We start from the raw sequence: 57,671 nt of genomic DNA, 5'->3' as shown, positions 1-57,671 counted from the left end.
CGTCATACGTAATTGTCCAAAAATATCATCGTGCTCAGAGTCCGTCATTTTTTGTGCAATTGTAATATGTGGTACAAAGACATGCTTCGGTTCACCAAATGGTACTTTTTCTTGTATGGCTTGGTTGAATGCTACTAATTGTTCAGTTGGTTCAATGCGGAAATAAATCGCATTGGTTGTTGGGAAAAACGAACTTATGCGTGATGCATGAATGTTTAAAGGTGCATAATTGGCAGTAAGCTCATCTAATTGCTTTACGATGGATTGAATATCTTCTTCCGTAGCATCAAAGCTGTCTTTTAATGTCATATGCGGAGTAATTTGCGCATAATGAGGATCGTAACGTTTGCGATAAGTGTTCGCTAAATCTTGCAATTTTTTTGATGGAAATGCCACAATACCGTACTTCATAGTCCATTACCTCCCGAAAATAAACAATTTTTCTATTTAAGTATAACAGAAATTTTCCTTTTCGTAATTTGAATCGCCTAAGATTAATTGAAATTTTCTATCAATGCACGTCTTAAATCAGGCTTCCAGTATTTCCACGTATGATTGCCTTCAAATTCATCATAAAATGTAGAAAACCCTTTGCTAAGCAAGAGGTTATGCAGTTGACGATTAGGTGTTAAAAAATCTTTTATAGTTTTGTCCATCGTTACAACCTTATCTTCTCCCTTACCAATAATGTGATAGATAGAGATTGCCCCAGGATCTTTAAAATTTTCTACCGCCTTAAGAACATCCTCATCTACATAGGGTGATTGCATGATGACCTTGCCAAAAATACTTGGATATTTTAATGCAGCCATTAAGGAAGCGGTTGCAGCCAGCGAATCACCAATTACTGCACGACTCATTCCCATCTGGTAAGTTGCATATTCAGCATCTAAATATGGCACAAGCTCATGGGCTAAAAAACGTAGATAGGCTTCGTGCTGTTCTCCACTCGGAATATATTTGTGGCGCCGATCCTTAATATCTTTATAAGGAACGAATGCAATAATTAAATTTTCGATTTCATAGTCATCAATCAGTTCATCTGCAAGTTTTGTAATACCTCCAAGCTGGAAGTAATCTTTGCCGTCAGATGCAATCAAAATGTTATATTTATAAAGTGGTGAATAATTAGCAGGAACATAAATATAAAGCTGTAATTCCTCCTGCAATGCTTCACTATAGAACTTTAAATCCTCTACAGTTCCCTTATCCAATGGTGACACTCCTTCTTGTGTTTGTAACAAAATTGTACCATATTACCAAAGTAAAGGTATAATAGGTTGGGCTAGACCTATACTAGCAATAAAAACGAAATGAGGGTTAGTTATGCATGATAAAAGTATTCGAATACACTCTGATGAGGTAGCGAAGGCAGCTCAAGCTGCACTCATTCGTCGCGGTGTATCACTGGAGGATATTGCAGAGATTGTTTATGAAATGCAAAAATCCTATAATGAAGGCTTAACATTAGAGCATTGTGTTCATTCTGTCGAGCGGGTTTTACGTAAGCGTGAAGTTCAACACGCCTTATTAGTGGGCATTGAATTAGATGAACTTGCTGAGAAAAAATTATTATCAGCACCATTACAGCAAATAATTGAATCCGATGAGGGCTTATTTGGTGTAGATGAAACAATTGCACTCGGATCTGTTTTTACATATGGTAGCATCGCAGTAACAACATTCGGACACCTAGACAAGCAGAAAGTTGGTATTATCAAAAAACTAGACACGGAGCCTGGGCACCATGTCAATACGTTTTTAGATGATTTGGTCGGGAGCATCGCAGCATCTGCCGCATCCCGTATTGCACATCGTATGCGCGATTTAGAAGAAGAGGGCGAGACATTTGCAGACATTGAACCCGAGGAACTAGGACCAAAACCAAAATCACATAATGAAATTTAACAAGTGTTTATGAAATACTAAGGAGCCTTCTCAAATTTAATTGAGGAGGCTCTGTTTTAGTATGGTGAAAATTTCACGTTGTATGTTTATTTAAAGGGATAAAAAAGTTGTTTTAAGAATGCAAGATATTCTGTTCAACAATTGGCTATGTTTTTTAGGAAGAGTAAGAACTAGTAGCAGTAAAATGAAACTCTCAAATGTATAAAATGGAACTATTTCACAGGTTATTCGTACTATAGATAGCGGTTTATCAGAAAAATAGTTGTTTCATAAAGGGGAGGGCTTCAATTTGAAAAATTCTACGAAAATCACGGAATGTCCAAAATGTGGTGGGAAGGAGCTGGGGAAAGGCAAGCATAGTGGATATGGAACTATGTACCCAGATGGTAAGATGAGTTTAGGGTCAGATATTGAATATATTATTTGCACAGAATGTGGTTTTATAATCGAGAGCTATGTCAAAAAGCCAGAGAAATTTAAGGGTACACTTTTTTAAGGGAATATCGGAAATAACATAACAAAAATATTGTTGTATGAATATTTCAATATCATTCTAAACATAAAGGAATACCCTTAATGGAAGTTGAAATTAATCAAGTAATGAGAGCTAATTTTGATAATCTCCAAAGTTAAAGAACTATATGTCAAACCCCGTCCTAAATTTAGAACGGGGTTTGAGCTAATTAAATGGCTTATTTAGTTGATAGCTGAAAAATCTACTTTGCATCTTTATATGCTTTTAAAAATTCTTTGACTTTTTCGCTATCAGCCTTAAGCTCTAATCCAGTGTTAACTAATGTTGAAACAGTAGATACAGCGGGTTTTTTATTGCCTTGATAGTAGCTTATAAATTCATCCTGGTTGATCGAGTAAAGTATCGCTTTTCGTAAGTCCACTGAATCCGATACGGCACGTCCTGATGTATTCATTTGTAAATATGCTACAGCGTTACTATCAGCGGTATTTAAAGTTAATTTATTATCAGACTTTACTATATCCAGTTTTGTTTCTGGTACTGTCTGGAGTATATGGATTTCCCCATTACGTAATGCAGATAGGGCACTATCATTATCCGCGATAAAGCGAACATTGATTTTCGCAATTTTTGGTTCATATTCACTACCAACTCGGTATGCAGGATTTTTCACGAATTGTGCTTCATAATCATTTTTCTTCACAAGAATGTAAGGTCCGCTTGCATATAAATGATTGTTATATGTTGCTGTACCCTCTGTTACTGTTGCTTGATCACCATATGCGATATCCTTGTCTGGATCATAGCTAGCTACATCATAAGTATTGATACTTGATACTTGTTTCTCAGATACAATACCGCCAGATTGGTGAGCTAAATAATTTAGCACCTGTGGGAATGGTGTCGGTGTTGTAACTTTTAAAACCTGATAACTACCTGCTGTATTCTTAACAGCGCCTTTATCTTTTGTTAATTTTGTTACAGAAGCAGGCAGGTTTTGAGAAAGGACATCTAAAATAGATTGATCTGATCCTGCCACTTTTTTATTTTGTAATTCAGCTAAGTCTGAAACAATTTCTACAGATTCAATATTTTCATGGATACTATAAGTACGATGATCTGGTACTGATGTTGAATCTTTTGCACGATTTAAGGAGAATACAACATCTTCCCCAGACACCAATTCACCTGTATCAGCGGCAGCACCATCCTTGATAGCTGCAAAGTGAATATCATCACGTAAAATGAAGTAATATTCTTGGTTACCTTCAGCAATTGCATGGTTATAAGATAGTGAACCATCTGACACGACTTCATCTGTATCCGTTAAGTTAACAAGTCGAACATACATATTAGTATTCAATGTATTAATGGAGCCATCATTACCTTTAATCGGATCAAGGGATGTTAAAGAATCTAGTGTTTGGTGTAAAATCAACGGTTCTGTCGCATTTTTAGATGCATCATTAAATGCAATGCTTTCCCAAACTTGTGCACGCGATTTCGGCAAATGAACAGTTTTTGGATTTACTAATTCTGAATAAATACCTTGGTACTTATTGGAAATATATAAAGGGGCAATATATGCCTGATCGAAAACTAATAGCTGTTCTAATTCTTTATATTTCGCTGCAGCTTCATCACCTGTTAATGTACTTGCTTCATCAATTAAAGCATCTAATTTCGAGTCAGCAACAACACTGTAGTCTCCACCCGTTTTAAATAACCCACGTACAGCATAATCAGGATTTCCTGTAACTGTCGTCCAGCTAGAAAGTGCTAAATCGTAATTGCCCGCCTCTTTTTGGGCAGAAAATGAACCATAATCAGGCTGAATGTTAAGTTTTACATCAAAACCATTTTTCACTAATTGATCTCGCACAATATTCATATCCTCTTCAGAAGCGGACATGCCTAAAAGTTCAATTGTTGTACTGCCTTTACCTTTCGAATCTTTACTGCCTTCAACGTCCTTTTTTGTTTGAACACAGCCGGATAGTGCTAATACTGCTATGAATAACAATATAAGTAATCTCTTCATGTAAGAACCTCCATCTTAATTTGTTTTTGGATCTAAAGCATCCCGTAATCCATCCCCTAAGAAATTAAAGGACAGAACGAGCAGCATAATACAAAGACCTGGGAAAATCGCAACATAGGAATGTGTTTCCAGGTACGTACTACCAACCTTTAAAATATTGCCCCATTCAGGGATATGTGGCTCAATGCCAAGCCCTAAAAAGCTTAGACTACTTGTTGAAATTACAGCTCCACCAATTGTTAGTGTGGCTTTAACAATCATTGGTGCTAATGAATTAGGGACGATATGCTTAAAGATGATTGCAGCATCAGAAGCACCTAATGCTCTAGCTGATTCTACAAATTCAAAATTAGCGAGTTGCATAACATTCGCCCGCATTGTACGAGCGTATGTAGGAATAGCTCCAACACTAAGAGCAATGATTAAATTAACCGTATTGGCTCCAAACGCAGCAATTATTGCAATAGCTAGTAAAATACCAGGAATCGCATATAAAATATCAAGGCTACGCATGATGATGTTGTCTGTGGCTTTGCCATAAAAACCTGAAAACGCTCCAAGCACTCCTCCAATAAGTGCTGGAATAATGGTTGAGAAAAAGCCAACAATCAACGATATTTGTGCACCGAAAATAATACGAGAAAATAAATCTCTACCATAATTATCAGTGCCTAGTGGGTATTCCAGTGACGGTGTTTGTAACAAAGCCCCGTAGTTATTTTCGGTAGCCAAATCATAGTCGAATGTCCACGAGCTTGTGACAGATAATGAAAACATTAAAACTATGAAAAATAACCCGAAAACGGCCATTGTATTACGCAAAATCTTTTCCCAAATGCTTTGCCATTTTTCTATGGATGATGGATTTGTCTTTCGTGCCTTTTGAATAAGGCAATAACCTAGTAATGTGGCAAAAAGATTGCCAGTAAAAGTCGCAAATAATAACAATATACCAGGCAACAGCATCCATTTTGGAGCAGATTTTGGTGTAACAAATTTGGTACATAAAATTAGCATTACAATATAAAAGAGTGCAAGGCATAGGAAAAGCCCCATTGCTAGTAAAAAGGTATCAGTCACATACGGCTTAAACAGGTTTAGTGCTGAAATACCTATGATGAATAGTTGTGTAATAAATGCATACGCAGCAAAGGTATATTCAACTGTCTTTTTCTTAGACACAAGCATAAAAGCAAATGACGCTGAGAAAATATTGCCCGTAGCTACTGTTAAAAATAAAGGATATCCAAGGAGACGAGTGCTTTTTGGGATATCTCCCAACTTTGCTAAATTATGTTTGATTCGAACGGTAAGAAAACCGACATAAGCGGTGGTAATCGCATAAATTATAAAAAAGGCACATACAATTGGGCGCCAGCTTTGGCTAGAGAAATTATAGCTATAAGCTAGAAACAATAAAGAGAACAGGAAGGAAAAGACAAATGTAAAATGAGCATTGACATATTCCTGTGTAATCTTCAAGAGTAGTTTGACATGTAAGTTGTTTTTCAAAGATGCTCCCCCTTTAAGACTTCTTCATTTTTGAGCGGATGCGTGGATCGAAAAATGCGTACAGAATATCGATGAAAAGGTTAACAATCGAAATTGTAATAGCAATGTATACGACCCCACCTAGAATCGCTGGGATATCGGGGATAAACTGTTTGTCAACGATATAGCTACCAATACCACTAATATTAAAAACCTTTTCTGTAACAGATGCCCCTCCCAACATGCCGCCGAAGAGAAGCCCGATCACTGTAATAATAGGGATCATGGCATTACGAATCGCATGCTTTGAAATGACTTTAAATTCATTTAAACCTTTAGCCTTTGCTGTAATAATGTAATCCTCATGTATAACCTCAAGCATGCTCGATCTGGTCATACGGGCAATAGAAGCAGTAATGGATGTACCCAAAACAATTACTGGCATAATTAGAGATAACCAGCTTTGCGGATTATACGTAGCTGGTAACCACTGTAGCTTTAGCGCGAACGTCAAAATAAAGATCAAGCCCTGCCAGAAGCTTGGAATGGATAATCCGATTAAAGCGATGAACATAAATGTATAATCCAAATAGGAATTTGGACGAACCGCTGAAATAATGCCAACCGGAATGGCAATAGCAATAGCCATTAACAATGATAGGACAGCAATTTCAAGTGTGATAGGAAATTTATTTGCAATACTATGAGTAATGTCTTCTTTCCCTGCAAAGGAAGTACCTAAATCGAAGGTGAATAGACCAGATAAAGCATTCCACAACTGAGAGAAATAAGGTTGATCTAAGCCGTGAATACGGTTGAAATTTGCAATTTGCTCAGCCGTTGCCTCGACCCCTAGTAAATTTCTTGCGGGATCAAATGGAGACAAATACAAAATTGTAAAAACTAGTGTAGCCACTCCTACAATAACAATGAAGCTTTGTAGTATTCGTTCAATGATGAATTGTATAAATGGATTCGCATATAAAAGGAGTACTACATAAAATAAAGCAGCAGGTAAAAACGTAAAAGTCAGGAATTTTCTATTTTTTAGTTGCTCACTAAAATACTCTAAATAGGAGAGATCCTCTATGCCTTCCTTTAATAACTCTTGCTCAATAAATTGCTGAATTTTTGCTTGGGCTAATTTAGAAGCTGTCTCCTGTATTTGCTTTTCAGATACAGTTTCATGAAAGAAAGTAGCCTTTGCTAATTCTTGTTCTGCAAATGTAGATTGCCATTTTGCCATTAAACCTTTTTCCTCGTAGTACAGCCACCGTTGTTCAAAAGTTTGTTTGTATTGTTGTGATTGTTTTCTTTTTCGATAGAAATAGTATGTAATAGGATGGACCAAGATACTTAAAAGAAAGAGCAACACATTATAGAATTTTTGAGTTTTGAGCTTTTGATAAACCGCGAAAAAGAATACATGTTCTGTAGTTGCTGAATGATTGTTTGATATATGCATGCATTTCCTCCAAACGTAAGTTAAGTAAGGTTTAAGCAATTAAGCTTTCATTACTGATCAGTTTATGCAACATCTTGCTGACTCGTTATAGAATTGATTGTCCTGCTGACTGATTGCGGGATGACATGTCTATATTGTATAATTCCTATCAGTATTGTAAAGTATGGATTATACTTGTACTTAAGTCAATCACAAAATTTAAAAAGGGTGGATGGAATGAGTGAAAAGCTTCTAGAAATCAACAATCTTCGTGTGTCCTTTCTGACAGGAGAGACAGAATTTGAAGCAGTTAAGGGTGTTAGCTTTCATCTAAATAAGGGTGAAACGCTCGGCATAGTAGGAGAGTCAGGTAGTGGAAAAAGTGTTACGGCTCGTTCAATCATGCGGTTATTACCAACCCCCCCTTCATTTTTGAAGTCAGGCAGTATTTTATTTAAAGGACAAGAAATAACCTCTTTAAGTGAAAAGCAAATGGAAGCAATCCGCGGCCAAGATATCAGCATGATTTTTCAAGATCCTATGTCATCCACAAACCCAACTATTCGAATTGGGGAACAAGTAGCTGAAAGTTTAATCAAGCATCAGTCAATGTCCAAAGCTGAGGCTTATAAACAAACAATTGAACTATTAAAGCTTGTAGGTATACGGGAGCCCGAAGAACGTTATAAGCAATATCCACATGAATTTTCGGGAGGGATGAGGCAACGTGTCATGATTGCTATGGCATTAGCCTGCAATCCGTCTTTACTCATAGCAGATGAACCGACAACAGCACTTGATGTAACGATTCAAGCACAAATTTTAAAATTAATGCGCAATATGCAAAAGAAAATGGGTACCTCGATTATTTTGATAACGCATGATTTAGGCGTTGTGGCTGGTATGTGTGATCGACTGATTGTCATGAAAGAGGGAGAGATTGTTGAGCAGGGAACAACAGAGGAAATTTTTTCAAATGCTCAACATCCATATACAAAAAAGCTATTGAATGCTCTACCAAAACTTCATGAGAAAAAGCAGCCAAAACCGAATGTAAATTGGCAAACTAGTAGCAATCAACATAAACCATTAATTGAAGTGACACATCTTTCAAAGGAATTTGAATTAGGTCGTGGTCAAACAGTAAAGGCTGTTAATGATTTATCATTTCATATATACCCTGGAGAAACATTGGGATTAGTGGGCGAGTCAGGCTCAGGCAAATCTACGACAGGACGAACGATTTTACAGCTCCATCAGCCTACATATGGAGAAGTCTTATATCAAGGAATACCCATTACAAGATTAACGAAGAAACAGCTAAAGGCAATGCGGCGTCATATGCAAATTATATTCCAAGATCCATATTCCTCGTTAAATCCCCGAAAAAAAGTCGTCGATATTATTGGGGAAGCATTAGATATTCATAAGCTGGTCAAAACAAATACAGAACGTCAACATCGTGTCGAGGAATTACTTGAGCTTGTAGGCTTAAACAAAAAACATGCAATGCGTTATCCACATGAATTTTCAGGTGGACAACGACAACGTATTGGTATTGCAAGAGCTTTAGCAGTGGAGCCTAATTTTATCGTTTGTGATGAACCACTATCAGCTCTGGATGTTTCTATACAAAAGCAAATTGTTGATTTGTTAAAGGATTTACAGCAGCGACTGGGCTTAACATACTTATTTATTGCCCATGATTTGTCTATGGTGAAGCATATTAGTGATCGTGTAGCGGTCATGTATGGTGGTAAAATTGTCGAGCTTGCAGAAAGTGAAGAGCTCTATGCAAATCCTCGACATCCCTATACACAAGCTTTATTACGCTCCATCCCAATTCCTGACCCAGCAATCGAAAAGCAAAAATATGTGGACACTGAAAATGAAGAAACACAACCAAGCTATGAGATTGAAAATAGTCAGCTTGTTGAGGTATCTCCAAATCATTGGGTTGCTGTTGCAGCTACATAGCTTGAATGTAGAAGCTTGATATTTTACAATAGAAGCAACGTGAAACTTTTAATTGATAGGGTTTCTTCTTTCCTAGAGATAATGAGTGGAGCTAGTTGTACTTTAGGGAGGTTCCTTAAAGTGTAATGTAAGATGAATAGTTGTGAGGGACCTATAACATGAAGATGCAGGATATAAAAACGTTAATAACGAGTGGTACCATCATTTTAGCTGTTGCACTATATATGATTTTTGGTAGATCACCAGCTGAAGAAAAGGATGCAACATCGACAGACCAAAACGGTATCATTTCCATTGAACAGGTTGAAGAAAAAACAGGAAATAAACGTTTTACAGTCGATTTTATTAAAGCATACGATGGCGATACAATTCAGGCGACAATAAATGGCCAGAAGGAAAAAATCCGCTTATTAATGGTCGATACACCAGAAATGAATTACAACAAAGGTGAAGCACAGCCTTTTGCTGAAGAGGCAAAAGACTATACGATTAAATTGTTAGAAAACGCTAAAAAGATTGAAGCAGTTTACGATGTAGGACCAGAAACGGACAATTACGATCGACTGTTAGCCTATGTTTTTGTGGATGATGTGTTATTACAGGAATCGTTATTGAAAGAAGGGCTTGCGGCAGTACGTTTTATCCATAAACCAAATAATACGTTTGAGGATGAATTCAGAGATATTCAACAGGAAGCCGAACAAGAAAAATTAAATATTTGGTCACATGATAATTACTTCCAAAAAGATGGATTCCATCCGGAAGTATTGAAGTAAAGGTTAACAATCAAGGGACAGTCCCAAAAGGCAATGAATAATGCCTTTTGAGGGCGGTCCTTTTTTCGATCGTATGTAGAAATGATGGATAGAATTGCTGAGGGATTGGCGGATAGAGCAGTCGATGTAGCGGATAGAATGATTGAAGTGACGGATAGAGCAGTGAGTCGAATGTGGAATGGATCTTTTAAAATGGGGACATGAGATTTTTTAACAATCTCATGTTTTTTCATCTTTCAAAAAAACAAGCTTGCAAAATTCATGAAATATGTATATATTGTATATAAAGTATATATACAATGTTATGAACAGAGGTACAGAAGTTTTAAAGTACATGTACTTTAAAGTTCTCAGGAAAGGAAATTTATTTATGAAATGGATAAAACTTTTATTAATAGGATGGTTAACGTTAGTTGTTAGTCTATCCCTAGCTTCTCTTTCAGGTGAAATTTCTGCGCAGTTGTTTGATGCATCAAGGGATTTTCAAAATTTTATAAAGGGTCTTGTGATGAGTGGGCTGGTCGTTCCTATTGTTTTGTATTTATATCAGCATGTCTATCGAATGACTGGTAATAAACCCAGTACCCCGGTATATTCATGGAAAAGGCTGTATCACTTTTTTACTGGGGTTTTCTTGGCAATTGCCCTGGCTTCATTGGGTATCATAATTGCTGGTTATCAAGGATGGCTAATCATTGAAGACTGGCATGCCCCTAATCAGTGGTATGGTCCGTTACTGATCAATATTACTTTTGCTTTCTTTTATGAAGCTTTGCCGGAGGAATTGGGATTACGAGGATTATTATATGATGTCTTACGTTATCGATTCGCCACTTGGCTTTCAGTTTTATTGCAAACCCTACTATTTGTATTAGTTACTATTGCAGTTGCCTTGATTCAAGCACTTGTGGGATTAACCCCAGGAGTATCCATTAACATCGGTTATATTATTTTAATTCTATGCTTTGGATTATGTTTGCAGCTACTTCGTCTATGGACTGGGAGTCTTTGGACATCAATTGGTTTTCATCTAGCATATTTAGAAATCATGAGATTTGCCATCTCACCACAGCAATACGGTGTATCACCAATCATAACCTACGACGGATCAATGCCTGAGCTCGGTGCCTTAATCTGTGTCATTATGATGGTTATTGGGGGTATCATTGTCTCACTCGCTATACTAGGTGCTAAGCGTTTTATACAGAAAAGTACATAATTAGCGCGACTTACTACGATTATGACTTAAAACAAATTAAAGAAAGTCGATTCCTTTTTATACAGGGAATCGACTTATTTAGATTATATCTGTTTAGCGAATGTTTTTGGCGTTTTATATGAAACAACTGTAATTATTTTACACCCTTTGACCACTCTGTAACTTTCTCTTCATTATTTTCAATCCATTTTTTTGCTGCCTCTTTAGGATCAGCGCCTTCCATAATATCAAACATCACGCTTTCTATATCTTCAGCAGTCCAGTGGAAGTTTTTAAGAACACTGTATGCGTCTGGATTATCCTCTTTTAATCCTTTACGTGCGAATGTGCCAATATATTCCTCAGCACCATAAATACCTTTCGGATCGTCTAAATATTTTAAATCAAAAGCATTAAAAATCCAGTGAGGGGACCAACCAGTAATAATAATTTCCTCGTTTTTAGCTAGTGCCTGACTAAGTGCTGCAGTCATGGCACCTGCTGATGAGGTAAGGACATGCCAGCCTTCAAGGTTATGATATTCCTTATAAGCATTTTCTGTTGTAGCCATCATATTTGCCCCTGGCTCAATACCTGTAATTGTTTGATTAGCCTCGCTTGTTAAATCTTCAATAGAATTTACATCCATATAACTTGGGACAACTAAGCCAATCTTAGCTCCTGTTAGATTTTTTCCCAAATTTTCAATTTTATTTTTATACTTTTCAACTTGAGGGGCATGCGTTTGTGGTAGCCATGCTGAAACCATACCATCAACCTCACCATTGGCAAGTGCCTCCCACATAATGCCATTGTCAAGAGGGGTTAATGTGACATCGTATCCCAAATTCTCTAAAACTTGTCCTACTACGTGTGTAGAGGCAACTTCAGTATCCCATTCAACGTAGGCTAAATTAATCGCTTTATTTTTGAAGTCATCGCTAGCTGAGCCACACGCTGTTAATAACAGCATGATTCCCAATACAAATCCCCATTTTAATAATTTATCGAACTTCATAAAATCTCTCCTTACTATAAAGTTTTATATTTTAGATAAACTGCATGAATAGTTACTTCTATTAAAATCAAAATAATATAAACTAAAAATTAACAAGTAACAACTTAAAATTAACAAAGAGTTGTTACTTTTGTCAAATCACTAAAATAGAAAGAAATGCAAGCTTACTAGCAACCTAAACTTTTTGTCCATAGGATTTTTAGGAATGAACAGGGAGAAAATTGGGATGGGAGAGATATCTAATGACTCGCCATCAAATGCATTTAGAGAAGCCCAAAAATCAAATTTTTGCCCACATATGATAGGTGAAAATGGATACTTGGGTTTGAGGAGGCTTAGAATGCATTGGATATCCATCATTCTTATTGGTATTGCTGCTAATTTAGATAATTTAGGAATAGGTCTTGCTTACGGTGTGAAACGGGTAAAAATTCCAGCCCTATCTAACGCAGTTATTGCTATTATGTCAATGATTGTCACATTTGTTGCAGTAACAGCGGGGGGTACGATTGTTGAATATATATCCCCTCATATCGCAAATTTGTTGGGGAGTCTATTGCTTTGTACGATTGGATTGTGGACATTAGTGTCTAATCGTTTTTCTCAGCAAGGGATTGCAGAACAGCCTGAATTATTTGATGAGGATAAAAACTATATTATTTCATTTAGAGAAGCAATAACACTTGGTTTTATCTTATCTGCTAACTGTTTAGCAGGGGGTATTGCTATTGGTGCTCACGGTATTTCAGTCATCTGGACAGTGATTTCTATTGGAACATTTTCATTTATTACAGTTGGAATCGGCAGCCATTTCGGAAATTTACTAACTAAAACATTTATTGGAAAATACTCAGCGGCTATATCAGGCTGGTTACTCATAATGATTGGAGTATTGGAAATTTTAGGATAAAAATGGCGATTTAAATAGAATTGTTTAAGGGATATCACAAATTTCCCATGTGATATCCCTTTTATTGTAGAAAATTTGACATATTAAGGACGAATTTGGTTTAGCAGTTGACATACGTTGGTATCAACGATTATTCTTGGAAATAGAAGTGTAATTGAGAATAATTTTCGTTTACGTGAAAATGCTTTCAATCTGAATATTGTGAACGAAAATTTTTTCAATTATAATGTTCTGTGGAAATTAAACGAATATATTCCAATAAGGAGGAGTTCAGCACATGAAGAAATTAATGATGTTCGTCATGCTAGTAATGGTATTTACCTTCAATTTAGGGTTACCACAAGCATCTGCCCAACTATCTGACGGTACTCATTCCATAAAATATCAGGTCAATAAGCCTGAAAGCAACTCGGTGTCCATTGCCAATGATTATTTTGTAAAACCAGCAAAGGTCACTGTGAAAAATGGTACGGCGACAGTTCAAATTACCTTGAAAAATAGTAAATGGATTACTAAATTTCAGCCACCTGGTGGAGCAACTGTAGTAAGTGAAGATAAGGCAGCAGATACTCGAATCGTGCAATTCACAGTGAAAGATTTAACGAAACCTGTTGTGACTTCAATGAAAATTGATATTGATGATATTAATTATCACCATGAATATAGCGTTGCACTAGTTTTTGATGCGGTATCTACTGAAGGCTCAGCAGCGCCAAAAACTAATGATGTAAAAGCTTCAACAAATTCAACTATTGAAAGTCAGGTGCCCAATCCACAAACAAGTGATACAACACCCTATTTATTAATCGTTGCATTAGTGGGATCAGCATTTTTACTTTATAGAAAAAAACTACAATCCAAAACGGAGGGTCAATAATGACTAAAAAACGTCAATCACGCGCAACAAAAATCGTCCTAGCTTCATTGCTAGCAGCATCTTTAACAGTTCCATCATTTGCATCAGCAGCAGAGGTAGTTACGACAAACACGGAAGTAAAGGCAGGGACTACAAAGGCTGAGAAAGCTGATAAGATTGTCAATTTCCAAATCTTTAAACCAGGTACAACCGAAGCTCAACCTGCTATCAGCTCTCATCTTGTCACACAAGGTACAATTGTTGAGAAGGATGGTAAGTTTGAAGCAAAATTAACAGTGGTAGCAAAATCTGCGCCAATGATTGCAGGCTTACAAACTAAACAAGGCGAAAAGTATGTAGATGCTACTGAAGTGAAAAATGAAGATGGTACAATTACATATAGTTTCCCAGTTGTAGCTGATGAGTTGTTAGCTGCAAAAATTCATGTAGTAGCTGAAACACCTCAAGGTACGATGGATAAATGGTATGAATTTGATTTAAAAGCAGTAGAAAATAAAGAAGCAACGACTACAGAAGAAAATGGAAAAACTGAAGAGGTAAAAGAAGAAGTTAAGGAAGAAGTAAAAGAAGTAAAAGAAGAAGTTAAAGTCAATGATGTAGCAATTACTGTTTACAAAAACGGTACTTCTGAAGAATCTATGATGAAGCAATATATTGCACCTAAAGTAGGCATCTCAGTAGTAGACGGTAAAAACATCGTAACGATGACATTCCCGCAAGGTCAATATGTTAAAGGATTTACAGTGGAAGGAAAAAAAGCAACTTTAGTAAGTGAAGACAAAGCAACAAATGCAAGTACGTATTCATTTGAAGTGAAGGACTTAAAGAAACTTGTGAATGCTCAACTGCATATTGTTGTGAATGAGCCAGGCGTGAACTATGATACTAACCACCAAGTACAATTTAGCTTTGCTGTGGAAGGTGCGGTGAAGCCAGTGGTTAATCCATTTAAAGATATTAGCAATGATGGGAATAAAGATGCTATCTTAGCATTATACAGCAAGGGAATTGTGAAGGGGCAAGATAACTTCAAACCATACGACAATATTACACGCTCTCAATTTGCGTTAATGATTGCTCGTGCATTAAATTTATCATCAACAACAGATGCTGGATTTAAAGATACAGCCGCACTTGACGCTGAACGTAAACAAGCAATCAATGCTTTAGCTGAGGCTAAAATTGTTGTGAAAGCGGAGAACTTTAATCCAAATGGGACACTTACTCGCCAGCAGGCTGCTGTAATGATTTACCGTGCTGTAGCACATGTTGCAGGGAAAGAAATGAACTATGGTGACCCAAGCCTATCCTATTATGCTGATGGTGCAACTGTAACAAGCGAAGAAGCAAAAAAAGCATTTGCCTTTTTAAATGAAGGTAAAATTATGACTGGCTCTGCCAATGCTAAAGGTAAAACAGTGATTAATGCAAACAGTCCTTTAAAACGCACACAAATGGCAAAAATTTTAAATGGTGCATTACAATACATGAATAAATAGTACTATTACAGCAACTTCCTTTCTCACTTCTTTGAGGAAGGAAGTTACTGTGCTTTTCAAGAATTTGGGGGGATTTTCATAGTGATTAGCAACAAAAAAATATGCCAAGCATTTCTATTCAGCACTATTTTGCTGATGTTTTTCCCTCCCTTTAATTGGCTTCAGGTCAATGCTGAAGAAACTATAATTGAAAATGGAAGCTATCAAGTTGAACTAAGTTTTTCATCTATAGAAGGATTGGGAGAAAATATTTTTAGCGAAGTGGCGACTCTAGATGTAAAAAATGGTCAGTATAAACTAGAGCTAACACTGGAAAAGCCATGGATTGTAACAGACATCCAAATGAAACAGCTAGATAATGAAATAACTTCCACTGTTGTGCGCGAAAATTTAGTTCAGTTTGATGTCAAAGATATACATGGACCAATTAGGGTAAACGGTGTAATACACACAACTACCGAGGAATCCCTCCCTTTTTCGCAGGAACTCCACATATATGCCCAAACACTTACGCAGCTAAATAAGGAGAATTTTCCAGATACAGATAACGAAAAAACTACTTCGAAAGATACAGTATCTGAGGAACGGACATTGAATTATGTATTGCTGGTAGATGGCAAAAATGAGCCTTCTATAATGAATACCTATGTAAAACCACAGGCAAAGGTAATAGAAAAAGATGGTATATACTATGTCCAAATGACAATATTAAAATCAGCATGGGTAACAGGAATTACTGTAGATCAACAAGGAACTCAGGTAGAACCAAAGCTAGTCTCAATTGTTGATAATGTTAAAATTATTGAATTTGCAGTGAATGATTTTGAGCAACCTATACGTATGTGGGTTAAAGTTGATATTCCTGAGCTTTCTTATTATCATCAATATTTCGTTAATCTAAAGTTTGATCAGCAGCAAGTTGCCAAACTTTTCAGTAAGCCTTTTGAAGTGAAGACTTCTGAACAAGCTAAAGATGTGAAACCACTGGTAGTTGATAAAGAAGTTAAAAAGCAATCTCCAATAGTAATGGTAGAGGAAAGCATATCCAAGCCAGCTCTGTCAACGCTGCCATCCGTTCAGCCAATTATGCCAAAGGAGGAGCAATTAGCATTTGACCGTACACTAGATGCTCCAACTGAAGATGATGTAAAAGAAGAAGCTGAGGAAGCAGAAATAAAGGAAGAAATCACAACTAAAAAACCAATGCGAGATTCAAAAGCTGATCAGCAGCTTGCACAGCTAAACGTAGTAAAGGTTATCTTGCTTATTGGAATTTGTATTTTATCGGGCTTACTGCTCGTTCGCCGTATCAAATATTCTAAAAAAGATGTGACTGAACAGAAATAAATAGGAGATGACAGTATGCAAAAGAAATTGAAATGGTTGCTGTTAATGGCAGCTTTGATGTCATTGTTATTACTAGTTGTTGGCTGTAATGATAGCAGTAATCAAGAAAATAAGGGAGATTCGACCGAAAAAGAACAAGTTTCTGCAGAAGCTACCGAGAAGGATGAACAGCGTATTATTGCTGGTACTGTTGTTATTGCAGAAATTATGGATAAGCTTGGGTTGGACGCTATAGCAGTACCAGAAACGGAGAAAAAATTAGCAAAACGTTTTGAAGGACTACCAACTATCGGTAATGCAATGGAACCGGATATGGAAATTGTGAAATCATTAAACCCGACAGATGTGTTATCAGTATCTACGTTAGAGTATGATTTACAAGATAAATTCAAGCAATTAAATATTCCAGTCAATTTTTTAAACTTTCAAAGTGTAGATGCGATGCTTTCTGAGATTCAAAAACTAGGAGAAAGCTATAAACGCGAAGCACAAGCTGAAGAATTAGTGAAGGAACTCCAAAAAAATATTGAGGCTGTTCAAAATGTAGCTGGCAATAAAGAGGGACCTCGTGTCCTCATTTTACTTGGAATTCCAGGTAGTTATTTAGTGGCAACAGAAAATTCTTATGCGGGCGACCTGGTGAAACGTGCTGGTGGTATCAATGTGATGGAAGGACAGGAAGCTGAATACTTAGCATCAAATACTGAGTATCTCCACAATAGTAATCCTGACATTATTTTACGTTTATCTCACGGTATGCCTGACGAAGTAGTAAAAATGTTTGATGAGGAATTTAAAACAAATGATATTTGGAAGCATTTTAAAGCAGTTAAAAATGGCAAGGTTTACGATTTAGAGGAGGAATTATTTGGCACTACAGCCTCCTTACAAGTACCACAAGCTTTAGGACAACTGATGGAAATTTTCTATCGAGAATAGCAATCTGGAAATGTCGCTCGTATCACAAGCATAGTCTTGTCATAGAGCGCTTTTCTTATAAAATGATGGAATTTGAAATGATAAAGGAAGTCCAATATGACAAAAAAAATAGTTAGTTTTTCACTTGTAATTGTATTATTACTTGTCTCAGCAGTTTATGCAGCGACAACAGGTAGCATTAAGATGGGCTTTTTCGAATTTATTGCAGCATTGTTTGAGGATGGAAATAATCAAATGGAAGCAATCCGTGATTTGCGATTTCCACGCATTATCGTTGCCCTGTTTGCCGGAGCGGCATTATCTGTTTCAGGGGTCCTGTTACAATCTGTGATGCGTAATCCATTAGCAGATGCCGGCGTTATCGGTATATCTTCAGGAGCAGCGTTTGTACAGCTCTTTATAATTTCCTTCTTTCCCGCATTATTTTTCATGACGCCTGTATTAGCCTTTATAGGTGGGGCATTTGCCTGTGCACTCGTATTTGCGCTGTCATGGAAGTCTGGGTTAAGTCCTTTAAAACTCATTTTAGTTGGGATTGCGATTAATGCTATGTTTACAGGACTGACAGAGGCATTTATAAGTCTAGGTGGCTCTTTAAATACGTCAGTCTCGGGTGTTATTGGCTCTAACCTAACAATGCGTACATGGAAAGATGTTTCGACAATTGTTACATATGGTACTGTGGGATTAATAGCAGCTTTCGCGTTGTATAGTTGGTGTAATCTCCTTGTCTTACAAGATAAAACAGCGAAAAGCTTAGGCTTTCCTGTTGCACGTGCTCGACTGATCATTGCTGCTGTAGCAGTATTACTATCGGCTGTTTCTGTTGTCGTAGCGGGCGTTATTTCATTTGTTGGTTTGTTAGTGCCACATATTGCTCGTCGTTTAGTTGGACATGATCATAAAGTGCTGATTCCCTTTACAGCATTAGCTGGAGCATTACTGATATTAGTGGCTGATACGATTGGGCGTACAATAGTAGCTCCTATTGAAGTACCAGCTTCAACCATTATGGCAATTATCGGTGGGCCGTTCTTAATATTCCTATTACGAAAAGAGTGACGAAACATGGACATACAAAATATTATCGTATCACATGATAATACTCGAAATCATTTAGATGGTGTATCAACAATGATTCAAAAGGGAAAAATCACGACGATTATAGGTCCTAATGGCTGCGGAAAATCAACATTATTAAGTGTTTTATCACGCAATAATACGCCAAAGTCAGGGAATGTGTCATTAGAAAACAAGGATTTGCTGCATTACAAATCAAAAGAGTTTGCTAAAAAATTAGCCATTGTTTATCAGCAAAATGAAATTCCAAAGGATTTAACGATTGAAAAATTAGTAAGCTTTGGACGTCTTCCATATCAAACAATACTGAAAAGAAATCAAGAGGAGGACGCTAAAGCTATTGAATGGGCACTTGCTTGTACAAATTTACTTGAAAAACGCAATACCGATTTAGAGGCACTATCAGGTGGAGAGCGTCAGCGCGTATGGATTGCCATGGCTTTAGCGCAGCAATCTGAAATATTATGTTTGGATGAACCAACAACCTATTTAGATATTTTCTATCAAATTGAATTATTAGAGCTTGTAAAAGCATTAAATAAGGAACATGGCTTCACAATTGTTATGGTCCTTCATGATATTAATCAGGCAATTCGTTATAGCGACCAAATTATCTTGATGAAGGCAGGACAAATAGTAGCTGAGGGAGCACCAAGAGAGGTCATTACAAGGGAAGTTATTAAAGAGGTGTATGGGGTCGAGTCGATTTTTCATGAGGATAAGCAGCTAGGATTCTACATGATTCCCCTTGGTATTTAAGTAGGTGACAGTATGAAAAAATGGACTTCTAAGTTATTAACAATTGTATATTTAGCTATATTTCTATTTTCAGGATTTTCTTTAGCAAAGTATTTATACACGTATTATGAAACCTCTAAATCTCTGGAGGAAGTACAAACGATTTATGAATCTTCATTGGCTGCTCATGATAAAGTATCTAAAGAAGAAAAGACTGTGGACCCTCTATCGCCCTATACTATTCGACCACAATTTGATGATTTGCTTGCTGTCAATAAAAATATCGTTGGATGGATTTCTATCGATGGTACAAAGTTAAATAACCCCATTCTTCAAAGTAACAACAATGATTTTTATTTAAATCATAATTTTAAAGATAGAGAAAGCCGTGCGGGGAGTGTCTTTATGGATTACCGCAATGATGTACAGGCTATCAATCGAAATACTATTTTGTATGGTCATGCGATGAAGAATGACACAATGTTTGGCAGTCTCAAAAATTATTTAAAGCAGGACTATGCAGATCGATATCCTATAATTTACTTAGACACATTATATGAAGGATACGATATTGAAGTCTTCGCTGCTTATGAGACAACCATTGATTTTTATTATATTGAAACAGAATTTGAAAGCGATGAGTCTTTTCAAACATTTTTACACGATATTCAAGCACGATCTGTCATTAATATGAATGTAGATGTTGGCCCAGAAGATAAAATACTAACTTTGTCTACATGTAAAGATGCTGTCTTAAGTGATGATCATCGTTTTGTTGTTCAAGGTAAATTAGTAAAACGCTGATAGATAGAAGTTTTCTCAATTTAAATGGGGGAAGCTTCTTTTTGTTTGACGAAATACTTTAGAAATAAGAAAAATGCCCAGGTTGAGATAAAATTGCTCGGGTCACGAGGAAAATCGCTCAGATCGAGCCCGAAATCGCTCAGATCCCAGTGAAACCCGCTCAGGTCAAGCCCGAAATCGCTCGGGTCCCAGAAAAAGTCGCTCAGGTCGAGCCAAGAACAGCTCGGGTCCCATAGAAACCCGCTCAGGTCGAGCCCGAAATCGCTCGGGTCCCAGAGAAAGCCGCTCAGGTCGAGCCAAGAACAGCTCGGGTCCCAGAGAAAGCCGCTCAGGTCGAGCCAAAAACTGCTCAGGTCCCAGAGAAAGCCGCTCAGGTCGAGCCCGAAATCGCTCGGGTCCAAGAGAAAGCCGCTCAGGCCGAGCCCGAAATCGCTCAGGTCCCAGAGAAAGCCGCTCAGGTCGAGCCAAAAACCGCTCGGGTCCCAGAAAAAGTCGCTCAGGTCGGGCCCGAAACAGCTCGGGTCCCATAGAAACCCGCTCAGGTCCCAAACAAAACCACTTGAGCTACTGAAATTCACCCAGCGTAGGAAACTTCCATTACGCAATTAATAAAAACTTTACCATTCATGTTGTATTAGAAAAAGTTAAAATAATTACTTGACGTAAATTATTTATTAATATATAGTAGGTTACATAAAGTAATTGATTACTTTTAGTAACTTTGTGATATAGGATGTACAAATTAGGTAACTACATATGTTTATTCCATAATTTCTTGGGTAACATAATTAATGTAGTTGCTTCATATTTTAACTTATATCTCGAAATCGAGATAAATAACAATTTAATTGGAGGAAATTTAAAATGGCAAAATGGAATATCGATTTAGGACATTCAGCAATTAATTTTCAAGTAAAGCACATGATGGTATCAAAAGTAAAAGGTGTATTTGATAGCTATACAGCAGATATTGAAGCAGCAGATCTTTCAGATTTAACAACAGCAAACATTAGCTTCACAATTGATGCAACAAGTATTAATACACGAAGTGAAGATCGTGACAATCACTTAAAAGCGGCAGATTTCTTTGATACAGAAACATATCCAACAATTACATTTAAATCAACAAATATTACTAAAAAATCAGCTGATCAATACGCACTTACTGGTGATTTAACAATTAAAGATGTAACAAAACCGGTAACTTTCGAAACTGAATTTAATGGAAAAGGGACAAATCCATGGGGCCAAGAAGTCTATGGTTTTGAAGCTGAAACAACAATTAATCGTGAGGAATTTGGTCTTACTTGGAATGCTGCATTGGAAACAGGTGGTGTGCTAGTTGGTAAAGATATTAAAGTGACAGTTGAATTAGAAGTTAATCCCGCATAATTTTATAAACTGTGTCTGAGTAGTATACTTGGACACAGTTTTTTTTGATTCAATGTTCCCCAAATCTATAAATAAAATAATCCATAAATAAGTTGCTTGCATATTTTTAGCAATAATTGCATATAAAACACCATATTGTTTTTGGGGGCGATGGGATGAATGTGTTAGTGACGGGTGGCTATGGTTTTATCGGTAGTGCTGTGGCGAGGCGATTTCATGATGAAGGTGCAAATATATATATCATTGATAATTTAAGCACTGGTCATTTACGCAATGTCGAATTTGAACATAAATCCTATCTTTTGAATGTAGAAGATGAGGTGTGTGAGCATTTCTTTAAGGAAATTGCATTTGATGTTGTTGTGCATTGTGCAGCGCAAACGAGTGTTCAAAAATCAATGCAAGAACCAGTGAAGGATATATTGACGAACATTATCGGGCTTAGTCAGATGCTTTTCTTATCGTCAAAATATAAGGTAAAGCATTTTGTTTTTGCTTCGTCAGCGGCTGTTTATGGAGATAGTCATTATCCGCCACTAGAAGAAACAGATATGAGTGAACCCATTTCTATGTATGGGCTAAATAAAAGCATTGGGGAAACATATTGCGAAAAATGGCAAAAGGATTATGGCTTGCCAACTTTAATTTACAGATTTGCGAATGTATTTGGTCCAAGGCAATATATGCAGGGAGAAGTGGCTGTTATTCCTAGTATGCTAAAAAGCAGTATGGAAGGAAAACCCTTTACGATTTATGGAGATGGGGAACAGACACGTGATTTCATTTATGTGGATGATATTGCAGATGCAATTTATGCTGGTGTTCAAGCGAAATTACAAGGAATTTATAATGTATCAACGAATGAAGCATGGTCAATTCATCAAGTAATTTTATTACTACAGCATTTAAACCATCCATTAGAAATACAATATGCTCCTGCAAGAGAAGGTGATATCGAGCATTCATTTTTAAATAATGAAAAGTTGGCGAAGGCAATAGGGTGGAGACCAAAAACTTCTTTTGCGGAAGGCATAGAGTGTACATTGCAGGTATTACAAAATGAAAAAATAGTGGGAATTTAATAGAAGAGTTATTTTTATTCATTCAACGCCAAGGAAGCTAGGAACCTTGGCGTTGAGGTTTTATTTACATAACTGAAACTTTATTTGAAATTTCTTAAAGCGCTTTGTTTATCTGTTCGACTAATGGTTACAGGATAGAGAGCGTTAAGTAATACTAACACAGTAATAAATCAAAGGTATAAGACTATAAAATTTCTGAATAGACGAATAATATTAATTTTTAAAGCTCCGTTTACAAATCTATAAAAATAGATATAATGAATTTTATGGAACCTTCACAAATCTATAAAGCATTATCAAACGATACAAGACGGCAAATATTATTATGGTTAAAGAATCCAGAGGAATTTTTTGATGAAAAACTTTATTTGCAACAAGGGATTAGTTTTCAAGTTGGAGTATGTGTAAGAGATATTCAATTAAAAGCAGGACTGGCTCAATCGGTTATCTCTAATTATCTATTAACTATGCAACAAGCTGGATTATTACAATCCGAACGTATTGGAAAGTGGACTTATTATCGTAGGAATGAGAAAATCATACAAGAATTTCGAGAGTACGTTCAAAAAGAATTATAAATAGAAAGGAGGATTTCTTTTTTTTCGCTCTACACATCTATATATATAGATGTGTAGATGTATATAAAATTATGGTTTTACATCTATTAATTTTTGTAACAATATTCAACTAATTTTTATTAAATCAATTTAAGATTGGAGATTTTTATAAATGCGAAAAATAAATTCTTTACTTATTTTTATACTAGCAATAGGTGTATTTGGAATTATTACAACAGAAATGAGTATTGTCGGAGTATTACCACAAATAGCTCAAAAATTTGAGGTTTCAACCGCACAAGCAGGTTTGTTAGTAAGTATATTTGCTCTAGTTGTTGCTATCTCTGGGCCATTTTTAATATTACTTGTGTCTGGGATTAATCGTAAGCTACTTTTATTAACAACAATATTTATATTTGTTATTACTAATATTTATTATGCTTATACGACACATTTTGAAATTATGCTTATTTTCCGTATTATACCTGCGGCACTTCACCCTCTATTCTTTTCAATAGCTCTTGTAACTGCAGCTAATCTTGTTCCTCCAGAAAAAAGCAGTCGAGCAGTTACCAAAGTTTTCATGGGAATTACGGTTGGCTTTGCTTTAGGTGTACCATTAACTTCTTATCTTACAGAACAGTTTTCATTAGAAATTGCTTTCTTGTTTGGAGCGATTGTAAATGCTGTAGCTTTTATAGGAATATTAATTTTGCTACCCTCTATGCCTGTTAAAGAAAAAATGTCTTTTGGCAAGCAAGTCGGTATATTACGAAAAACAGAATTATGGTTAAATATAGGAGCTGTTGTATTTATTTTTGCAGCTATGTTTTCGGTATACAGTTATTTTGCTGAATATCTTGCAAAAGTCACTCATATGAATGGCTCCTTGATTAGTATTATGTTGCTAATATTTGGTGTAATTATGATTTTAGGTAATTCTTTATTTGGATTTCTTTTACAAATAAACATGTTGAAAACTGTAATATTTTTTCCAGTACTATATTTATTCGTTTACTTATTCGTTTATTATTTAGGTTCTTATTTTGTTCCAATGATTTTTATGGTATTCATTTGGGGAATCGTACATTCTGGCGGTTTAATCATTAGTCAGGCATGGTTAATAAGTGAAGCTAAAGAAGCCCCTGAATTTGGTAATAGCCTATTTGTTTCATTTTCAAATCTTGGAATAACTTTAGGAACATCTTTTGGCGGTTGGTTTATATCTCAATTAGGAATTCATCAACTTATTTGGAGCGGCATTATTTTTTCACTACTTTCTTTTGTATTGATATTAATAAAAATAAAACTTTTCAACTCTAGTATTCTATCGCCATCAAATTAAAATAATTGGGAGACCCAGTACGGAGCGAATGTATTTTGTGCGAAGGCGATGCGACAGCAACAATAATGCGGAGGAAGCGGCTCGTTCGCTCGTAGGACAGCGATTAGCCTGTAGCGGAAATCATCGTCTTCCAATTAATAAAAATGGTTAATGTATTGTTTGTTCCACGAAAAACGAGAAACTTTAAACTTATAGCGTTTTATAGTCTCTGAAGTTGGCGAAATAAATGCGGATGTGGTTCCTTTTCAGTGGGGGTCCAAACACCTACTGAATGAAGATACAGCCTCCAAACGCAATTACGCCAAGGCGAAATCGATTCTGCAATTAATGAGTATTATTCTGAGTAATATGTCTTTTTTCACGTCTATAGTATAATAATCTTTTAAAGGAATGTTGTGGAATTGAACGGGGGCTTACACATGCTTGTAGATTTTAGAGTGAAAAATTGTTTAAGTTATAAAGATGAAACACTATTTTCAATGGTAGCGGGAAGCCGCATTCGAAAATTAAAGGACTCACATACTATTCAGCTGGACGCCTTTCGACTTGTAAAAAGTGCCTTTATTTTCGGACCAAATGGCAGTGGAAAATCAAATTTGTTTACAGCTATTAAAGTGTTGCGTACATTATTGTTTAATTTTGAAAACCTTAATAATGTTAAACAACTTCGCTTGCCCTACCAACCATTTAAGCTTGGGGGACAGCAAGAGCAGCCAACTGAATTTATGATTTCATTATTATTAGATGGGATTCTATATGATTATGAGGTACAGTATAATGCTACACAGGTGCTTTATGAGAGTCTCACGAAGACAACGAAGTCCACGAAGGAGCAGCTCTTTAGTAGACAGTGGGATGGGACAGAATATTCATATGAAACGGCTCAAGTCACTGCTCTTGAATTGACAAAATATACTAGGAATAATACCGCTTTTTTGTCTGTCTTAAATGTATTTAATGATCCGGATGCGACAAAAATATTTGATTGGTTTTTACATAAAATTCTGTTCTTAGATGAGGCAAATCGGTTATCAAGTCACCCTCTTATTCGTAAACTTGAAGAGGAGCCATTTAAGAGAGAGGTAATTAAGTTACTAAAAATTGCTGATTTTTCTATTCAGGATGTAACAGCTAGACGGGTTGAACGTAGAGAGAAAAATACTATAGGCTATGAATTTGACTCACCCGAAGTTATCCAAGAGGTTGATATTGATTTGCACTATTTATCGTTTGATGAAGCAGGTGCGCCAATTGGAACAGAGACAATTAATTGGACGATGGATTCTAAGGGAACTGTTCGAATGCTACATTTAGCGTGTGTTATGGTCGATGCATACAATAAAGGAAAGACTATTTTTATCGATGAATTTGATACAGCCTTTCATGTATCCATTTGCGAATTTTTAATGGCTATCATGAACAGCAAGAGAAATGTCTGCAATCAATTTGTTGTCACTAGCCATGAAATTGATTTACTAGACCAGCCACTCCGTTCTGATCAAATTTGGTTTGTCAATAAAAGCTTTAAAAATGAGTCAGAACTATACTCCTTATTTGATTTTGCGGATTTGCAGAAGAAGCGTGGAGATATTTCCTATGCAAAGCGTTATTTAAAAGGGGAGTTTGGTGCGACACCAGTTATTAATGAATATTTATCAGATCAATATTTAGGTGAAGTGGAGGTATCTGAGCAGTGAGAGTACGTCAACAAGGAAATCGAACACTGCGTAAAACCATTTTAATTTATTGTGAAGGTGAAACAGAGCGCATTTATTTTGAGCAAATGCGTATTTTAAAGCGCTCTAAGATGGTAAGTGTCAAAATAAAAAATGTTAAGCGTTCAGCAATTAAGCTAGCTCAGCATGCCTATCGAGATTCTAGCTATCAATATTTTGATGAGGTGTGGATTGTATTTGATAAGGATGATTTAACGGAAAGGCAATTAGAGGAAGTTAATGCCTTTTGTGAGGAGAAAAACATTCACATCGCTTATACAAATGAAGCATTTGAACTATGGCTACTCTTGCATTTTGAGGAGGTCGATATTTCAGAAAAGTATCCTCGTGCTGTATTAAATGACAAAATGGAGCAGCACCTAGGTGTCTCTCGCTATTTTCGTCATAAGGCGGACGAGTCAGTTATTGCACCCATCGCATTGCGTCATGAGATTGCGATAAAAAATTGCACAGATATGATGGCATTTCGGGAAACACAAAGTCGTGACAATCCATATTGCAATATACATGAAATGATAAAATACATATTTTAAAGTAGAAAGGCAGATTTTCTTCAAAATCTGCTTTTTATTGTTCTCAAGTAGTAAATTATCTGAATACAATTTTTTTTTCATAAAATTAGGTTGTAATTTTGGACTAAGTATAATAAAATAACTTAAAACATATTAAACCTAGTAAAATTATAAGAATAAAACGAGGTGACAAGATTCAAATGACAGCACCGTTAATTTCCATCCAGCAGGTAAGTAAAAAATTTATCGAACAAGAAGTACTTAATCAAATTTCATTGGATATTCAAAAGGGTGAAATAATCGCCATTTTAGGTAAAAGTGGTTGTGGTAAAAGTACACTTTTAAATTTAGTTGGAGGCTTTGAACAACCAACAACAGGACAAGTCTTGCTAGATAATCATATCGTAACTAAGGCAAGTAAACGTTGCATTATGCTGATGCAAAATTATGGGTTACTTCCTTGGCGATCTGTCCAAAAAAATGTGGAATTGGCTTTAGAAGGGGAGGAATTGTCCAAGATAGAGCGTCAGCAGCGTGCCCAACACTATCTCAAGCTTGTAGGTTTAGAAGATCGTCTTTCGGCATTACCGAGTGAATTATCAGGAGGAATGCAGCAGCGTGTAGCAATTGCTCGTGCACTGGCGATACACCCTGAAGTGATTTTGATGGATGAACCATTTGCAGCGCTTGACACATTTACTCGTTATTATTTGCAGGATGAGCTTCTTGCCATTCAAAAGGAGGAGCGAACAACGATTTTATTGGTAACACATGATATTGATGAAGCAATTTATTTGGCAGATCGAATATTTATCATGAGTCCCAACCCTGGGCGTATACACCGTGAATTACATATACGAAGTACCAAGCCTAGAGATCGGGCAGATTCGGAATTCCAACATTTCCGAGAAGTTATTTTTAATGAATTCCATTTTACACAAACGCAGGACACGATTGAATACAACATTTAATACGGAGGAAAATTGATGAAGAAATATTTATCGTTGTTTTTGATATTGACTTTATTACTGATTTTATCAGCTTGTGGAAAAAGTGAAGAGAATAGCAGTTCAAACACTGTAGATGATAAAAAAATCATTAAAATTGGCTACCTGCCTATTACTCATGCGGCACCATTATATATGCAAACAGACAAAGAATACGAGGGCTATGCTATTGAATTGGTGAAATTTGGGTCTTGGCCAGAGCTAATGGATGCATTAAATACAGGAAAAATAGATGGAGCATCCGTGCTAATTCAGCTTGCAATGAAGGCAAAAGAACAAGGAATCGATTTAAAGGCTGTGGCACTAGGTCATCGCGACGGTAATGTAGTTGTAGTAGCACCAAATGTACAAAAGGTTGAAGATTTAAAGGGGAAAAGCTTTGCTATCCCAAATAAGTACTCCACACATAATATTTTATTGTATCGAATGCTTCAGGACGCGGGGATAAATTATCAGGATGTGGATGTTGTGGAGCTTCCTCCAGCGGAAATGCCAGCTGCTTTAGCGGAAGGACGAATTGCAGGATATGTGGTTGCAGAGCCATTTGGTGCGATTTCTGTATCACTTGAAAAAGGAAAGGTATTATTCCAGTCTGAAGATATCTGGCCAAACTCTATTGACTGTGGATTAGTATTACGAAATGCATTTATTGAGAAACACAAAGATATTGCTAACCAATTTGTAAAGGATTATGCGGCTGCAGGTGAACTGATGAATGCCAATGATGACCATGCTCATGAGGTAGTGGCGAAGTATATAAAAGTAGATAAAGAAGTGTTAGATTTATCGTTGAATTGGATCTCTTATAATAATTTAAAAATTGAAAAAGATGCCTATAAGATTTTAAGAGATTCACTAATAGAAATGGGCTTATCTGAAAATCCACCGACATATGATGAATTTGTAGATTCTTCATTAATTGAAGAAAAGTAGGGTGATAGTTGAATGAAAAAAATAGGACCTATTTTACTTGGATTAATACTACTACTTTGTATCTGGCAACTAGTTACAGTAATTGGGGGACATGATGCCGCTTTATTTCCTCCGCCATTAGATGTTTTGACAGCTTTATATGAAATCATCAAGGATGGCACTATTTTTGAGCATATACAAATTAGTCTATTTCGATTTTTTAGTGGTTATTTTTTAGCAGTGCTAGTAGCAGTTATTTTGGGACTTTTCCTAGGTAGGTGGACGAAGGTTTGGTCTATTTTAGATCCAATTGTGCAAGTACTACGCCCTGTTTCACCAATTGCATGGTCACCATTTATTGTCTTGTGGTTTGGCATTGGGAATATGCCAGCTATTGTAATTATTTTTATTGCTGCGTTTTTTCCTGTACTACTATCTACCGTGTCAGCAGTGAAAAAAGTGGATAATGTTTATCTACGAGTTGCAGCAAATTTTGAAATGTCTCAGTTCCATTTATTAAAAAAAATAGTTTTTCCAGCTGCCTTTCCAATGATTGCAAATGGCTTGCACATGGCTTTAGGTAGTGCATGGATATTTCTTGTGGCGGGTGAAATGGTAGGTGCACAATCTGGTCTTGGATTTTTAATAGTGGATGCACGAAATTCACTTAGTTTGGATTTAGTCATGGCAGCTATTATTGTGATTGGTCTACTAGGCTTACTTTTAGACAAAGCCATCCGCTATTTTGAAAATTGGGTGACAAAAATCTGGGGAGGACAGGGAGCATAGGATAGCTGCTAGAATTCTGCCGAGGTATGGCAGAATTCATGGCTATGTAGGGGCTAAAAGTGATTCAATTAGCTATTTTGCAATGGGTCGTATTTGAATGGTATCAATACGTTCACCCGTATTTTTTGCATAATAGCCAATCTCTACACGTTCTCCTGTCTTCGCATCAACAATTTCCTTGTAACACTGGTCTAAATGTTCACTACCCCATAAAATCATGGCGTTAAATATTGGCTCCAATGCCTTACCTGCATTTGTTAGTGAATAGGCATAGCGAGGTGGATGTGCTGAGTAAAGGGTTGATGCTACTAATCCAGCCTCCTCCAATGATTTTAAGCGTGCAGATAAGAGATTCGCTGAAAGCCCTGGCAAATTTAATTTAATATCATTAAAATTTGATTGCCCAATTAGAAGCTCGTGCAAAATGAGTAAAGTCCAGCGATCACCGATAATATTTAAAGTTTGTGCAATATTGCATGGTAAGTCATAACGTGTTTTCATTCAATTTCCCTCCATGCAGTAGTGTAGCACAAAATATAATTTTTAGTAAATTCAGTTGTTTTTATTAAGTAAGTATAATAAAATAACTCACATAACGAAAAAACTAACTATTCGGAGGTATTTACTATGAGTTTATATTTGGTAGAATCAACAGTAAATGAAATTACAAACAAAGAACAATTTTCAGCATTAGTGGAGCGCATTAGTCACTCACAAGATGTAACAGTGATTGAGGTGCAGGTAGCTAAAGATTTCAGCCGCGCTTACTTCATTGTAGAAGCTAATGAAGAAGCACAAGCAACTGCGGCATTAACAGCTCAGCATGTACAAGCTGATTTAGTGAAGGAAGTACGTCTTGTCGGTAAAGAGCTTGAAGATGTAAAGAAAAATCAAGAAGTAGTGAATTACTTAGTGGAGTGGGAAATTCCTGCGGAGATTACAATGGATCAATACTTAGCACGAAAAAAGAAAAATTCAGTTCACTACGAAGAAGTACCAGAAGTACATTTTTCACGTACTTATGTTTGTGAGGATATGTCGAAATGCTTATGCTTCTATGATGCACCAGATGAAGCGGCAGTAAAACGAGCTCGGGAGGCTGTACAAACACCAATTACATCGTTAACAGAATTAGCAGATAAGTAAAAGTAAGAAAATAGCAGAATAAGTGAAGGATAGGAGTGGAAGTCATGGCAGAAGAGGCGGTAGTTTTACAGGCTTTAATCGATGAAAAATTAAAACCGTTGGTAAAAAAGATTGATGAGGAAGCTTATTATGCAGAGGAATATTTATTTGCCCTTGGAAAAGCAGGTTTTTTCCAATCAACACATAAGGATGAACAAAGTACACTTCTAGATGAGCTAACAATTGTACAAGAAACGGCAAAGGTCTGTATGACAACTGCATTCTGCCTATGGTGCCACCTTGCTGCATTAACATATATTCGTAAAACGAGCAATTTTGAATTACGTGCAGCAGTATTACCTTTACTTGAAGGTGGAGAGCTGCTTGGAGCCACAGGTTTATCGAATCCTATGAAGTTTTATGCAGGTCTAGAAAAGCTTCATTTATCAGCTGAACGTGTTGATGGTGGCTATGTTTTAAACGGTGTGTTACCTGCCGTTTCCAACTTGGCTGATAATCATTGGTTTGGAGCCATTGCCTGTTATGAAGGAAAAGAAGTAATGCTATTCGTCAATACAAATAATTCAGCAATCACCCTGAAAGAAAAAGTTCATTTCTTAGGGGTAAATGGTAGTGCCACTTATAGCTGTAAATTTGATCAAGTCTTTGTAGCTGATGAATATGTAATAGCACATGATGCAAGTTTATTTGTTGATACGATTCGACCAACATTTGTCTTGTATCAAATACCACTAGGCTTTGGTGTGATGGAGGCATGCATTGAAGGAATTGAAAAAGTGAAAGCAAAGCAGAATGGCTGTAATGAATATTTACAGGTTCAGGCGGATGAACTTGCAAAAGAGCTTCAGCAATTACAAGAAATTTTACAATCAAACGTGCTAGCAGGTGGAATGGATTTATATGAAATTTGTCAGCTTCGCTTACAGACAGTCTATACCACATTGGCGGCAGTACAAGCAAATATGCTGCATAATGGATCTGCTGGTTATATCGTGGGTAGTACACCTTCACGCAAGCTTCGAGAGGCCTATTTCTTCGCTAATTTAACACCAACAGTCAGACAGCTTGAGAAAATGACAAAAGTTTTAAAGATCGCAGACTAACAATGGGAAACCTTGAGAGGCATATGGCCAATCAAGGTTTTCTTGCATTTGATAAGAAAGGCCCGTGCTTTGTCATTCTTTGTGGAATGCAATTGAAAGCATGTTTATTCCAGCCAGACATATAGTGTATATTGAGAATTATGAGTATGGAAATGAAAGGGGATTGTGTGGATAAATCTAAGTCGAATCAACGCAAAGATTTGGAGGAGAATGCAAAGGATCAGCAGCTAGAGCAATTTCGTGTCGATAATAAAGGAACAAAGATGACAACAAATCAGGGACTTAAAGTTTCGAATGATGAGGATTCGTTGAAAGCTGGGGTACGTGGCCCAACAATAATGGAGGATTTTCATCTTAGAGAAAAAATAACCCATTTTGATCATGAACGTATCCCTGAGCGTGTTGTTCATGCGAGAGGCTATGCTGCTCACGGTGAATTTGAATTGTACGAGTCGATGAAAGAATATACGAGAGCTAACTTTTTACAGGATACTAGCAAGAAAACGCCTGTGTTTGTTAGGTTCTCCACGGTCGTTGGAAGTCTAGGCTCGATGGATACAGCTCGCGATGTGCGTGGGTTTGCCACAAAGTTTTACACAGATGAGGGCAATTATGATTTAGTTGGAAATAATATACCTGTCTTTTTTATTCAGGATGCCATTAAGTTTCCAGATTTAATTCACGCAGTAAAACCAGAGCCGCATAATGAAATGCCACAAGCTGCCTCCGCCCACGATACATTCTGGGATTTTGTAGCGAATAATCAAGAAATCGCACATATGATTATGTGGCATATGTCAGATCGAACAATACCTAGAAGCTTTCGTATGATGGAGGGCTTCGGTGTTCATACATTCCGTTTCGTCAATGAAAAAGGGAAATCAAGATTTGTGAAGTTTCATTGGAAGCCTGTGCTAGGTGTTCATTCATTGGTTTGGGATGAGGCACAAATTATCGGTGGGAAGGATTCAGATTTTCAACGACGTGATTTATGGGAGGCAATTGAAATTGGTGATTACCCTGAATTTGAGCTAGGTGTGCAGATGCTTGAGCCAGAGGATGAATTTAAATTTGATTTTGATATTTTAGATGCAACTAAGCTTTGGCCTGAAGAAATAGTGCCTGTGAAAAAAATTGGCAAAATGACCTTGAATCGTAATGTGGATAATGTTTTTGCTGAAACAGAACAGGTCGCCTTCCATCCAGGAAATGTAGTACCAGGTATAGACTTTACCAATGATCCACTTTTACAGGGGCGTCTATTTTCTTATTTAGATACACAGCTTATTCGCCTAGGTGGACCTAACTTTGTAGAAATACCGATTAATCGACCAGTTTGCCCAATTCACAACAATCAACGTAATGGCTTTAGTCGACAAACCATCAATTTAGGAAGGGTCAGTTATCATAAAAACTCTTTGGCAAATAATACTCCCTCAACATCTACTGCAAAGGAGGGTGGCTATGTCCACTATGAGGAAAAGGTGGAAGGACGTATTACGCGAGCGAGAAGTAAATCCTTTAATGATCACTTTTCACAGGCAAGGTTATTCTGGAATAGTATGTCGCCTCCTGAAAAGCAGCATATTATAGAAGCCTTTAGCTTTGAAGTAGGAAAAGTAAAAAGTAAATCTGTACGTCAGCAGGTCGTCGATATGTTTGTTCGAGTGGATAAAGCGATGGCAACGACAATAGCGGATAATGTTGGTGTCAATCGACCAACCGGTGAACAAATCAATGTTTCAGCATCTTCCCCAGCACTGAGCCAAGCAAATACGATAAAAGTACCTCAAACACTAAAGGTTGGAGTACTAATTGGTGATGGTTTTGATGCTAATGAGGTGGGAGAAGTGCTGAAGTATTTAACGAGACAAGGCGTGCGATATAGTATTATTTCAGATAGGCTAGGGGTAGTGACTAGTAGTAATGGTGTACAATTAACCGCAAGTGAAACATTTATTACAACCGATGCAGTATTATTTGATTCATTGTACGTTGTAGGTGTAAAGGCAAATAATCAGGCAAGGTTCAATACACATATTGTTAACTACATGAACGAATCATATAGACATTATAAGCCAATTGGTATTGCTACAACGGGAACTACATTTTTTAATATGTCTAATGCAAATGTAGGACCAGGGATTGTGCTGGCAACAGGTAATAAAGATTTTGCTAAAAAATATGTAGATGCCATTGCCCAGCAACGTTTTTGGCAGCGCAATATTTATTAACCTATCGAGACTAATCTACAAGAACAGATTTATTCAATTCATGAACGAAAAGTCGAGTAAACCATATTTGCATGTTTCTTTTTTCGATTATTTCCTAATAGGTCTCTCATGTTCAAGCCAGGAGATGAGGGACTTTTTTTACTACTACTTTTCCTATTCCTCACTCTTTGATCGCCAGTAAAAATTCGTCTATCCTTACAGTTCCAACTGCGAATGAAATGCCGTTGCATTCAAATTTTGTAAGTGATATGGTGGTACATGAGGTGAAATTTATGGAAAAATTTGATATTGCAATTATTGGCGCAGGTCCTGGTGGCTATGTGGCAGCTATTTATGCAGCTAAAAGTGGCAAGAAAGTTGCTTTAGTGGAACGTCATAAAGTAGGAGGGGCCTGTTACAATGTTGGATGTATCCCTTCAAAAATTTTGCTGGAGCATAGTAAGCTTGTGCAGGAAATAAAACGTGGTAATGACTGGGGAATTGAAACATCTGAGGTAAATGTGAATTTTCCACGGTTAATGCAGCGAAAGGACTCCTTGATTGAAGAACTTTTAGCAAATATTGAGGGTTATATTTTAAGCAATCATATTACATTTTATCGCGGTGAAGCTTCAGTTGCTAAGGATATGACCGTAACTGTCGGAAACGCAATCTTTACTGCGACGGATATTATTTTAGCGACAGGAAGCAAACCATTTGTACCACCATTCAAAGGTCTAGAGTCAGCTAATTACTATACAACAGATACTTTTTTTAGTATTGATGAGCTACCAAAACAGTTAACTATTATTGGTGGAGGTGTTATTGCAGTAGAAATGGCATTTAGCTTAGCCCCACTTGGAACAAAGGTAACAATGCTGAATCATAGTGAGGATATTTTACAGACAGAAGAGCCAGACGCAAGACCTTTAATTCGACAAAAAATGAAAAAGCTTGGTATTGAGCTTGTCACGAATTTCCAATTTAACCATTTTAAAAACAATGAAATTCATACATCTAAAGGAATTTATACATATGAAAATCTTTTATTTGCGACAGGTCGACGTCCAAATACAGAAATAGCTCAGCAATTGGAACTAGCATTTGATGGTCGTTTAATTGCTGTTAATGAGCACCTAGAAACAAGTCAGCCACATATTTACGCAATAGGTGATTTAGTTGGTGGCTATCAGCTAGCTCATTCAGCTAGTGCAGAGGGTATTCATGTAATCGACCATATTTTAGGGAATAAACCGTTATTAATGGACCAAGATGCTATTCCTCGTTGTGTTTATACACATCCTGAAATCGCGACATTTGGTTTATTAGAAAATCAAGTGAAGGTGCCATGTACGGTTATAAAAATACCTGTTCACTCCAATTCTAAGGCACTAATGGAGGGAAATACAGAGGGCTTTGTGAAGCTAATTGCTACAAAAAAAGAAGGACATATTTTAGGTGCATGTGTAGTCGCTGATGGGGCAACAGAAATACTAAACTCAATTTTGGCAACGAAAAATGCTGGTGGTACTGCACATACGCTTGCAAAAATGATTTTCCCGCATCCAACCGTATCTGAGCATATTGGTGATGCAGCAAAAGGTATTTTTGATAAAGCTATCCATCAATAACTTATAAAATCTACATTCATTAAAAATAATGAATGTAGATTTTTTTGCTAAAAAAGCCTATTGACTTTGTAGGTTTTTGTGATAAATTAAATTTATAGGATTACTAGGTATTTTAATTTAAGTTGACTAGACATCTAGAGGCTTCTAATACAAAGTGAATTTTCATTTTGTAAATATAGAGGCTTTTTTATTATTTTTGAGTCATTTTCCATTCGATATAGAGGAAAAGTTTAGTCAACATGTTAGGAGATTATTATTAAGGGGAGTGGTCAGGATGACAAAAGCAGTGATTATTAATGGAAGTAATTCAAAAAGTTCTCGTTTAACGGCAATTCATGATAAAGTAGAGAACTATTTTAAAGCACAGGGGATAGCTGTCCATAATAATTTTATATACGAATTACCTGCAGAGGATTTGATAACAGCCAATTTTACAAGTAAGGCTATTATTTCTGAAAATAAGCAAATAGAAGAGGCGGACATCATTGTAGTTTTGACACCGATATATAAAGCTTCATATACAGGTATTTTAAAAACGTATATTGATTTGTTACCACAAAAGGCATTGCGTGGAAAGCTTATCTTGCCGATTGCTGTGGGCGGCTCTATTGGTCATTTACTTGCATTAGAATATGCATTAAAACCCATTTTATCAGTTTTAGGGGCGACAACTATCGCACATTCTGTATATATTTTGGATCAACAAATTATTCGACTTGAAAATGGAGGCTTTGCAATTGAAGAAGAAGCCATTCAGCGACTAGATATAGAGTTAAAGCAAATTCAGCAATTAGTGATAGTTAATTAAAGAAAATGTATGAAGTACGAAAAATAGCGCATTATAGGAAATAAATCCTATAATGCGCCATTTTTAATTTACTTCAGACTCATCATCTTTCTCTGTCGGTGTTGTAGAGAGATATAAGAAAGCCTCATCTTGCAATAGCAATATTTTTTCTTCACAAATACCGTGTGCTAATGGTCCTGAAAAAATTGACTCCCACCATGTTCCTGTTGTTGTCATTCATCTACGCCCCCGTTTCAATTTTCAAATATGTAGTTGTATATTTCCAAAAATCAAAAAAGTAAAACATCCTCACACATCAAATCATTAACACCACCTTTTTAGAAAGAGGAATTTTTGTCTTCAATGTTGTATCGTATAGACAATGATAGTTTGTTTCGAAATGAAAAAACTATGTATACCATTTTAAAAAAAGGGGTGCGTTAAGGTGAATTTTACGACACAAGATGTGGAAAATATGATTACAGAGCAACGTCAATTTTATTTTTCAAGAGCAACGAAAAGTGCTAAATTTCGAAAAGAACAATTAATTAAACTAAAGAAATCGATTTTAAAATACGAAAAAGAAATTTTAAATGCGCTATATTTAGATTTGCGAAAAAGTGAATTTGAGGCATATGCAACGGAAATTGGTATTGTGTTAGATAGTATTTCATATATGGTGAAGCATGTGGAAGAATGGATGGAGCCAGAAGCTGTAAAAACACCCATCCAATATCAGATGGGAAAAAGCTTTATTGTGCGAGAACCTTATGGAGTAACCCTAATTATTGGTCCATTTAATTATCCATTCCAGCTTGTTATGGAGCCATTAGTAGGAGCTATTGTTGGAGGGAATACAGCAATAATAAAACCATCAGAAACATCTGTGCATACGGCGGCAATTGTAAAGAAAATAATTGAAGAAACATTCCATCCCTTTTATGTTCGTGTTGTGGAGGGGGAAAAAGAGGAAGTAACTGCCTTAATTCATGCCTCATTTGATTATATTTTTTTTACAGGTAGTGTGGCAGTAGGTAAAGTGGTTGCCAAGGCAGCAGCGGAAAGATTAACACCAATTGCCTTAGAGCTTGGGGGAAAAAGCCCTGCGATTGTCGATCAAACAGCTAATTTAGAAGTGGCGGCTAAAAGAATTGTTTGGGGGAAATTTACAAATACTGGACAAACATGTGTGGCGCCAGATTATCTGCTAGTCCATAAAGATATCTATGATCAATTTGTGAAAGTATTAAAGGATACCATTCGTTCTTTTTATGGGAAAAATGCATTGAAAAGTCCCGATTACGGTCGTATCGTAAGTTTAAGACAATTTGACCGCCTTCAGAAAATTTTAAAGGAGGAACGAGATGCTATAACATTTGGGGGAAGAACAGATCGTGATGATCTATATATTGAGCCTACCATTATCGAATACGTGAAGTGGTCAAATCCCTCCATGCAGGATGAACTATTTGGTCCCATCCTACCTGTCATGATGTATGATGATTTACCACTGGTCATTCATCAAATTCGCCAATTACCAAAGCCTTTAGCCGCCTATTTTTTCTCGGAGCATGACAAGGCTATCCAGTATTTCTTAGAGGAACTGCCATTTGGTGGCGGTTGCATTAATGATACAATTACACATGTTGGAAATTTACATCTCCCATTTGGTGGTGTTGGGCCGTCAGGAGTAAAGGCTTATCATGGCAAGGCTAGCTTTGAAAATTTTACACATGCGAAATCTATTCTAAAAAAATCTTCAAAACTGGAAACGAACGTGCTCTTCCCTCCTTATAAACAAAAAGTTAAGATTGTCCGAACAATTATGAAATAGCAGATGGAGGTGTCAGACTATAAAATCTAGACACCTCTCTGCTTTATTTGCTCAATCCTCCAATGACCATATTTTTCTTGTTGATTTGAATTATTGTTGTCGATAATTGGCGATTCTTAATAAGAAAGGCCAATTTCGACGGATTATTAACTTTATATTAAAATGATAGCGTTTTCATTTAGAAAACGACTCATGAGACATTTTATTTATCGAGAAATAAGTAGTAAAATAAATTCAATAGAATGTGGGGGAATTCATCTTGTCATTTTTTGTCGAAAAAACAAAGGATGATAAAATGAGTGTTGAGATTGATTGGAGGACTATGAAATGTATGCAGAGGAATTGTTAAGTGCATTACCTTTGAAAAAAATAATTGGAGTGTTGCCAGACCAGGTCTGTGATATTGTGGTGGATTCTCGAAGTGTACAACCGAATAGCATGTTTGTTTGTATAAAGGGCTACACAGTGGATGGTCATGACTATGCACAAAAAGCAGTTGAGGGTGGCGCGACAATAATAGTGACTGAACGTGAATTACCATTAGGAGAAGCAATAGCACAGGTCATTGTGAAAGATACTGATAGAGCTGTTGGCTTACTTGCTGCTAAATTCTTTGATTATCCCTCAAAGGATATAACGATGATTGGAGTAACAGGAACAAATGGCAAAACATCAGTTACAGGGATTATTCAGAATATTATGCACGGTATGGGCGAAAAGTCTGCACTAACTGGAACAATTGGCTTTAATTTAAATGGTATTTTATATGAATCTGCTAATACGACAAGTGATGCTTTATCGACACAGCAAATGATTTTCCGAGCCAAAATGGAAGGCTGTCGTCTTATGACAATGGAGGTTTCTTCCCATGGTTTAGCATTAGGGCGTTTGGCTGGCGTTGATTATGATGTAGCTATTTTTACAAATCTTACACATGATCATCTTGATTTCCATGGTACGATGGAGGAATATGGCCATGCAAAAGGTTTACTATTCTCTCAACTTGGACAAGATTTAGAAAAAAATAAATTTGTGGTGTTAAATGCTGATGATGAATGGTCAGAGCGCTATGCTGCAATGACACCCTTCCCAGTGTGGACATATGGACTCATAAATGAAACAGCTGATTTCCGAGCTATTAATTGCGAGTATCATGATTACATGACTTCCTTTGATGTCGAAATGCCGGAAGGGATATTCCGTGTAAAAATGAATTTATTAGGTGAATTTAATATTTACAATGTACTTGCTGCAATGGTTGCTTTTTATGGTCGAGGTTACTCTATGGAAACGATTATTGAGCAGATCGAGCAATTGCCGCCAGTAAAAGGACGTATGGAGAAAGTTTGCTCAGATTTACCAGTGCAAATTTTTGTAGACTATGCACATACTCCAGATGCAATTGAAAAGGCGATTGCAGCAGCACAGCCGTATAAAAAAGGGAAGCTTATTTTCCTTGTAGGTACAGGTGGTAACCGTGATAAATCGAAGCGCCCGGCAATGGCGGAAAAGGCATCAGCAGCGGATTATGTGATTTTGACGACAGATGATCCACGCTACGAAGACTACAATAGCATAACAGGTGACCTTGCCAAAGGGATGCTTCATGAAAATTATGCTTGTATTGGAGATCGTGCAGAGGCTGTCCGTCATGCAATTGAAATTGCTGAACCAGGAGATATGATTATTTTTGCTGGTAAAGGTCATGAGGATTACCAGATTATTGAGAATACAAAATATCCACATAGCGATGCAGAGATTGCTATTGAAGCGGGTCGATTAAAATTCGTATAATGGATACCCCATTATTGGTGTTTGTTTGAGATTATCAAAACGATAATCTACCAATTTCAATATTTTAGGCATACTGATGAATGTTAAAGGAACCCTTTTAGTAGTCACTAAGGGGTTTTCTTTTTCGGGAATTCATGTAAAAAGCTTGTACGAAAGGCAAGTCTTCTTTTATTATTAGTAAGTATGAAAAAAGGAGAATGACGAGATGAATTCAAATTTAGAAAAAGATATAGTATCGCGTCGGACATTCGCCATTATCAGTCACCCTGATGCTGGGAAAACGACGATAACAGAAAAGCTTTTACTATTCGGTGGTGCGATTCGTGATGCTGGTACAGTAAAAGGGAAAAAAACAGGTAAGTTTGCAACATCTGACTGGATGGAAATTGAAAAGCAGCGTGGGATTTCTGTAACTTCCTCCGTGATGCAATTTGATTATAATGGCTCTCGTGTCAATATTTTAGATACTCCAGGTCACCAAGATTTCTCAGAGGATACGTATCGTACCTTAATGGCTGTAGACAGTGCTGTTATGGTTGTCGATGCTGCCAAAGGGATTGAAGCACAAACTTTAAAGCTTTTTAAAGTTTGTAAAATGCGTGGTATTCCGATTTTTACTTTTATCAATAAACTGGACCGTCAAGGGAAAGAGCCACTCGAGCTAATTGAAGAGCTTGAGGAGGTACTGGGCATTCACGCTTACCCAATGAACTGGCCAATTGGTATGGGTAAAGAGTTTCTGGGTATTTATGATCGTTATAATAAACGTATCGAGCAATTCCGTACTGATGAAGAAGAACGTTTTTTACCTATTGATGAAAATGGAGAACTTGCAGTTGAGCATCCTATGAAGGTGACTTCTTATTATTCGCAAGCAATGGATGATATTATGCTGCTTGACGAAGCGGGGAATGCTTATTCTGAGGAAAAGATTCGTCGTGGTGAATTAACGCCAGTTTTCTTTGGCTCTGCATTAACGAACTTTGGTGTTCAAACATTCCTTGAAACCTATTTACAATTTGCACCAACACCTCAGCCTAGAATTACTGAAGATGAACAGTTTATTGATCCTGTTGAATATGAGGAATTTTCAGGCTTTATTTTTAAGATTCAAGCTAATATGAATCCTGCCCATCGCGATCGTATTGCTTTTGTTCGTATTGTATCTGGAAAATTTGAACGAGGTATGAATATGACACTATCTCGTACAGGTAAATCGTTCAAGGTGACACAATCTACACAATTCCTTGCAGATGATCGTGAAACAGTAGATGAAGCTGTAGCTGGCGATATTATCGGTTTATACGATACTGGAACATATCAAATTGGGGACACTGTTGTAGGTGGAAAGAAAACATTCCAATTTGAAAAGTTACCACAATTTACTCCTGAGTTATTTGTGCGTGTAACAGCGAAAAACGTCATGAAATCAAAGCAATTCCATAAAGGGATTTTGCAATTAGTTCAAGAAGGCGCTATTCAATACTATAAAACATTGCATACCGAAGAAGTCATTTTAGGGGCTGTTGGTCAGTTGCAATTTGAGGTTTTTGAACATCGCATGAAAAACGAATACAATGTTGAAGTGAAGATGGAGCCAATTGGTTCAAAAATAGCACGATGGATTGAAAATGAAGAGGATGTAAAGGAATCTATGTCTTCAGGGCGTTCTATGCTTGTAAAAGATCGCTTTGATAATTTTGTTTTCCTCTTTGAAAATGAGTTTGCTATGCGTTGGTTTGCTGATAAAAACGAAAACATTAAACTATATAGTCTCTTATAAATAACTAACACGAATCGACAATTTTGCGATTCGTGTTTTTTTACAAGGAAAATTAGAGCAATGTGTAGAATATATACAGTATTAGGAAATGTAGTGTATCACTAAAAGTCGAGCGACATGTTTTTAAGCGAAAATTAACCATCCTTTGTAACTTCTAGCCTTTACTAAGAATCGGCAAAAATGGATTTAGATTTTTCTAATTTATAAAATATTCTCCTTTTCGGTTATCATAGGAAGGAAGATAGAGAAGGAGTTTGTAAAAAATGAACATTAGTGATTTTTCAATTAAAAGACCTGTTTTTACAATTGTTACGATGCTATTTGTCATTATTTTAGGTGGGGTTTCATTATTAAAAATACCAATTACGCTAATACCTGAGCTACATCCACCTATAGGTGTCGTTGTTACTTCTTATCCTGGTGCGAGTCCAGTAGAAGTCAATGAAAAGATAACCAAGCCTTTAGAAACAACGCTCGCAACCCTACCAGGTATAAAAAAACTACAGTCTACCTCGCAAGAAGGATCCAATTTAATTGTACTTGAGTTTAATTGGTCAACCAATATAGAAGATGTACAGCTTGATATTTTACAGCGAATTGATATGACCCCCTTACCGAGTGATGCTGAGAAGCCTAGCTTTTTAAAGTTTGACCCATCCCAATTTCCGATTATACAGCTTTCGCTTCGTGCAGAAAATGATGATGTAGACGTACGATTATTGGCGGAGGACTTAGAAAAAGAGCTTCGTCGAACAGCAGGAGTCGCAAGTGTAAATGTTTCTGGTAAGCTTGTAGAAGAAGTTCAACTAACTTTAGATGAATCAAAGCTAGTTGAAAAAGGCTTAACGCAAGCGGATATAATCCAAATCATTCAATCCAACAATGTGTCTCTTCCAGGGGAGCCCGTGTTAACTAACGATGGAAAAATGCTAACTACACGTATCCTGAGCACATTAAGTACACCTAAAGACATTGCTGATTTAATTGTTTCAGTAAATCCATTAGATGGTAAAGCCTTGACAGTTGGGGAGGTAGCGACTGTTGAACGTGTAGAGCAAAGATCCATGACGACAACGCGAGCAAATAACCATCCAGCTGTATTAATGTCTGTTTTACAGGAGTCAGGTGCGAATACAGCAGAGGTATCAAAGGCCTTTCAAGATGCGTTAAATGAATTATTAGCAAAGAAGCAGTATCAAGGCATTGTTGCTGATGTACTAACAGATCAAGGAAACTATGTAGATTTAGCGATTAGCAATATTGGGTCCTCGTTACTATTAGGTGGCTTATTCGCAATGTTCGTGCTTTTTGTTTTTTTACGTAGCGTGAAAAGTCCTATTATTATAGGTATTGCTATTCCATACTCAGTAATTGTCACATTTGTTTTAATGTATTTTGCGAATTTCTCCCTCAATATTATGACATTGGGAGCATTAGCGCTTGGGATTGGGATGCTTGTAGATAATGCCATCGTTGTGATTGAAAATATTGAGCGTCATCTAGGAATTGGCAAGAGCCCTATAGTAGCAGCTAAAGAAGGAACGAAAGAGGTAGCACTTGCTATCACCGCGTCCACCCTTACTACAATTGCGGTATTTATTCCTGTCATGTTTATTGAGGGATTAATAGGACAGATCTTCACAGAATTTGCCTTAACCATTTCCTTTAGTTTAATTGCATCTTTAGTGGTTGCATTAACGGTTGTTCCAATGCTTGCTAGCCGTCTTTTAAAAATAAAAGCTGTTAGCATTTATGAGAAACGTAATGAGTCAATCTTATATAAAAACTATAGAGCTTCCATTGTTTGGGTATTGCGACATCGCATGCTTGTCCTTATCTCAACAATCGTCTGCTTTGGCATCGCACTGTTTGGTCTTATGCGAATCGGTACAGAGTTTTTACCATCGACCGATGAAGGATTTACTTCAATTAGTGTAAATCTAGAAAAGGGTGTTGCTGTATCAGAAACGGAGAAAATAGTTGCGAAAATTGAAGATCGGCTAAAACAGGAGAAGGATGTGGATGTTTATGTCAGCTTAGTTGGTGGTACACAGCAATCACAGGCTCGCGGACAAACAAGTGCCAATCAGGCAGAGCTTTATGTAAAGCTAGTTCCTTTAGCAGATAGAAAACGTTCAATTTTTGAATTTGTTGAGGAGCTTGAGCAAGATTTACATACTGAGCTTGGTGAACAGGCAGAAATCACCTTTAATGTCTCCACATCAACTGGCTCATCCCCAAATACATTGACATTTAGATTAACCGATTCTGATGAACAACGACTTCATAGTGCAGTCAATAAAGTGCAACAGGAGCTTTTGAAGGTAAGTGCTGTCACAAATGTTTCCACAGATTTAGATAACACTGTAAAAGAAATTCAAGTCGAGGTGAACCGAGAAAGGGCAAAAGATTACGGATTTGTTCCTGCACAAATAGCACAACTGGTCAATCAAATGACTAAGGGTCAACTTACAACACAAATCATTGCAGAGGATGGTGCGGTACTACCGGTTTATACAGGCTTTGGACATGTCTTTAATAATAGCATTGAATCTTTAAAATCTATGCAGTTACGTTCTCCGGCAGGCTTATTTGTAAAGCTTGAGGATATAGCTACTGTTGCTGTTCAAGAAGGACCCGTATCGATTAGACGCTCTGATCAAGCGGCTGCTGTAGCATTTTTTGTGGAGTATGAAACGAAGGAATCTTTAGGCGGTATTTCGGCTAAAGTTGACCAAGCATTACAAAAGGCTAAGTTACCTTCTGAAACCCAGGTAGTCTTTAGTGGAGATCGTGAACTTTATGATAGTGCTATCAATGATATGCTTTTAGCCGTTGCACTAGCTGTAGTGCTCGTATATATCGTAATGGCAGCACAATTCGAATCATTTAAGCATCCATTTGTAATCATGTTTACGGTACCGTTAATGATTATTGGTGTTGCCATAGCAATGTTTATGACGAATACGCTTATTGGAGTGACCTCTGTTATCGGTATATTAGTCCTTGTAGGGATTGTCGTTAATAATGGAATTGTGCTTGTAGATTATATTAATCAGCAAAAGTCTAAAGGAATGGGGACCTATGATGCGATCTTACTTGCTACTCAGGATAGACTTCGCCCAATTTTAATGACGGCGCTCACGACCATTTTAGGTTTGCTGCCACTTGCACTAGGCTTTGGTGAAGGAACAGAGATGAATCAGCCTATGGGTATTGCAGTTATTGGCGGCCTTGTCACATCGACTTTGCTGACATTATATATTGTACCGACTGTTTATAGCTTAATGGATAAAGAAACTCGGAAGATACGGTAGGCTCAGGGGGAATTGAGAGATGGGAGTTCATTTTTTTACAGGTTTTCCAGGATTCATTTCAAGTCAATTGATAAGGGAGATATTTCGAAAAAATCAGGCACAGGAAGTTGTAGTTATCGTTTTAGCAGGAGAATTAGTGAAGGCTAATATTGAAAAAGATTCTATTATTGCGGAGTTTCCAAATGGTTTGATTCGTATAGTAGAGGGAGATATTACATTACCGAATCTTGGACTAGAAAATCAAACAGTACAGGAAGTAGTACCTCAAATAGAAGTGCTTTGGCACCTAGCAGCCATATATGATTTAGCAGTCCCACGTGATATAGCCTGGAAGGTAAATGTGCATGGTACAACAATGGTCAATGATTTTGTTCGAAGTCTTCCAAATTTAAGACGTTATATGTACTTTAGTACAGCCTATGTGGCAGGTACACGTGAAGGTGTTTTAAAAGAAAATGAACTCGTTCGTCCTCCTGCATTTAAAAACTATTATGAGGAAACAAAATATGAAGCTGAACATCGTGTAGAAGATTTAAAATCAGAAATTCCATTAACGATTATTCGACCTGGTATTGTGCGTGGTCATTCCGAAACAGGAGAAACAATCAAATTTGATGGACCTTACTTCTTTTTAAATATGGTAGATAAATTAAAATGGTTGCCTTTTATTCCGTATATCGGTCAATCTACATCAACAATTAATGTAGTTCCAGTAGATTATATTATTAATGCTTCAACGTATCTTGTTGATGAAAAATGTGCTGAAGGGAAAACCTTGCATTTAACAGATCCGAATCCACATCCTGTTCAAGAAGTATACCAGACAATGGTGAAATTATTAACGAGTCAATCTCCTAAGGGACAATTACCATTGATTCTAGCAAAAGTATCTTTGCGAGTGCCATTTATTCGAAAAAAACTTGGGGTAGAGCAGGAAACGTTAGACTATTTAACGTGGAATGCTCACTTTGATACAACGGAAGCAGTAGCAATTTTGACAAAGGGTGGGATTACATGTCCTGATTTTATAGATACGATGCCTATCATGATTGATTTCTATTTAGCGCATAAAGAAGAAAAAAACTATCAAATTCAGATAAAATAGAATTAGTCTTTTATCTTTTTTGCTATGAAGATGAATTAGTAGATAGATCATTTTGCCACGCTTTCATGTTAGTGCTATAATATTTTTTACAGAAGAACACCTTCGACATTTTGTCAAAGGGGAGTAGCTAACAGATACGAGCGTTGTAGCTGGTTTCACATTCGTCAAGACATGGTATTTACCATCGGGTGTGATAGTAAATAACTCTATGCTTTCTAGCTTGGAGTTGAAATTTTCTGATAGAAGGGATTTATCTTCATTCAGCAAATGTTTTTTGTATCGAAAGTTTTATGCGCGTAAGCATTGCGGCAGATACAGAAGACGCCACCTCTAAAGGTGGTGAGATGAAATGAAAATCCGTGACATCTGCCAATTACGCCAAGGCGTAATTGATTTACTTAGCGAGACCTTTGCCTTTTCATAGGGCAGAGGTCTTTTCTTTTGTACCTGTATAGTAATGACTAATTTGGGTATACAGAGGTAGAGGAGGCACTTACATGGAGGCAATTTTATTACAGTATGGGTGGGTACTTATTGTACTGATTGTTTTAGAAGGATTATTAGCAGCAGATAATGCAGTTGTAATGGCTGTAATGGTGAGACATTTACCGCGTGATCAACAAAAAAAGGCTTTATTTTATGGATTATTTGGCGCATTAATTTTCCGATTTTCAGCGCTTTTTATTATTACAGTGCTAGTGAATTATTGGCAGATTCAAGCACTAGGAGCAGCATATTTATTATTCATGTCAGGGAAAAATATATATGATTTACGCCATAAAGAGGATTCAACAGACGAAACGAATGAGAAAGTAACAAAAAGAGGCAGTGGTTTCTGGATGACGGTGCTTAAGGTGGAGGCTGCGGATATTGCATTTGCTATCGATTCTATGCTTGCAGCAGTAGCTATAGCGGTCACACTACCAGAACTAGGGCATTTTGATATTGGTGGTATCAATGGCGGTCAATTTGCAGTGATGCTACTTGGAGGATTTATTGGTGTAATCATGATGCGATTTGCTGCACAATGGTTTGTAAAAGTATTAAATGACTATCCTTCACTTGAAACGGCTGCATTTTTAATTGTTGGTTGGGTAGGTGTCAAGCTTGTTGTGTTAACATTGTCACACGAAAAAGTAGGCATTTTACCAGTAGAGTTCCCTCATTCTACAGCGTGGGAGGTAACTTTTTGGGTTGTACTAGTAGCAATTGCACTAGTTGGTTACTTAGTAGGTGTAAGGAATAAACAACATACACATTAACTTTTTGAGGAATAGTCATATCTATTCCTCTTTCTTTTTTGACGTATTTTTTCTATACTAATATCTATCGAGTTTAGAGTATGGAAGGAGTTAAGAAAGTGCCTTGGAAAAAATCATCGAATAGGCTTGTAACGCCGTTTCAGGTACTAGTATCTTATTATTTTATAGCCATAGCCATTTCCTTCCTGTTACTACGACTTCCGGGCGTTCATCAAGAAGGTGTGAAAGTTTCGTTATTAGATAGCTTGTTTACAGCAGTAAGCGCAGTAAGTGTAACGGGTTTAACCACATTTAATATTTCAGAGACGTATACAACCTTTGGACTCGTAATGGTGCTTGTTATTCTGCAGCTTGGAGCCATTGGCATTATGTCACTCGGTACCTTTGTTTGGTTATTGGTTGGGAAAAAAATAGGCATGCGTGAGCGACAATTAATTATGATAGACCATAACCAATATAATTTATCTGGCGTAGTTCAATTAATTCGGGAAATATTAAAAATCTTAATCGGTATTGAGGTTGTAGGTGCATTTATACTAACATTACACTTTACGAATTATTTCGATACGTTAGAGGAAGCTTTTCTACATGGTGTCTTTGCTTCTATTTCCGCCACTACTAATGGTGGTTTCGATATTACAGGAATGAGCTTGCTACCGTTTCATAACGATTATTTTGTTCAATTGATTACGATGGTCTTAATTGTCCTTGGCGCAATAGGCTTCCCGGTACTTATAGAAGTAAAAACTTTTTTAATGAATCGTCATGCAAATTTCCGATTCAGTTTATTTACAAAAATTACTACCTCCACGTATGCAATTTTATTTGTAGTTGGTGCTGTCGTAATTTTTCTGCTTGAATCATTTCATTCTTTTAAGGGAATGGCTTGGCATGAGGCGCTGTTTTCTGCTATGTTTCATTCGGTTTCGACACGCTCAGCAGGGCTTACAACATATGATGTAACAACATTTAGTGAAGCAACAGATATTTTTATGAGTTTCCTAATGTTTATCGGTTCTTCACCTAGCTCAGTTGGTGGTGGGATACGTACAACAACATTCGCCATGGCTATCCTATTCCTTATTACCTTTGCAAGAGGAAGAGAGGATATTCAAGTATTTGGACGTGAAATTCATTTAATTGATGTCTTTCGCTCGTTTGTTGTTATTTTGTTAGCTTTCTTTATGGTCTTGGTTGCGACTATTATTTTACTTATTACTGAGCCGCATGCTTCACTGATACAAATCATTTTTGAAATTACCTCAGCATTCGGTACATGTGGCATGTCATTAGGAATTACTTCTGATTTATCAATAGTCGGCAAAATTATCATTATTATTTTGATGTTTGTTGGTCGTGTCGGCTTAATTTCCTTCCTTTATACTCTTGGTGGTGGAGGAAGAGGTAAAAAATCAAGCTATCATTATCCAAAGGAACGTGTAATTATTGGGTAACAGGGTTTTGTCATAACCTGAGTGTACGTTAAAAAGTATATTTAACGTGTATTCGGGTTTCTTTTTTAACTTGGTAAAGGCAATAGAAAAATCGCTAAAAAACAATTTTCATTAAAATGTCAAAAAATTTAAAATTATTTATCCCGAGTGTATTATTATTGAAATGGGTATTAATTACAAGATGATTATGTTCTTCAGCTAAGAATTTAGCACTAAGAATTTTTGGGTTATTTGTGCTACCCTTACTAAGGGAAAGTAACAGAAGTGAACTTCCTGTTTGTCTGTTCATTATGGTTAACTTTTGAAGAGTTAAATAGGTTTGGGAAATTTAAGAATTCTTTAAGAATAGAAAAACGCCAATCCTAATGTTGATTTTATAGGATTAGCGTTTTTAATTATATAGAATGGATGGACGCAAAGTACGGGGCTTGTCCATGACGGAAATATGTGAATAGATAGCCGTTTTTTTGTACAATTTTGCCCTTTGTGAAATTTTGGTAATCCAAGTGGTGTGGTACTACAAGTGTATGTTTAAATAATTCTTTTTCTGATAAATTGAAATTAGCGAATGCTTCTCCCGCTATTGAAGGGTTTTCACGCAAGGCATTGTAAATTGCTTTTTGCTGTTCTTCAGTAGGACGTTCCTTCCACCATAGTTTACGAGGCTGGAATTGCTGTACCATCAGATAATCAAGTTGCATTAAGCTTTTAACAATATCTATATTCACACCTTCTATTGTTTCTAAAAACATTAATAAACGACGGAATAAATCCTCAAGTTGATGGCCAATTCGGGACCATCCCTTTGATTCCCAATAAGTTCCGAAATTTTGGAAGAAATCAAAAGGTGTTTCAAAAACTTCCGTTACTAGATATTCAACTGTATGATCCATACGATGATCATTCCAATACTTCTCAAGTACATCCTCTGCATGTTTAATACGGACAATATCATCGAAGTTTAAGACATTATTAGAGAAAATCTCATAGGGTGCTAAATCCACATAAGTATAGCCGAATTTTTCAGCTTCAAGGCGAAGCCCTGTCCCGCGCAGAAGCTTTAGGAACCCAAGCTGTAATTCCTCAGGTCTCATTGCAAAAACATCATTAAAAGTTTGTCTGAAGCTACCATAATCCTCTTCAGGCAGACCAGCAATTAAATCTAAATGCTGATCAATTTTCCTACCATCTTTTACCATGGTCACTGTGCGCTTTAGCTTTTCAAAATTTTGACGGCGTTTGACGAGTGTATTTGTTAAATCGTTTGTGGATTGTACGCCTATTTCAAAACGGAATAAACCTTTTGGGGCGTTATCATTTAAAAATTGGATGACCTCTGGACGCATAATATCTGCGGTAATCTCAAATTGAAAGACAACACCTGGCTTATGCTCATCGATTAAAAATTGAAACATTTCCATAGCATAGCTACGACTAATATTAAAAGTACGGTCAACAAATTTAATTGTACGTGCACCATTATTCATTAAAAAACGAATGTCTTCTTTTATTTTTTCACGGTTAAAGTAACGAACCCCTACTTCAATAGAAGATAAACAAAATTGACAGCTAAACGGACATCCTCTACTTGTTTCAATATACTGTATTCGTTTGCTGAGGTGTGGAATATCCTCTTCAAAACGAAATGGACTAGGCAATTCTCGTAAGTCTATCTTTGGAGGCTGAGCGTGAATTCTTACTTTACCATCCTCTAAATAACATATCCCTGGTACATCCTCTAATGAAATATCTCCATGTAAATAGCGAAGTAATTGTTTAAAAGATGTCTCGCCCTCACCCATGATAATAAAATCAATTTCTTCAACCCTACGTAACCAATAGTGGACATCATAAGAAACTTCAGGTCCTCCCAGCAAAATTTTAACATCAGGGCAGACAGTTTTTAACATTTTAATAACATGAATAGTTTCTTCAATATTCCAGATGTAGCAACTAAATCCTACAATATCAGGTTTTTTTTGAAATAAATCTGATACAATATTAAAAGAGGGATCTTTAATTGTGTATTCTGCAATAATTGGATTGAATTCTGGTAAAGCAGCTCCTTTTAAATAACGCAATGCTAAATTTGTGTGAATATACTTTGCGTTTAAAGTAGTTAAAATAGTATTCATTCAATAATCTTCCTTTCAACATCTAATTGTAACAGTCAAGTAGCTATCATACAATATAATCCTTTTTACCTATTTATTTTGTGAACGGTTCGTGAAATAATTTTAAATACTTAAATTTACTAAATTTTGTAATAATAGAATCGTACAGTCATAAAGTATAGTAAAGGCTCAAAATTCAATTTAGAGGTTTTTTACTCTTTTGAAAGGTTCGGTGAGAAAGTTGAAGCAAAATGATATTAATCAATGTTTTGGAAATCTTATGAAAAGTACTTCGTCACCAACACTTATTCTGAATAAAGCAGGAAAAATTTTAAACGTTAATGAAGCTGCTATAAAACTTTTTAACCTGAATTTAACGTATATTGGCTATTTAGCAATGGACGAGCCATCCAATCTAAAATGGGCGAAGTTTGTCAAACAACTACAAAACGACCTGAGATCTGAAGAAATCTTTAATATTCGTATTGCAGGTAACGAATTTGAGATGATGTCCTTCAAATGTTTTTATGATCCAAATACAGGGGAAATCGTTGCCCAAATATCAACATTAAATAATGATGTTGCCCATAGGTTATATGTTAGTCAGGAGCAGGAAAGGTCACAGTCTTTCAATGCATACGACCACTTACCATATGCTGTCATAGTAAGTGATGCTAGCGGGATAATTCTTGGGCTCAATAAGTATGCAGAAATGTATTTAAAATTAGAAAAAACGCAGCTTCTTCATAAAGCACATCAGCATATTTTTGACTCATTTACAATGAAAAAGGGACAAATTACATCCTATCTTTCAAAGTTAATGGGTGAGAAACATGCAAGTATTCATGTTGTTGATGAAACGCAAGTTAGTAGAACATGCTATTATGAAATTTCTAGTGTTTTTGATGAATACAACAATATTATTATCACAGTTATTAATGATGAAACAGAAAAGAAACAACTTCAACATAAAGTGGAGCATCAGCAGGCTTTAAATGTGGTTGGTCAAATGGCAGCTAGCATTGCCCATGAAATTCGGAATCCATTGACTTCACTCAAGGGCTTTACGGAATTATTAAAGCTGAATGCTGATGAAGAATCGCGAATGTATTTATCTGTTATTGACAGTGAGCTCCAACGGATGGAACAAATTTTATCCGAGCTTTTAGTATTGTCCAAGCCAACAAGTATGAAGGTGGAATTATTAGATTTGGACAATATTGTGAAGCAAGTGATTGAATTTATGCTTCCAGATGCTTTGATGAAAAATATTATGATTCAATATATTTCTTCTGCTAATCAAGCAGCTTATATTGGCGGTAATGAAAATCGCTTAAAGCAAGTTTTCATGAATCTCATCAAAAATGCGATGGAGTCCATGAATAATGGTGGAACAATCACGATAGAAATGAATGTCATTGACTGCACGATGGTTGAACTAATGATTAAAGATGAAGGCAATGGTATGGATAGCAGTACCCTTCAAAACTTATTCCAGCCTTTTTACACGACTAAATCAACAGGGACAGGACTAGGCCTTGCTTTCGTGAAAAAAGTGATAGAAGAGCATGAAGGGTTAATTGGTGTGAATAGTGAGTTACAGAAGGGGACATGCTTCCACCTGCAATTCCCCATTTACACATTTAATCAAATGGATGCAGTGGATGTATCGTCGAAGGACTCCGCTTATTTAGTAACATAAGGAGAGTATAAATGATTGCATAAATGCTTTAAAATGCACGAATTTAGATATTGCTTTTGACAATGCTTTTCTAAAATCGCTATAATGGCATGTATAAAGAGCGAATTGAGAGGAAAAGGATATGACGTCAGAAGATTTAAAGCAATCTTTAAAATTATATATTGTATTATCACGTGCACATAAAGCGATTAACGAGACAACTCATTCATTCTTTCAAGAGAATGGATTAAATCCTACTGAATTTGCCGTATTAGAGCTTCTTTATCATAAAGGAAGACAACCTTTACAGCAAATTGGCAATAAAATTTTGCTAGCCAGTGGGTCTATTACGTATGTCATTGACAAGCTCGAAAAAAGAGGATATTTATTACGTGTCTCTTGTCCAGCAGATCGCCGAGTTACCTATGCAGAAATTACTGAGAAGGGTGAGGCGTTTATGAGTGAGTTATTTCCAAAGCATGAGCGTCATTTGCATGAGCTAGTGAGTGTGTTATCTGTGGAGGAAAAAGATCAAGCCATCAATTTGTTGAAAAAATTAGGGCTGTCCATTAAAGATTTATCTTATTAAGAAGTACCCGATTGTTAAGGGCACTGAAAAAGTCGATTTGCCGTAAAAATTGTCATGCAAATCGATTTTTTTAATTTTAAAAAGACAAAAAGTGAATTTTTTAGTTCTTTATTGCTTTGGGGTGTTTTTATGAACAAAGAGACTGTAGGCAAACTTTTTAGTTCGTCTACAGTCTTATTTTCATATTTATTGTTTTGAAATTGTTGCCGCCATATTAAGCATTGCATCTGTTAAGTCTAATTCATCATTATCATGGATTATTAGTTTTGTAATTAAGCCATCTTTTTCAAAAACAACCCCAACTACTTTTTCTGTATCGAAATCAACCACATAGCCTTCGATATTTGTTACATTCTTAAATGCTGAAAGTTCCTCAGATGTTAATGCCACTGTTTCCCCGACAGCATTCATATGATCCTGCAAAGAAGTTTTAACATCATTAAAGTTTGCCTGAGAAGCATCTACAGTTTCAATACGCATAAATACTTCATCATTTTCATTTGAGACTAACATATCTTTACCTGGTTCTTCTTGAGTAAGTGTGAATCCAGGTAGCTGTTGCATTTTATAGCCTTGTTCAACGCTTTTAGATTCACTTGCCTTTTCAGTTTTATCTACACCTTTTTGGACGTATTTAACCTCTTTTTGTGGACTAGTAGAAGTATCTGTGTTTGAATCATTTGATGTAGGCGTTTCTTGCGCTTCACCTGCAGTGTTATCCTTAGATGGTTTTTGTTCATTGGAAGTATTTGATGGCTCATTATTTTGAGCACCTGAACTCTCTGATTTGTCAGTAGTATTACATCCTACAAATAAAACGGCTGTTAGTAATAATGCAAGTAATGAGAATAATTTTTTTTGCATGAAATGCCCTCCTTTTCTAAATTAAACGTTGGTAAAGATAAAATGTTTCCAATTTTTAATGTTATGATGTTAAAGGTAACACTAAAAATAATAATAGTACAAAAACTACATGGGCTACAATAACAAGTGGCATACTTTTACGCCATTCATATAAAAAGCCCCAAATGAGGCTTGCTATGAGTGCGGCAACCATACCAAGTATAAAACCGCTTAGGGCAATGGAGATGGCACATAAAATAGCTGTTACAATAACTGCTACAGCAGGACGCATAAAGCGTTTTAACTGTTGTTGAACATATCCGCGCCAAAATAGTTCTTCACCAATAGCTATAATGAATACAAGTAAAATATAGTGCCAAATATTTTGTGGTCCATAGTTTGTTAAAAAATTTTGAACAGATTGTACTAACGAATCATTGATGTATGGTGCAAGCCAATAACCCAAGCGAATGATACCATATGTGATTGTACCGTATCCAATACCAAAGAGTAGGAATTGCCATGTAGGTAATTGATCTTCGATTTTACCGGCTAAAATGGAGATTGCAATACATACAAGCAAAATAAATGCATACAAGTACCAAAATACTGCTTGATTAGCAAAGGTAAAAGCCAGCATGCCATAAACGAATAATAAAGAAAGGAGAAATAATATTGTTTGTTTCGAATTTGTAAGCATAATTCGACCTCCATGCTTTAATTTTATCAAAAAAAAAGTCCCATATCATCTATAAAGACAAATAGGGACTATTCAGACTATTAAGCTTCATTAGTATATAAAATTTTGTATCGTTTATGGTTAACAACTGTTTTCTCTTCAATCTCTAGAGAATCGAAATTCTCCATGTATGTTAAATCTACAATTACCGAATTTTCATTTACCTTTTCAACAATACCTTGCAGACCATTTTTAAACTCGATAATATTTCCAACTTCAGCTATTTTCACAGACAGTCAGCTCCTTCATCGACTAATAATATACAGTTTGCATTAAAAAAAGGGAAACGTAAAGCTTTTTTTGAATAATTCATAATTTATTACACAAAATGATTTAGAAGAAAGGAATAGAATAAATGGATAAATACGAAAATATGCTTAAACAATTACAAAATGGGGAAATTAACAGTATAGAAATTGATAAGGAACAATTTTATGAATTCCGAGAAGTACTGGTAAAACACCCTTTATTCAAACATTTTCGTGGAGAGGCCAAACAAAATGGGCTAGTGATTTACACTTATCAGGAAATTCCTAGAAGTTAATTTGTCGAACATTGTCGGAAGTTAATGCTGTAAGAAATGAAATATAAATGTATAATAATGGTATGATTATTTGTATGTGGAGGGTTGTATGAATGGTCAATCTACTCTTGAAACAAATGGAACAAACTCGTGAGATGATGATTCGCTCAGGTGTAGAAAACGGGTTACAAAACGCAAAAACCATTCAACTGAGTCGCAGATTAGATCAGTTAATGAACACTTATTATAGACAGACAGCATTTGAGGAAGAAGAAGATCAAGAAGAATAAAAGAATGTTCCAGTATTCAGAGTATAAACTTTAAAAAAGATGTTTAAAAAACATTTAACGGGGAATACTTATATTGAACACAGCAACATTCTCATTTCCCCCTTTAGAGCAGTGATACCCCATCACTTGCTCTCTTTTTTGTTTAATCGTATAAATAGACATTAAGAAGAGTTTGAATTATTGCACTTATTCCACTACACTGAAAAGATAACAATTAGTGTTAATCATTCATTTTCAATGGATGGCTAGCATGGAATAAGAAGGAGTCGCTACATATGGGAAAAGAACGTATTGCATTTATTGGTACAGGCGTTATGGGTGCTAGTATTGTTAAGCATTTATTACACAATGGTCATGAAGTAACGGTTTATACTAGAACTAAAGAAAAAGCTGAAGCACTTGTAGCATTAGGTGCAACTTGGGCTAGCTCTCCAGCAGAGGCATTTAAAAATAAGGATTTAGCTTTCACAATGGTTGGATACCCTTCAGATGTAGAGGAAGTATATTTTGGAGACAATGGATTATTTCAATCTGCTGAAACAGGCAATATCTTGATTGATATGACTACTTCAGAGCCGACATTAGCGAAGAAAATTTTTACTCATGCTCAAATGATTGGGGTAGAAGCGTTAGATGCACCTGTTTCTGGGGGGGATATTGGTGCTCAAAATGGTACACTATCCATTATGGTTGGCGGCAGCAAGGCTACATTTGATAAAGTATTAGCAGTCATGAAACATTTTGGTGAGAATATTGTTTATCAAGGTGAAGCAGGTGCAGGACAGCATGCTAAAATGTGTAATCAGATTGTTATTGCTTCTGGGATGATTGGTGTATGTGAATCATTAGCTTATGGTTTAAAAGCTGGACTTGATTTACCAACAGTATTACAATCGATTGCTTCTGGTGCTGCTGGATCCTGGTCTTTAAGTAATTTAGCACCTCGTATGATTAATGATGATTACGCACCTGGTTTTTATATTAAACATTTTGTCAAGGACATGAAAATTGCTTTAGATGAATCTAAAAAAATGGGGATATCGTTACCAGGTTTAGCACTTGCTTATGAAATGTATGAGAAGCTTATTGAAGAGGGCTATGGTGAATATGGTACACAGGCACTTTTAAAAGCTTATCAGTAATATTATAGAAAACCCGAAGTATAGGTACTTCGGGTTTTCTCATGTTGTTGAAATACTATTATGTCAATGAAATTAAGGTGACAAATTAAAAAGTATAGCCCTTTTTCAAAACGAGGGGTTGATCTCCGTTCCGACTGAGTGCTTTTCTGGGGACATCCGATGAGCCGCTTCACTCGCGCTGTGAAGCTCCAGATCTTATCTGTGACGTTGAATCCCCGAGAAGTCATTCAGTCTATACTCCAACCAACCACTGCACATCGTATTTTCTTCTGGTATTTCACATAAAAGTATAGTGATAAATTGAAGTCTTAACCCACTATTTTGCGCAAAATTGAGCTTTGGTAACATTTCCTATTCGAAAGAAGCGTCAGCAATAAGTAACTTTATGTAAAGTTATAAAGTAGTTTTATGCATAAAATGTGAGTAATGTGCTTTTACCTTACTTTTGAAGGAAGAAAATATTTAAA

General features: G+C 36.3%; 52 protein-coding genes (1 of these 52 running past the window's edge). 39 read left to right on the top strand and 13 right to left on the bottom strand.

From position 1 onward, the window contains the following. Together B2R82_RS13425 and B2R82_RS13420 are read right to left on the bottom strand one after the other, a co-directional pair. On the bottom strand, positions 1-411 hold the 5' portion of the coding sequence (locus B2R82_RS13425) for a YjcG family protein (RefSeq protein ID WP_283870894.1). 105 nt of this gene lie to the left of the window's left edge; only the first 411 of its 516 coding nucleotides appear in the window; it begins with the start codon at positions 409-411; its stop codon lies beyond the left edge, outside the window. An 83-nt stretch (positions 412-494) separates the two neighbouring features. Further along, positions 495-1,214 (bottom strand): alpha/beta hydrolase, encoded by a 720-nt coding sequence (locus B2R82_RS13420; protein WP_286925347.1) that lies wholly within the window; start codon positions 1,212-1,214, stop codon positions 495-497. A 112-nt stretch (positions 1,215-1,326) separates the two neighbouring features. Between B2R82_RS13420 and B2R82_RS13415 the strand changes: the two genes are divergently transcribed. Continuing rightward, positions 1,327-1,908, top strand: coding sequence for a phosphatidylglycerophosphatase A family protein (locus tag B2R82_RS13415; protein ID WP_283870896.1), 582 nt, complete (start codon positions 1,327-1,329; stop codon positions 1,906-1,908). 289 nt (positions 1,909-2,197) lie between these two features. Next, positions 2,198-2,404: a transcription initiation factor TFIIIB gene (locus B2R82_RS13410; protein WP_286925346.1), complete on the top strand. Its 207-nt coding sequence runs from the start codon at positions 2,198-2,200 to the stop codon at positions 2,402-2,404. A gap of 220 nt (positions 2,405-2,624) precedes the next feature. Here B2R82_RS13410 and B2R82_RS13405 read toward each other — a convergent pair whose 3' ends face one another. Genes B2R82_RS13405 through B2R82_RS13395 form a run of 3 tightly spaced genes read right to left on the bottom strand, consistent with a single transcriptional unit; the run spans position 2,625 to position 7,380 of the window. Then, positions 2,625-4,424, bottom strand: a complete 1,800-nt coding sequence (locus tag B2R82_RS13405) for an ABC transporter substrate-binding protein (RefSeq protein WP_286925345.1) — start codon at positions 4,422-4,424, stop codon at positions 2,625-2,627. A gap of 15 nt (positions 4,425-4,439) precedes the next feature. Beyond that, entirely contained in the window at positions 4,440-5,936 is a 1,497-nt protein-coding gene (locus B2R82_RS13400) for an ABC transporter permease (RefSeq protein WP_286925343.1), read from the bottom strand. Between the two features lie 13 nt (positions 5,937-5,949). Further along, the gene (locus tag B2R82_RS13395; RefSeq protein WP_286925342.1) at positions 5,950-7,380 is read right to left on the bottom strand and encodes an ABC transporter permease; all 1,431 of its coding nucleotides are present in this window, start codon (positions 7,378-7,380) and stop codon (positions 5,950-5,952) included. A gap of 216 nt (positions 7,381-7,596) precedes the next feature. On the opposite strand from B2R82_RS13395, the gene B2R82_RS13390 reads away from it, so the two are divergent. The 3 genes from B2R82_RS13390 (at position 7,597) to B2R82_RS13380 (ending at position 11,331) form a co-directional block, all read left to right on the top strand. Continuing rightward, positions 7,597-9,336, top strand: a complete 1,740-nt coding sequence (locus B2R82_RS13390; RefSeq protein WP_286925341.1) for an ABC transporter ATP-binding protein — start codon at positions 7,597-7,599, stop codon at positions 9,334-9,336. A 158-nt stretch (positions 9,337-9,494) separates the two neighbouring features. Then, entirely contained in the window at positions 9,495-10,112 is a 618-nt protein-coding gene (locus B2R82_RS13385; protein WP_286925340.1) for a thermonuclease family protein, read from the top strand. Positions 10,113-10,482: 370 nt separating this feature from the next. After that, positions 10,483-11,331, top strand: coding sequence for a CPBP family intramembrane glutamic endopeptidase (locus tag B2R82_RS13380; RefSeq protein ID WP_286925339.1), 849 nt, complete (start codon positions 10,483-10,485; stop codon positions 11,329-11,331). 133 nt (positions 11,332-11,464) lie between these two features. Here the strand turns inward: B2R82_RS13380 and B2R82_RS13375 are convergent, their stop codons facing one another. Beyond that, positions 11,465-12,328, bottom strand: a complete 864-nt coding sequence (locus B2R82_RS13375) for a glycine betaine ABC transporter substrate-binding protein (protein WP_286925338.1) — start codon at positions 12,326-12,328, stop codon at positions 11,465-11,467. 340 nt (positions 12,329-12,668) lie between these two features. Between B2R82_RS13375 and B2R82_RS13370 the strand changes: the two genes are divergently transcribed. The 8 genes from B2R82_RS13370 (at position 12,669) to srtB (ending at position 20,522) form a co-directional block, all read left to right on the top strand. After that, the gene (locus B2R82_RS13370) at positions 12,669-13,238 is read left to right on the top strand and encodes a manganese efflux pump (RefSeq protein ID WP_286925337.1); all 570 of its coding nucleotides are present in this window, start codon (positions 12,669-12,671) and stop codon (positions 13,236-13,238) included. Positions 13,239-13,515: 277 nt separating this feature from the next. After that, a complete protein-coding gene (isdC, locus tag B2R82_RS13365) occupies positions 13,516-14,115 on the top strand; it encodes a heme uptake protein IsdC (RefSeq protein ID WP_286925336.1) in 600 nt (199 codons plus the stop codon). Continuing rightward, positions 14,115-15,614: an NEAT domain-containing protein gene (locus B2R82_RS13360; protein WP_286925335.1), complete on the top strand. Its 1,500-nt coding sequence runs from the start codon at positions 14,115-14,117 to the stop codon at positions 15,612-15,614. The genes isdC and B2R82_RS13360 overlap by 1 nt, the downstream gene beginning before the upstream one ends. 81 nt (positions 15,615-15,695) lie before the next feature. Then, a complete protein-coding gene (locus tag B2R82_RS13355) occupies positions 15,696-16,961 on the top strand; it encodes an NEAT domain-containing protein (RefSeq protein ID WP_286925334.1) in 1,266 nt (421 codons plus the stop codon). A 27-nt stretch (positions 16,962-16,988) separates the two neighbouring features. Continuing rightward, entirely contained in the window at positions 16,989-17,900 is a 912-nt protein-coding gene (gene isdE / locus B2R82_RS13350; RefSeq protein ID WP_376781231.1) for a heme ABC transporter substrate-binding protein IsdE, read from the top strand. 96 nt (positions 17,901-17,996) lie between these two features. Continuing rightward, positions 17,997-18,962, top strand: coding sequence for a FecCD family ABC transporter permease (locus B2R82_RS13345; RefSeq protein ID WP_286925331.1), 966 nt, complete (start codon positions 17,997-17,999; stop codon positions 18,960-18,962). Positions 18,963-18,968: 6 nt separating this feature from the next. After that, positions 18,969-19,739, top strand: a complete 771-nt coding sequence (locus B2R82_RS13340) for an ABC transporter ATP-binding protein (RefSeq protein WP_286925330.1) — start codon at positions 18,969-18,971, stop codon at positions 19,737-19,739. 12 nt (positions 19,740-19,751) lie between these two features. Beyond that, positions 19,752-20,522 (top strand): class B sortase, encoded by a 771-nt coding sequence (srtB, locus tag B2R82_RS13335; protein WP_286925329.1) that lies wholly within the window; start codon positions 19,752-19,754, stop codon positions 20,520-20,522. Between the two features lie 20 nt (positions 20,523-20,542). Here srtB and B2R82_RS13330 read toward each other — a convergent pair whose 3' ends face one another. Next, a complete protein-coding gene (locus B2R82_RS13330) occupies positions 20,543-21,127 on the bottom strand; it encodes a hypothetical protein (RefSeq protein ID WP_286925328.1) in 585 nt (194 codons plus the stop codon). 259 nt (positions 21,128-21,386) lie between these two features. Between B2R82_RS13330 and B2R82_RS13325 the strand changes: the two genes are divergently transcribed. The 9 genes from B2R82_RS13325 to B2R82_RS13285 all read left to right on the top strand — a co-directional run bounded on the left by B2R82_RS13325 (position 21,387) and on the right by B2R82_RS13285 (position 29,854). Then, the gene (locus B2R82_RS13325) at positions 21,387-21,914 is read left to right on the top strand and encodes a YceI family protein (RefSeq protein ID WP_286925326.1); all 528 of its coding nucleotides are present in this window, start codon (positions 21,387-21,389) and stop codon (positions 21,912-21,914) included. A gap of 155 nt (positions 21,915-22,069) precedes the next feature. Then, positions 22,070-22,996 carry an NAD-dependent epimerase/dehydratase family protein gene (locus B2R82_RS13320; RefSeq protein WP_286925325.1) on the top strand — a complete coding sequence of 309 codons (927 nt, stop codon included), beginning with the start codon at positions 22,070-22,072 and terminating at the stop codon, positions 22,994-22,996. Positions 22,997-23,262: 266 nt separating this feature from the next. Continuing rightward, on the top strand, positions 23,263-23,574 hold the full coding sequence (locus B2R82_RS13315; RefSeq protein WP_286925378.1) for an ArsR/SmtB family transcription factor: 312 nt from the start codon (positions 23,263-23,265) through the stop codon (positions 23,572-23,574). A 151-nt stretch (positions 23,575-23,725) separates the two neighbouring features. Further along, positions 23,726-24,898 (top strand): MFS transporter, encoded by a 1,173-nt coding sequence (locus B2R82_RS13310; RefSeq protein WP_286925324.1) that lies wholly within the window; start codon positions 23,726-23,728, stop codon positions 24,896-24,898. Positions 24,899-25,317: 419 nt separating this feature from the next. Continuing rightward, positions 25,318-26,595 (top strand): AAA family ATPase, encoded by a 1,278-nt coding sequence (locus B2R82_RS13305; protein ID WP_286925323.1) that lies wholly within the window; start codon positions 25,318-25,320, stop codon positions 26,593-26,595. Beyond that, entirely contained in the window at positions 26,592-27,167 is a 576-nt protein-coding gene (locus B2R82_RS13300; protein ID WP_286925322.1) for an RloB family protein, read from the top strand. The genes B2R82_RS13305 and B2R82_RS13300 overlap by 4 nt, the downstream gene beginning before the upstream one ends. Before the next feature lie 179 nt (positions 27,168-27,346). After that, positions 27,347-28,117, top strand: coding sequence for an ABC transporter ATP-binding protein (locus B2R82_RS13295; protein ID WP_286925321.1), 771 nt, complete (start codon positions 27,347-27,349; stop codon positions 28,115-28,117). Between the two features lie 15 nt (positions 28,118-28,132). Next, the gene (locus tag B2R82_RS13290) at positions 28,133-29,086 is read left to right on the top strand and encodes an ABC transporter substrate-binding protein (RefSeq protein WP_286925320.1); all 954 of its coding nucleotides are present in this window, start codon (positions 28,133-28,135) and stop codon (positions 29,084-29,086) included. Positions 29,087-29,098: 12 nt separating this feature from the next. Next, a complete protein-coding gene (locus tag B2R82_RS13285) occupies positions 29,099-29,854 on the top strand; it encodes an ABC transporter permease (RefSeq protein WP_286925319.1) in 756 nt (251 codons plus the stop codon). A gap of 72 nt (positions 29,855-29,926) precedes the next feature. Here B2R82_RS13285 and B2R82_RS13280 read toward each other — a convergent pair whose 3' ends face one another. Then, on the bottom strand, positions 29,927-30,355 hold the full coding sequence (locus tag B2R82_RS13280; protein ID WP_286925318.1) for a winged helix-turn-helix transcriptional regulator: 429 nt from the start codon (positions 30,353-30,355) through the stop codon (positions 29,927-29,929). A gap of 126 nt (positions 30,356-30,481) precedes the next feature. Here B2R82_RS13280 and B2R82_RS13275 point away from each other — a divergent pair, with 126 nt between their 5' ends. The 5 genes from B2R82_RS13275 to ssuE all read left to right on the top strand — a co-directional run bounded on the left by B2R82_RS13275 (position 30,482) and on the right by ssuE (position 36,755). Further along, complete coding sequence (locus tag B2R82_RS13275) at positions 30,482-31,000, top strand: DUF4242 domain-containing protein (RefSeq protein ID WP_286925317.1); 519 nt, start codon at positions 30,482-30,484, stop codon at positions 30,998-31,000. Between the two features lie 44 nt (positions 31,001-31,044). Then, complete coding sequence (locus B2R82_RS13270) at positions 31,045-32,103, top strand: acyl-CoA dehydrogenase family protein (RefSeq protein WP_286925316.1); 1,059 nt, start codon at positions 31,045-31,047, stop codon at positions 32,101-32,103. A 152-nt stretch (positions 32,104-32,255) separates the two neighbouring features. Beyond that, positions 32,256-34,337 (top strand): catalase, encoded by a 2,082-nt coding sequence (locus B2R82_RS13265; protein WP_286925315.1) that lies wholly within the window; start codon positions 32,256-32,258, stop codon positions 34,335-34,337. 272 nt (positions 34,338-34,609) lie between these two features. Further along, the gene (gene lpdA / locus B2R82_RS13260; RefSeq protein WP_286925314.1) at positions 34,610-35,947 is read left to right on the top strand and encodes a dihydrolipoyl dehydrogenase; all 1,338 of its coding nucleotides are present in this window, start codon (positions 34,610-34,612) and stop codon (positions 35,945-35,947) included. A 274-nt stretch (positions 35,948-36,221) separates the two neighbouring features. Next, positions 36,222-36,755, top strand: a complete 534-nt coding sequence (ssuE, locus tag B2R82_RS13255) for an NADPH-dependent FMN reductase (RefSeq protein WP_286925313.1) — start codon at positions 36,222-36,224, stop codon at positions 36,753-36,755. A gap of 63 nt (positions 36,756-36,818) precedes the next feature. Here the strand turns inward: ssuE and B2R82_RS13250 are convergent, their stop codons facing one another. Then, positions 36,819-36,971: a hypothetical protein gene (locus B2R82_RS13250; RefSeq protein WP_283870940.1), complete on the bottom strand. Its 153-nt coding sequence runs from the start codon at positions 36,969-36,971 to the stop codon at positions 36,819-36,821. A 208-nt stretch (positions 36,972-37,179) separates the two neighbouring features. On the opposite strand from B2R82_RS13250, the gene B2R82_RS13245 reads away from it, so the two are divergent. The 7 genes from B2R82_RS13245 to B2R82_RS13215 all read left to right on the top strand — a co-directional run bounded on the left by B2R82_RS13245 (position 37,180) and on the right by B2R82_RS13215 (position 49,283). Beyond that, positions 37,180-38,568 (top strand): aldehyde dehydrogenase, encoded by a 1,389-nt coding sequence (locus B2R82_RS13245; RefSeq protein WP_286925312.1) that lies wholly within the window; start codon positions 37,180-37,182, stop codon positions 38,566-38,568. Positions 38,569-38,895: 327 nt separating this feature from the next. Then, positions 38,896-40,362 (top strand): UDP-N-acetylmuramoyl-L-alanyl-D-glutamate--2,6-diaminopimelate ligase, encoded by a 1,467-nt coding sequence (locus B2R82_RS13240; RefSeq protein WP_286925311.1) that lies wholly within the window; start codon positions 38,896-38,898, stop codon positions 40,360-40,362. Between the two features lie 205 nt (positions 40,363-40,567). Next, on the top strand, positions 40,568-42,145 hold the full coding sequence (locus B2R82_RS13235) for a peptide chain release factor 3 (RefSeq protein ID WP_286925310.1): 1,578 nt from the start codon (positions 40,568-40,570) through the stop codon (positions 42,143-42,145). 263 nt (positions 42,146-42,408) lie between these two features. Continuing rightward, positions 42,409-45,462: an efflux RND transporter permease subunit gene (locus tag B2R82_RS13230; protein ID WP_286925309.1), complete on the top strand. Its 3,054-nt coding sequence runs from the start codon at positions 42,409-42,411 to the stop codon at positions 45,460-45,462. A 19-nt stretch (positions 45,463-45,481) separates the two neighbouring features. Further along, complete coding sequence (locus B2R82_RS13225; protein ID WP_286925308.1) at positions 45,482-46,567, top strand: SDR family oxidoreductase; 1,086 nt, start codon at positions 45,482-45,484, stop codon at positions 46,565-46,567. 497 nt (positions 46,568-47,064) lie between these two features. Beyond that, on the top strand, positions 47,065-47,829 hold the full coding sequence (locus B2R82_RS13220; RefSeq protein ID WP_286925307.1) for a TerC family protein: 765 nt from the start codon (positions 47,065-47,067) through the stop codon (positions 47,827-47,829). 98 nt (positions 47,830-47,927) lie between these two features. Further along, a complete protein-coding gene (locus tag B2R82_RS13215; protein ID WP_283870947.1) occupies positions 47,928-49,283 on the top strand; it encodes a TrkH family potassium uptake protein in 1,356 nt (451 codons plus the stop codon). A 395-nt stretch (positions 49,284-49,678) separates the two neighbouring features. Here B2R82_RS13215 and B2R82_RS13210 read toward each other — a convergent pair whose 3' ends face one another. Further along, positions 49,679-51,418, bottom strand: a complete 1,740-nt coding sequence (locus B2R82_RS13210; protein ID WP_286925306.1) for a B12-binding domain-containing radical SAM protein — start codon at positions 51,416-51,418, stop codon at positions 49,679-49,681. A 211-nt stretch (positions 51,419-51,629) separates the two neighbouring features. Here B2R82_RS13210 and B2R82_RS13205 point away from each other — a divergent pair, with 211 nt between their 5' ends. Beyond that, complete coding sequence (locus B2R82_RS13205; protein WP_286925305.1) at positions 51,630-53,099, top strand: PAS domain-containing sensor histidine kinase; 1,470 nt, start codon at positions 51,630-51,632, stop codon at positions 53,097-53,099. Positions 53,100-53,220: 121 nt separating this feature from the next. Continuing rightward, positions 53,221-53,667, top strand: a complete 447-nt coding sequence (locus B2R82_RS13200) for a MarR family winged helix-turn-helix transcriptional regulator (RefSeq protein WP_054770115.1) — start codon at positions 53,221-53,223, stop codon at positions 53,665-53,667. A 186-nt stretch (positions 53,668-53,853) separates the two neighbouring features. On the opposite strand, the gene B2R82_RS13195 is transcribed toward B2R82_RS13200, so the two are convergent. The 3 genes from B2R82_RS13195 to B2R82_RS13185 all read right to left on the bottom strand — a co-directional run bounded on the left by B2R82_RS13195 (position 53,854) and on the right by B2R82_RS13185 (position 55,479). After that, positions 53,854-54,531 (bottom strand): hypothetical protein, encoded by a 678-nt coding sequence (locus tag B2R82_RS13195; protein ID WP_286925304.1) that lies wholly within the window; start codon positions 54,529-54,531, stop codon positions 53,854-53,856. A 61-nt stretch (positions 54,532-54,592) separates the two neighbouring features. Next, the gene (locus B2R82_RS13190) at positions 54,593-55,210 is read right to left on the bottom strand and encodes a CPBP family intramembrane glutamic endopeptidase (RefSeq protein ID WP_286925303.1); all 618 of its coding nucleotides are present in this window, start codon (positions 55,208-55,210) and stop codon (positions 54,593-54,595) included. 80 nt (positions 55,211-55,290) lie between these two features. Beyond that, the gene (locus tag B2R82_RS13185) at positions 55,291-55,479 is read right to left on the bottom strand and encodes a YkvS family protein (RefSeq protein WP_054770113.1); all 189 of its coding nucleotides are present in this window, start codon (positions 55,477-55,479) and stop codon (positions 55,291-55,293) included. 125 nt (positions 55,480-55,604) lie between these two features. Here B2R82_RS13185 and B2R82_RS13180 point away from each other — a divergent pair, with 125 nt between their 5' ends. The 3 genes from B2R82_RS13180 (at position 55,605) to B2R82_RS13170 (ending at position 57,204) form a co-directional block, all read left to right on the top strand. After that, positions 55,605-55,793: a hypothetical protein gene (locus B2R82_RS13180; protein WP_054770112.1), complete on the top strand. Its 189-nt coding sequence runs from the start codon at positions 55,605-55,607 to the stop codon at positions 55,791-55,793. Positions 55,794-55,909: 116 nt separating this feature from the next. Beyond that, positions 55,910-56,062 carry a Spo0E family sporulation regulatory protein-aspartic acid phosphatase gene (locus tag B2R82_RS13175; protein ID WP_414674127.1) on the top strand — a complete coding sequence of 51 codons (153 nt, stop codon included), beginning with the start codon at positions 55,910-55,912 and terminating at the stop codon, positions 56,060-56,062. A gap of 275 nt (positions 56,063-56,337) precedes the next feature. Next, positions 56,338-57,204: an NAD(P)-dependent oxidoreductase gene (locus B2R82_RS13170; protein ID WP_286925302.1), complete on the top strand. Its 867-nt coding sequence runs from the start codon at positions 56,338-56,340 to the stop codon at positions 57,202-57,204. The last annotated feature ends 467 nt before the right edge of the window (positions 57,205-57,671 follow it).

Source organism: Lysinibacillus sp. UBA6686 (genome assembly GCF_002455205.1).
Taxonomy (GTDB): domain Bacteria; phylum Bacillota; class Bacilli; order Bacillales_A; family Planococcaceae; genus Lysinibacillus; species Lysinibacillus pakistanensis.
The sequence above is the reverse complement of the archived record's forward strand: the minus strand, read 5'-3'. Positions and strand labels throughout refer to the sequence as shown.

Bases quoted from the DNA above. Each gene is read 5' to 3' on its own strand.
- B2R82_RS13415 (WP_283870896.1), top strand. From the start codon at position 1,327: ATGCATGATAAAAGTATTCGAATACACTCTGATGAGGTAGCGAAGGCA.
- B2R82_RS13405 (WP_286925345.1), bottom strand. From the start codon at position 4,424: ATGAAGAGATTACTTATATTGTTATTCATAGCAGTATTAGCACTATCC.
- B2R82_RS13395 (WP_286925342.1), bottom strand. From the start codon at position 7,380: ATGCATATATCAAACAATCATTCAGCAACTACAGAACATGTATTCTTT.
- B2R82_RS13390 (WP_286925341.1), top strand. From the start codon at position 7,597: ATGAGTGAAAAGCTTCTAGAAATCAACAATCTTCGTGTGTCCTTTCTG.
- B2R82_RS13385 (WP_286925340.1), top strand. From the start codon at position 9,495: ATGAAGATGCAGGATATAAAAACGTTAATAACGAGTGGTACCATCATT.
- B2R82_RS13380 (WP_286925339.1), top strand. From the start codon at position 10,483: ATGAAATGGATAAAACTTTTATTAATAGGATGGTTAACGTTAGTTGTT.
- B2R82_RS13375 (WP_286925338.1), bottom strand. From the start codon at position 12,328: ATGAAGTTCGATAAATTATTAAAATGGGGATTTGTATTGGGAATCATG.
- B2R82_RS13370 (WP_286925337.1), top strand. From the start codon at position 12,669: ATGCATTGGATATCCATCATTCTTATTGGTATTGCTGCTAATTTAGAT.
- isdC (WP_286925336.1), top strand. From the start codon at position 13,516: ATGAAGAAATTAATGATGTTCGTCATGCTAGTAATGGTATTTACCTTC.
- B2R82_RS13360 (WP_286925335.1), top strand. From the start codon at position 14,115: ATGACTAAAAAACGTCAATCACGCGCAACAAAAATCGTCCTAGCTTCA.
- B2R82_RS13345 (WP_286925331.1), top strand. From the start codon at position 17,997: ATGACAAAAAAAATAGTTAGTTTTTCACTTGTAATTGTATTATTACTT.
- B2R82_RS13340 (WP_286925330.1), top strand. From the start codon at position 18,969: ATGGACATACAAAATATTATCGTATCACATGATAATACTCGAAATCAT.
- srtB (WP_286925329.1), top strand. From the start codon at position 19,752: ATGAAAAAATGGACTTCTAAGTTATTAACAATTGTATATTTAGCTATA.
- B2R82_RS13325 (WP_286925326.1), top strand. From the start codon at position 21,387: ATGGCAAAATGGAATATCGATTTAGGACATTCAGCAATTAATTTTCAA.
- B2R82_RS13320 (WP_286925325.1), top strand. From the start codon at position 22,070: ATGAATGTGTTAGTGACGGGTGGCTATGGTTTTATCGGTAGTGCTGTG.
- B2R82_RS13315 (WP_286925378.1), top strand. From the start codon at position 23,263: ATGGAACCTTCACAAATCTATAAAGCATTATCAAACGATACAAGACGG.
- B2R82_RS13310 (WP_286925324.1), top strand. From the start codon at position 23,726: ATGCGAAAAATAAATTCTTTACTTATTTTTATACTAGCAATAGGTGTA.
- B2R82_RS13305 (WP_286925323.1), top strand. From the start codon at position 25,318: ATGCTTGTAGATTTTAGAGTGAAAAATTGTTTAAGTTATAAAGATGAA.
- B2R82_RS13295 (WP_286925321.1), top strand. From the start codon at position 27,347: ATGACAGCACCGTTAATTTCCATCCAGCAGGTAAGTAAAAAATTTATC.
- B2R82_RS13290 (WP_286925320.1), top strand. From the start codon at position 28,133: ATGAAGAAATATTTATCGTTGTTTTTGATATTGACTTTATTACTGATT.
- B2R82_RS13285 (WP_286925319.1), top strand. From the start codon at position 29,099: ATGAAAAAAATAGGACCTATTTTACTTGGATTAATACTACTACTTTGT.
- B2R82_RS13280 (WP_286925318.1), bottom strand. From the start codon at position 30,355: ATGAAAACACGTTATGACTTACCATGCAATATTGCACAAACTTTAAAT.
- B2R82_RS13275 (WP_286925317.1), top strand. From the start codon at position 30,482: ATGAGTTTATATTTGGTAGAATCAACAGTAAATGAAATTACAAACAAA.
- B2R82_RS13270 (WP_286925316.1), top strand. From the start codon at position 31,045: ATGGCAGAAGAGGCGGTAGTTTTACAGGCTTTAATCGATGAAAAATTA.
- B2R82_RS13265 (WP_286925315.1), top strand. From the start codon at position 32,256: ATGAAAGGGGATTGTGTGGATAAATCTAAGTCGAATCAACGCAAAGAT.
- lpdA (WP_286925314.1), top strand. From the start codon at position 34,610: ATGGAAAAATTTGATATTGCAATTATTGGCGCAGGTCCTGGTGGCTAT.
- ssuE (WP_286925313.1), top strand. From the start codon at position 36,222: ATGACAAAAGCAGTGATTATTAATGGAAGTAATTCAAAAAGTTCTCGT.
- B2R82_RS13250 (WP_283870940.1), bottom strand. From the start codon at position 36,971: ATGACAACAACAGGAACATGGTGGGAGTCAATTTTTTCAGGACCATTA.
- B2R82_RS13240 (WP_286925311.1), top strand. From the start codon at position 38,896: ATGTATGCAGAGGAATTGTTAAGTGCATTACCTTTGAAAAAAATAATT.
- B2R82_RS13235 (WP_286925310.1), top strand. From the start codon at position 40,568: ATGAATTCAAATTTAGAAAAAGATATAGTATCGCGTCGGACATTCGCC.
- B2R82_RS13230 (WP_286925309.1), top strand. From the start codon at position 42,409: ATGAACATTAGTGATTTTTCAATTAAAAGACCTGTTTTTACAATTGTT.
- B2R82_RS13225 (WP_286925308.1), top strand. From the start codon at position 45,482: ATGGGAGTTCATTTTTTTACAGGTTTTCCAGGATTCATTTCAAGTCAA.
- B2R82_RS13220 (WP_286925307.1), top strand. From the start codon at position 47,065: ATGGAGGCAATTTTATTACAGTATGGGTGGGTACTTATTGTACTGATT.
- B2R82_RS13210 (WP_286925306.1), bottom strand. From the start codon at position 51,418: ATGAATACTATTTTAACTACTTTAAACGCAAAGTATATTCACACAAAT.
- B2R82_RS13200 (WP_054770115.1), top strand. From the start codon at position 53,221: ATGACGTCAGAAGATTTAAAGCAATCTTTAAAATTATATATTGTATTA.
- B2R82_RS13195 (WP_286925304.1), bottom strand. From the start codon at position 54,531: ATGCAAAAAAAATTATTCTCATTACTTGCATTATTACTAACAGCCGTT.
- B2R82_RS13190 (WP_286925303.1), bottom strand. From the start codon at position 55,210: ATGCTTACAAATTCGAAACAAACAATATTATTTCTCCTTTCTTTATTA.
- B2R82_RS13180 (WP_054770112.1), top strand. From the start codon at position 55,605: ATGGATAAATACGAAAATATGCTTAAACAATTACAAAATGGGGAAATT.
- B2R82_RS13175 (WP_414674127.1), top strand. From the start codon at position 55,910: ATGGAACAAACTCGTGAGATGATGATTCGCTCAGGTGTAGAAAACGGG.
- B2R82_RS13170 (WP_286925302.1), top strand. From the start codon at position 56,338: ATGGGAAAAGAACGTATTGCATTTATTGGTACAGGCGTTATGGGTGCT.